Origin of the sequence: Halohasta salina, assembly GCF_024178165.1 — an archaeon.
Taxonomy (GTDB): Archaea; Halobacteriota; Halobacteria; order Halobacteriales; family Haloferacaceae; genus Halohasta; species Halohasta salina.
In genome coordinates this window covers 55,222-112,275 of record NZ_JAMZIE010000006.1, presented here as the reverse complement: position 1 = coordinate 112,275, position 57,054 = coordinate 55,222, and the positions used below count along the sequence as shown (strand labels likewise).

The window sequence follows — 57,054 nt, the reverse complement described above, 5'->3', positions numbered from 1 at the left end:
ATCACGGAGTTTCCCATCGGCGAGGCGACCGCCGGTCTGATCGTGACGTTGGCGTGGGTCGGCAGCGCCTCCCTGCGGTTGCCGGCAGGCTGGCTGCTCACACGGCTTCCACGGCACTATCTCGTGATCGTTTCAGGCGTTCTGCTCACGCTTTCGGCGGCCGCCGCGGGCGCGGCGGTAACGGTCCGACAGCTGATGCTCGGCGCGTTCTTTATGGGGACTGCCTCCGGCGTCTACTTCGTCGCGGCGAACCCGCTTTTGAGCGAGCTGTTCCCCGAGCGCGTCGGCCGCGTGATGGGGATCCACGGCGCGGCCAATCAGGTGGCGGCTGTCGCGGCCGCACCGCTTGTCGCCGTCTCGCTGTGGGTCGACTGGCGGCTCGCGCTGTGGACGATCGCCGTCGGCACGGCCGTCGTGACCGTCGCCACCGTGATCGTCGCCCGCCGGACCGAGATGCCCGATGCGGGAGCGGCCGACCGCTCGCTCGTCGCCGGCGCGCGCTCGGAGTGGCGGATCATCCTGTCGGCGCTCGCGCTGGCCGGCGTCGCCGTCTTCGTCTGGCAGGGCGTCTTCAACTTCTACGAGCTGTATATGCAGGCCCGCGGGCTCTCGCCGAACGCCGCCTCGACGATGCTGACGATCGTCTTCGCCGCGGGGATCCCCGCGTTCTTCGTCGCCGGCGAGCTGGCCGACGACCTCCCGTCGGTGCCGCTGTTGTTGGGAATCGTCGCCTCCTTCGCCGGCTGCCTGCTGCTGGTGGTCGCCGTCGACGGACCCCTCGCACTCGCCGTCGTCTCGGCGCTGATCGGCTTCGTCATCCACGCGCTGTTCCCCGCGACCGACACATACATCCTGAGTGCACTGCCGGACTCCGCCAGAGGGAGCGCCTACGCCGTCTTCAGTACCGCGTGGATGGTCTCCCAGTCGGGTGGCTCCTCGCTGCTCGGCGCGCTGATCGAACGCGGCTACAGCTACGACTTCGTCTTCACCGTCGCCGCAGTCGGCCTCTTGGCAACGGTCGCCGGCCTCGGAGCCCTCGAACGCGCCGGTCGACTGCCGACGTGAGTCGGAAAATGACAACCGTGGGTACGTCTCGGAACGGAATCTAGGAACGCACTCTAGGAACGGAATCTAGGCTGGATCTCGGAAACGGCAACGGGATTTTTGTTCGTATCGGACCGATTACCGTTCGTATGAGTTCGGACAAGCCGTCATTCGACGTCGGAATCATCTCGGATACGACCATTAGCTCGGGACAGTACTCCTGTCCGATCTGTCACGAGTTCGAGTCGGACACCGTGCGTAGCGTCCAAGGCCATATCTCCGGATCGAGAGACGAGGTCCATCAGGACCTCGGGTGGAACTACGAGGCGGAGATCAGGGAGACGGCGACGGATTCGTGATCGACTCCGAGCAGACGGGACTGGGTTCGGACCGCTGGGCGCGACAGCTCGTATGAGCCGCGTCGATGCTATCGATCATCCGGCTGTCGAGCTGAAACTACCAGTCGACGGGGGTCGCCATCGGCTGGCGGTTCCGCGAGCGACGACACTGTTCTTCTGGGTGACCCTTGCGATGGGTACCCCGGATCGGCTGCCGCCGATCGATTCTGCTCGCGGCTTGCAACTGTTTCATGCCGGCCTTGACGCCGACGAGCGTCTCTCGTGGACCGTCTCAATAGACGGTGCGTCGCTGCCGCTCATGGACGACACCACGTTCGAAGCCGGCGGCTACAAAGGGCTTGCGTGGTGGACGGTGCGTAACCCCGTCGACCTCCCCGCCGTTGTGGAGGTTGAGTTCGAAACACGGGGTGCACAGCCGACGGTCGACGACGAGCCAGTTGTCGCGTGGTCCGAACAGGGGGAGCCGATCCCGTGAGGGACCACCGTCCGGAGTACGCTCACACTCGTTCCGGCGTCGACTCCCGCAGACGAATTCCCGACCCGGCGTGAGCGCCTCTGGAACCGACACACCGTCTACATCCCCGACCGACGATCCGTCGAGACCATCGACTAGTACTCGACTGACATAGCCACGAGTTGTGGGTGACAACTGAGCCAGCCGTCGACCGTTTGGACCGACACTGGCCGGAGGGATGTGTCCATTCTCGGACACGCGGGTAGGGGTACTCCGTACGTCAATGGCTCACAATATAAAACCCGTCGACCGTTTACCACGGTTCTGTCCATCGGTTTATCCGACGATGATTGGTCGGATGAAGGTACACTCTATCAAGGAGGGGCTGCATATGACACCGTTCGGACGGGTTGCCGCCCGCTACCCCCGGTCGAGCGTAGCCGAGTTACGGCAACTGACAGGTTCTCGCGGGCGGAATATGTTATACTTCACTCGGGAGCCAACCGTGGTGTGATGCCCGAAGAAGAACTCTTCAAAACCGAAACCGACCACCAGCGAGGCGAAATCGCCGAGGCGCTCGTCGCGGCCGCCGAGGAGATCGAGGCCGGGAGCGTCCACCTGACGAGCGAAGAAACCGATCACGAGGTGTCGATCCCCGAGACGGCGACGTTCGAGACCGAACTCGAACGCCTCACCGATTCGGAGACCAGCGAACAGCGGTACGAACTCGAATACGAGATCCGGTGGACCGAGTAGGCCAAGCCGGCTACTGGAACGCGCTGCCGGGGCCGGTCTCGGTGTCGACCTCGCTTTTGCCGAACTCGCGTTCGATCTCCTCGTAGCGCTCGCGGGTCTCAGGAGTCACGCTCGCGGTGACCTCGTCGAGGGCGTCCTCGAAGTGGGCCATCGTCACCCGGACGTTGCCGACCGATTCGGCGACTTCCTCGTGGTCGACGCTGCCGATGAACTCCCGGCTGGCGGCCATCGACGCCTCACGGCAGACGGCCTCGATGTCCGCGCCGACGTACCCCTCGGTCTTGCGGGCCAGCGCGTCGAGGTCGACGTCGTCGGCCAGCGGTTTCTCGTCGGTGTGGACCTCGAAGATCTTCCGGCGGGCCTCCTCGTCGGGCACGGGGACGTGGACGTGGCGATCCAGTCGACCGGGCCGCAGCAGCGCCGAGTCGATCAGATCCGGCCGGTTCGAGGTGGCGATCACCACGACGTCTTCGAGCGATTCGAGCCCGTCGAGTTCGGTCAGCAGCTGGCTGACCATCCGTTCGCCGACACCCGAGTCGGTGCTCTGGGAGCCGCGCTCGGCGGCGATCGAGTCGATCTCGTCGAAGAACACGACCGTCGGAGCGTTCTCACGGGCCTTGCTGAACACTTCGCGGACGCCCTTCTCGGACTCGCCGACGAACTTGTTGAGCAGTTCGGGGCCCTTGATCGAGATGAAGTTCGACTCGGCCTCGTTGGCGACCGCCTTGGCGAGCAGCGTCTTGCCGGTCCCCGGCGGCCCGTACAGCATGACACCTTTCGCGGCGGCCATGTCGAGTTCCTCGAACACCTCGGGGTATTCGAGCGGCCACTGGATCGTCTCGCGGAGTCGCTCTTTGGTGTCTTCGAGTCCACCGACATCCTCCCACGTCACGTCGGGCACTTCGACGAAGACCTCACGCAGCGCCGAGGGTTCGATCCCTTTCAGGGCTGCTTTGAGATCGCTTTCGAGGACCTCGATCGATTCGAGGATGTCGGCGTCGATCTCGTCGCTTTCGAGGTCGAGCCGCGGGCGGATCCGCCGCAGGGCGTGCATCGCGGCCTCCTTGGCGAGGCTTTCGAGGTCCGCACCGACGAAACCGTGGGTGTTCTCGGCGTAGACGTCGAGGTCGATCCCCTCGGCCAGCGGCATGTTGCGGGTGTGGACCTGCAGGATCTCCTTGCGGCCGTCCCGGTCGGGGACGCCGATCTCGATCTCCCGATCGAATCGGCCACCGCGGCGCAGCGCGGGGTCGATGGCGTCGACGCGGTTGGTCGCGCCGATCACGACGACTTCGCCGCGCTCTTCGAGCCCGTCCATCAGCGAGAGGAGCTGAGCGACGACGCGGCGTTCGACATCGCCGCCGGCCTCCTCGCGTTTGGGCGCGATGGAGTCGAGCTCGTCCATGAAGATGATCGCGGGCGACTCCTCGGAGGCCTCCTCGAAGACGTCACGGAGCTGTTCTTCGCTTTCTCCGTAGTACTTCGACATGATCTCCGGCCCCGAGACGGTGTGGAACGAGGCGTCGATCTCGTTGGCCACCGCCTTGGCGATCAGCGTCTTGCCGGTCCCCGGCGGGCCGTGGAGCAGGACGACCTTCGGCGGCTCGATGCCGAGCCGCTTGAACAGCTCGGGGTGCCGCATCGGGAGTTCGATCATCTCCCGGACCTGTTCGAGCTCGTCGTCGAGCCCGCCGATGTCCTCGTAGGTGATGTCGGGTGCGCCAGCCGCGCCGCCGGGAGCCGCCCCGGTGGGGGCCTCCTGGATCTGCTCGGCGGGTTTCTCCGAGATGTCGACCTGCGTCGAGTCGGTGACAACGACCGTCCCCGACGGGGACGTCGAGGCGATCTTCAGCGGGACGGCCTGCGATTGGCCGCCCATGAAGCCGAAGCCCAGCGGAAGCTGGACGTTCTGGCCCGCGGTGACAGGTTGGCCACCGAGTTCGCGGCGGATCAGCGAGTCGATGTTGCCACGGATACCGAGCCGCTGGGGCAGCGCAATCGTGATCGAGTCTGCCGGCTTGACTTCGGCCTTCTCGATGGTGACGGTGTCGTCGATGCCGACGCCGGCCTCCTGTCGGAGCCGGCCGTCGATCCGGACGATTCCGGTGCCGTCGTCTTCGGGGTAGCCGGGCCAGACGCGGGCGATAGCCGTGCCCTCGTCGCTGTCGAGCCGGACGAAATCGCCGCCGCTGAGGTTGAGTTCGTCGGCCGCAACCCGGTCGACTGCCGCGAGGCGTCGGCCGGCGTCCTTCTGTTTGAGCGGTTTGACTGTGAGTTTCATTGGTCCACCGTGATCGTGAGTACGCCGTTCTGCACCGTAACGTCTGGGTCGGCAGCCGGCAGTTCGAACTCCGCCTCGCTCAGACGGTCGCCGTGGTCGATGACGACGATCGCCGTCGAGCCGACGACGTCCACCTCTACCTGCTCGTCGTCGACCGGAAGGTCGGCCGCGAGCAGCCAGTGATCGTCGTACTCGTAGCGTCGCACGAAGCGGCCGTCACGACCGGCTGTCTGTGATTGGGTCATGTTACTAACTCGTAGTTAGCTATACAACTATATAAACCTTTCTCCAAGTAACCGCTGTACGGCGTCGGGGTGGAGATATTCAGTTGTATTGCGGTCCACACGTCGAGAGTGCCGAGAGTGTCGTCGACCCGGCGGCTGCGGGCAGCGTCGCTCCGGTCGTGAGGACGTTCGTCGGCCCGGCCGTCGTCGTATCGGCGAGCCGAACGGTCCGGCGATTTATGCCGGCCTCGCCCCGACAGGAGGTATGGAAACGGTTCGTCACCATGGTCGGTCGACGGCCTACCGGTACGCCGACCGGAGCGCAGACGCCGGGCCGGGGATCTGTTGTCTCCACGGTAGCGGCACGTCGCATGCCATCTGGGACGGCCAGTTTCGGCTGGCGACCACGACCCCGGTGGCAGCGGTCGACCTCAGCGGCCACGGCAAAAGCGAGGACGTCGACGCCGAGCCCGGGTACGAGACGCTGTCGGCCTACGCCGACGACGCCGCGGCGGTCGTCGGCGAGACCGGCTGCTCGGTGCTGGTCGGCCACTCGCTGGGCGGGGCAGTCGCACTGTGGCTGGCGCTCGAAGGCGACCTCGCGGTCGACGGACTCGTGTTGACCGGCACTGGCCCCCGGTTGCCGGTGTTGGCGGACCTCTTGGCGTGGCTCGACGACGACTTCGAGCGCGCGATCGAGTTCCTCCACGGGCCCGACCGGCTGTTTCACGATCCGGATCCCGACCTCCGGGAGGCGTCGATCAGTCGGCTACGAGAGACCGGGCAGGCGGTGACCCGCCGGGATTTCCGGACGGCCGATCGGTTCAACGTGATCGGTAGACTCGGCGGCATAGCGTGCCCGGCGGCGGCCATCGTCGGTGAGTACGACCAACTGACGCCGCTGCGGTACCACCAGCACCTCGCCGAGGAACTGCCGGACTGCTCGCTGCTCCGGATTCAGGCAGCGGCCCACCTCGCCATGCTCGAACAGCCACAGGCGTTTACTGCGGCACTATCGGTGGTGCTCGACCGGATTACTCGGTAGGGTCGAGGTCGTCGACGCCTTCTTCGATGTGGCTGTGTTCGGCCGCCGGGAACTCCCCGTCTTCGACGGCCTCCCGGTAGGCGTCGACGGCCGCGCGCATCTCGCCGGCCACGTCGCCGAACTGCTCGGCGAACGGCGGCAGTTCCTCGCCGAACCCCATGACGTCGGTGCCGACGAGTACCTGCCCGTCACAGTCGGGGCCCGCGCCGATCCCGATGGTGGGGATGTCGAGGGCTGCAGTGATCTCGGCGGCGACGTTCGCCGGAACGTGTTCGAGCACGAGCGCGAACGCGCCGGCCTCCTCGTGATCGCGCGCGAGCGAGAGGATTTCTTCGGCGGCCTCGGTCGTCGTTCCCTGTCGGGTGTAGCCGCCGAGTTGGTTGACGTGCTGGGGGGTGAGGCCGAGATGGGCCATGACGGGGATGCCGAGCTGTGTGAGTCGTTCGGTGAGGTCGACCGTGTGGGGACCGCTTTCGAGTTTGACCGCGTCCGCGCCGGCCTCCTTGAGCATCCGGCCGGCGTTCCGGACCGTCTCGCTGTCGTCGACGCCCACGGAGAGAAACGGCATGTCGGCGACGACCAGTGCCTCCTCGGCCCCGCGGACGACCGCCGCGGTGTGGCTGGTGGCCTCCTCGATGGTGACCGGGAGGGTGTCCTCGTAGCCCAACACCGCGTTGCCCATGCTGTCGCCGACCAGAATCACGTCGATCCCGGCGTCGTCGACGATGCGGGCGGTCAGCGCGTCGTAGGCCGTCAGCATCGTGATCGGCCGATCCAAATCGCGGAGCCCACGGGTCGTAGTCATAGCCGGTCGTATGGTTCGGGGTCGATAAAATAGTTCGATACCGAACCGCCACACAATAGTAGTCGTAGCGTGAGGTCCGCCTGTGGCAGATCTCGTCGACACGACCGACCCGGAGGGCGTCGACTTCGGCTGGGTGATGCAGGTCACCTTCGTCGTCACCATCCTCGTCGGTGCGCCGATCGTCGCCGTCCTGTCGGTGTTGGTCGAGTTGCCGACGTGGGGCGCACGCGTGAGCTTCGCGGTCCGCGTCGGCGCGCCGATCTGGTTTCTGACCGCCGTCTCGGTCTTTGCGTATGCCAAGTACAAACGCGACGACGAGGAGACCGACGAACCGTCGACGCAGTCCGAGTAGCCGGTCCCTACGCCGATTCGGCTCCCGGTAGTCGACGCCTACTCATCAAGCGATGCTGCCGTCGGACCGTTCCGATCCGTGTCTCAGACGCGTCTGAAGTCGACGCCCGCACGCTCGGCGGTCGTGCCGTCGCGCGGCGAGTCGCCGACGAAGACCGCCTCGCTGGGCTCGACACCGAGTTGGGAGACCGTTGCCAGCAGGGGTTCGGGGTCCGGTTTGTGGGTGTCGACCGAGTCCCGGCCGACGACTGCCTCGATGGCGGCCGCCAGATCGTGGCTATCGAGGGCGATCCGGCAGGCGCGTTCGCAGTTGAGCGAGCAGACCCCGACCGGCACCGACCGGTCGAGCAGTTCGTCGGCCAGCGGGAGGCGGCGCGAATCGTGTGCACCGGCGTGTTCGTGCTCGCTGATCGCCGCCTCGACCTCGCTGGCGATCCCGTGATCGTCGGCCCGTTCCATGAGGCCCCAGAGGTCCGCGCCGCGAGCGTCGACACCTGCCTCGTCGTAGACTTCGATGACGTCGGTGGCGACGACCGCCCAGTCGACGGCGAGGTGGACCAGCGTCCCGTCGAGATCGTAGACGACCGCCTCGTAGTCGGTATCCATACCGACCGAATGTGCGGCGCAGTGAAATCGGTGTCGACGAGTCAGGCGATCCCGAGGCCGCCGAGGACGAGTCGCAGGCCGATCACCGTCAGCAGCCCGAGGACGACACGGCGGCGGACGGGCGTGGTCACCCGACTCCGAAGGCGGCTCCCGATGGCGACCCCGCCGACTGCCGGGACCGACGCCAGCACCGAGATCCCCACCACTGTCAGCGAGGGGTAGAGGTCCAAGACCCCCGCCGCCCCCACGCGGAGCACGTTGATCCCGAGAAACACCAGCGCCACGACGCCGACGAAGAGGCCGTGGGAGAGGTCTCGGCTCCGCAGATAGGCGACGAGCTGGACCCCGACGTTTGTCGCGCCGAACAGGACCCCCGAAACCGAGCCGACGGCGATCTGCGCCGGTCGACCGTCGAGCGTCGACCCGCCAGTTCCGATATGCGGTAGCAGCACCGCCCGCTGTTGGCTCGCCACGAACCCCAACGTGATTAGTCCGAGGCCGATCCGGAGCGGCCGATCCGGCAGCGCGTCGAGGACGATCATCCCGACGACGGTGCCGACGAGCGCCGAGGCCACCAGCGGACCGAACCGTCGTCCGCAGGTACGCAGTTCGTCGGCCGACAGTTCGCCCACGAGCATGGCGTTCGCAGCCACCATCGGGATGATCATCAATACGACCGCCATCGCCGGGTCGACGACCGTCGCCAGCGCCATCGTGCCGACGACCGCGAACCCGAACCCAGAGAGCCCGTTGACCGCCCCGGAGACGACGACGATCAGGGCGAACAGTCCGAGAAACTCGACTGACAGGAGGACGGTCATCGATACTCTGCCTCAATAACATCGGAGACCGCTTATAAAGGGCGCTCCGTCGTGCGTGGAGGCTGCACATCGCGGGAGACAGCACTCCCACGCTGTCGGCGTCGACCGCGGGCGATCAGCCGCAGTGGCGTCGACCCCGGGCGATCAACACCCCTTCGCGGACGAACAGGCTCCCGAGGACGACGAGGCCGGCGGCGAGGAGGAGGCTGCGTTCGGTCACCGGAACCGCACCGTCGAGGAGCCGCCGGCAGGTCGACCAGACGACCAGCCCGCCGCAGACGCTCATCGGGACGCCGAGGACGAGATCACAGTACCGGCTGCTGGCGGCACCGCCGACGACGAGAGCGAGCAATCCAATAAAGAGTGCCGAGTCGACGCCCGCTGCGAGGATCGGACTGTAGCTCGGCCGCGCCGTCGAGACGGCCAGCAGGCCGACGAGCACGAACCATGCGCCGAGCAGATGGCCGACATCCCGGTCGGTGTACTGGAGGGCCACACACCGAACACCACCACAGGTGCCCTAAATCTCCGGATAGTCAGGCCCCCGAACCACGAATGCGGTGAGTGTCATTCCCAGAAGGGATACAGCTCGTCGCGCCCGCCGTCGACGATCCGCTCGCCGTCGAGGACCAGCGCCCCCTGCTGAGGGTCGGCGGGGGCGGTGAGTTCGCCGATGACGGCGCCCTCGATCCCTCTATCGGCCAGCCGCGAGCGGGCCGCTTCGGCCTCGCCCGCGGGGACCGCCGCGAGCAGCGCTCCCGAGCCGAACACGCGCAGTGGGTCGACCCCCATCGCCTCGCAGACGGCGGCAGTCTCGGAGCGAACCGGCACCGCCGCGCGGTCGACGACGGCGTCGACGCCGGCGGCCGCGGCCAGTTCGACCAATCCGGTGACGACGCCGCCCTCGGTCGGGTCGTGCATCCCGGTGGCGATCTCGCGGATCGCCCGCGAATCCTCGAGGATGCTGATCTCATCGAAGAAGCCGGCGGCCCGCTCGATGGTGGCGTCGTCGACGCTGGCGGCGCGGAGATCCTCGGCGAAATCCGTGGCGATGATGCCGGTGGCCTCGATCGCCGCTCCCTTCGTGAGGAGGAGTTTGTCGCCCGGTTCCGCACCGCCGGTCGGGACGTGGCGGTCGGTGCGACCGAAGGCCGTCAGGCTGAGCAGCGGCCGGGAGAGCGCCGGGACGTACTCGGTGTGGCCGCCGACGATCGTCACCCCGAGCTCGTCCGCGGCGGTGTCGAGCTGGTCTGTGAGCGTGGCGACGGTCTCGGGATCCTCGTCGGGGAGAAAGACGACGTTCGTCAGGAACTCCGGGTCCGCGCCCGCGGCGGCGATGTCGTTGCAGGCGACGTTGACCCCGAGGGTGCCGGCGGCCTCGGCGGCCAGCGAGATCGGATCGGAACTCACGACCAGCGTCTCCTCGCCGAGGTCGATCGCCGCGGCGTCCTCGCCGTATGCCGCGCCGGTCACAAGCGCCGGGTTCGACGCGCCGGTCCGGTCGACGATCGTCCGCAGCGTCTCCGGATCGAGCTTGCCGATCATCGACCGCTCCTCGGCACGCGGCAGCCTTGTAGCTGCCGAGTCGGGCTCACTCGTCGACCAGTTCGATCCCCAGTTCGGACTCGATCTCGCGGACGACCGAGCCGCCGACGCCAGCGCGGGCGGCCCGGCCCTGTTCGACTGCGAGATACGTCTCGGCGTCGACATCGAGGGCCTCGGCCAGTTCGTCGACCGTCAGTCCGGCGTCCTGTCGGGCAGTCTCGACGCGCTCGTCGTAGTCGGTGACGAGGTACGGCAGCCGGTCGCGCTCGTAGTTCGTGCCCTCCTGTTCCCAGTGGGAGGAATCGCCCTTCTGGGCGTCGTAGATCTCGGCCTGTTTTTGCGCCGCCCGTTTCTTTCGGTCGGCAGGGCTCTCGCTGCTGCTACTGCCGCTACTGCTGCTGTCGCTGCCGCTCGAACTCCCCTGCCGTCCCGACTCGCGCCGGCTGTCGTCGTGCGGCGAGCAGTCCGGACAGACGAGCAGTTCCGCGCCGGCCACGTTGGCCTTGCTGAGCCGGCTGCTTGCGGCCCCACAGAGTTCGCAGGCGTCGCCGTCGTCGCTCCCGCCGCCGCCCCCGGTCGAGTATTTCGCCATACCGCTAGCTTGGACCGTGGGGTGTTTAATCTTGACCGCCCGCGCCGGCACTCCCGTCGGTCGAGGTGGTCTCGTCGACCCAGTAGTCGACCGCGTCGTCCTGTCTGTAGTAGCCCTCCAGACTGCGCACCTCGCGGCCGCCGGGCGGCGAGCCGACGTAGACGCCGAACTTCTCGGAGTCCGGGTAGACCGTCACGTCGGGCTCGATCATCGTCGAGACGACGAGATAGCGGAGCGCCCCCTCGGAATCGTTGATCACGCGGTGGGCTCCCGACTCGTCGGCCGGAAACGTGACGTAGTCGCCCTCTCGTAGCTCGTGCATCTCGCCGTCTGCCCGGAGCGTTCCGGAGCCGGCCAGCACGAACAGCGCCTCCTCGTTGGCGGTGTGGTAGTGGTAGGGCCACGCGCGCTCGCCGGTAGGGAGTTCGTAGAGGCTACAGCCGAGTTCCTCGGCGTCGACGGCCTCGCCCAGCTGCTTGCGCCGGATATCCATACCACCCAAGTCCTGTCTCGTCCACGCCAGCGTCGACACGTTGGTCTTCCGCATGCGACCACTGTGATTGGTGACTGTATTGATAGTTTCCCGGAGGGGATTCCGGCGAGGGTTGCCGAAGGGTTGCATTTATCACCGCTCCAGCGTAACGGGAGACAATGCGAACTCCGACAGGCGGTTCTCCCGGCGAGTTGGGTCAGCTCGAAGGCAACAACGCAGACGTTTTCGGGCCGGAGATCGGCGATTTCTCCGGTCAACAGGGCCAGCACAGCGCGGGTGACGCCGAGGACGCGACGATGAAGACGGGGACGACAACCGTCGGCCTCAAGACGGAAGACGGCGTCGTCTTGGCGACCGACATGCGCGCGAGCATGGGCTACATGGTCTCCAGCAAGGACGTCCAGAAGGTCGAGGAGATCCACCCCACGGGCGCGCTCACAATCGCGGGCTCGGTGTCGGCGGCCCAGAACCTCATCTCCTCGCTGAAAGCGGAGGTCCGACTGTACGAGGCCCGCCGCGGCGAGGACATGAGCATGCAGGCGCTGTCGACGCTGACGGGCAACTTCCTCCGCTCTGGTGCCTTCTTGATCGTCAGCCCGATCCTGGGCGGCGTCGACGAGGAGGGACCCCACATCTACTCCATCGACGCGCTGGGCGGCACCACCGAGGAGGATTACACCGTCACGGGCTCCGGTAGCCAGTTCGCCCTCGGCGTGCTCGAACAGCAGTACGAGGAGGGGCTGTCCATCGAGGAGGCCGAAACCATCGCAGGCAACGCGATCAAGACAGCCATCGAGCGTGACCTCGCCTCCGGCAACGGGATCAACGTCGCGGTCGTCACCGAGGATGGCGTCGACGTCACCCGCTACGACGACGTCGACGAGATGATCTAACGGGGTTCGCGCGCGACACCCCCGGTAGAGGCTGTTACTCGCTGCCAGTGCGAAACGAGTAGTCGAGGCTCTCGGCGGAGTGGGTCAGCGAGCCCATCGAGACGATGTCGACGCCGGTTACGGCGTAGTCGGCGACCGAATCGAGAGCGATCCCGCCGCTGGCTTCGAGGAGTACCTCGCGGTCGGCGGCAGCGATCGGATCGGCGAGGGCGTCGACTGTCTCGCGGAGCCCCGCCGGCGCGAAGTTGTCGAGCAGGACGATGTCCGCGCCGGCCGCGATCGCCCGCCGGGCCTCCGCCTCGGATTCGGCCTCGACCTCGATCTTCGTGGCGAACGAAACCCGCTCGCGGAACTGCTCGACGGCGGATTCGAGACCGAGTTCGGCGATGTGGTTGTCCTTGATCAGCACCATGTGTGAGAGATCCAGCCGGTGGCTATCGCCGCCGCCGGCGACGATCGCGCGCTTTTCGATCCCTCGAAGCCCGGGTGTCGTCTTGCGCGTGCCTGCGATCCGGACCGAGTCGTCGACCGCCTGGGCGCAGTCGACGGCCCGCCGTGTCTTCGTCGCAATCCCGGAGGCGTGGCCGGCGAGGTTGACCGCGACACGCTCGGCGCGGAGCGTTTCGCGGGCCGGACCGGTCGTCCTGAGGACGGCCTCGCCAGCGCCGACCGACTTGCCGTCTGTGACTGCGATCTCGGCGTCGACACCGAGATGCTCGAAGACCGCCGCTGCGGCCTCGATTCCCGCAGCCGTCCCGGCCTCTTTGGCGACGAGTCGACCGGTCGTCTCGCCGGGCACGTTGTTCGTCACGTCGTGGTGGCCGATGTCCTCGCGGAGCCAGCGGTCGATCTGCTCGCCGGTGAGCATCATTCGGGCTCCGTCCCGACGGTGGCGGGCTGCTCGGCGTCGCTTTCGGCGAGGTAGTGGCAGCCGACGCTCTCGTCGTTGTCCGCGGCGGCGTTGGCGATCAGGATGGCGACGACCGTCGCGTTGCGGAGTTCGTAGAGGCTCCGTGAGGTCCGCGTGCGCGTGTAAGCGTCGACCTCTCCTTTGAGTCGACGGAGCACCCCGCTGGCAGTAACGATCCCGTCGGTTGTTCGCCGCAAGCCGAGTTCCTCGGTCGTGATCGACCGCAGGCGGTGGAACTTCTCGGCGGCGAACCGGTCAGGGAGGGCGGGGTCGCTGTTCCGCAGTCGCTGAACCTCGATGGGCGCGGCATCGAAGCCGGCGGCGTCCTCACCGGCCCGAAGCCCCCAGACGAGGCCTTCGAGAAGGCTGGTCGAGGCCAGTCGGTTGGCTCCGTGGACCCCAGTCCGGGCACACTCGCCGACGGCGTAGAGCCGGTCGAGGGTGGCTCGGCCGTGGCCGTCGACGGCGATGCCGCCACAGAGGAAGTGCTCACAGGGCGCGACCGGAATCCCGTCCTGCCAGTCGACCCCGCGATCCTCGCAGGTCGACGCGAGGTTCGGAAACGCCTCGTCGAACGGGTCGTCGAGTGGCGAGACGTCGAGGGTGACCGAGCCGGTGGTGTCGATCTCATCTTGCACTGCGCGGGCGACCACATCGCGGGGTGCGAGTTCGGCATCGTCGTGGTAGTCGGGCATGAACCGCCGGCCGTCGGCGTTTCGGAGTACTGCGCCCTCGCCGCGGACGGCTTCGCTCAGCAGGAACGGATCCTCGACCGCGGCGGCGGTCGGATGGAACTGCACGTACTCCATGTCGTCGACCGCGGCCCCGGCGAGGAACGCCATGGCGATCCCGTCGCCGGTCGACCCGGCGGGGTTGGTCGACTGCGCGAAGCAGTCGCCGATCCCGCCGGTGGCGAGGACCGTCGTACCCGCAAAAACGGGTTCGCCGTCGGGTTCGGTATCGAGCAGCGCGCCGTGGACCCGCCCCTCGTGGCGGATCAGTTCGAGGGCGGTCGTGTCTTCGAGGATCTCGACGTTGTCGACCTCGCTGAGATGTGCAAGGAACGGCCGCAGGATGTGCTGGCCCGTCGAGGCGTCGACGTGGAGGATGCGCTCCTCGGAGTGGGCGGCCTCTTGGGCGAAGTCGTAGTCGGCTCCGAGCGTGTCGAAGTCGACATCGAGGGTTTCGAGGAGCACATCGCGGACTGCGGGGGCGGCGTTCTCGACCAGCACGTCGACGGCCTCGGGGTCGGCGGTGTTCGCGTTGGCCTCCATGATGTCGTTTTTAAGTGACTCCGGATCACCGCGAGTGGTCGCGATGCCGCCTTGAGCCCAATCGGAAGAGGCGTCGTCCGGCTCGCTGGCTTTAGTGACCAGCAGGACCTCCTCGCCTTCGCGTGCGGCCGACAGCGCTGCCGCACAGCCCGCGATCCCCGAACCGACGACGAGCACGTCGGCTGTGCGCGGGTCGGCGTCGTCGGGAGTCGACTCACCAGACATCTATAGCTCCAACATTCTGTCGAGGGCGACGCCGGCGAGTTCCTTCTCCTCGGGGTCGACCTCGATCACGTTGTGTTCACGGCCCGCGGCGAGTTCTTCGAGCACCCACGTCAGATAGTTGGGGTCGATCTGTCGCATCGCATCACAGTCCATGCACGCGTCGCCGCACAGCGGGACGACGTTAACCTCGTCGTGCCACCGGTCGAGGTGTTTGGCGAGGTGGATTTCGGTCCCGATGGCCCACGTCTCGCCGGGGTCAGCCTCTTCGACGACCTCGGTGATCGTCGCGGTGGAGCCGACCACGTCGGCGGCCTCGACGACTTCCCGGCGGCACTCGGGGTGGACGACCACGTTTGCCTCGGGGTGTTGCTCGCGGACCTCGGCGACGTGGTCGGCGGTGAATCGCTCGTGGACCTGACAGTAGCCGTCCCAGAGGACGATTTCGCTTTCTTCGAGTTCGTCGGCGTCCTTGGCCTCGGGGTCCCACGGGTTCCACTCGGCGATGGAATCCTCCATGCCGAGCCGATGGGCGGTATTCTCGCCGAGGTGTTTGTCGGGGAGAAAGAGCACCTTGTCGCCACGCTCGAAGGCCCACTCAAAGGCCTTGTGGGCGTTCGAGGAGGTACAGACCAGGCCGCCCTGTTCGGCACAGAACGCCTTCAGGTCGGCATACGAGTTCATGTAGGTGATCGGGATGATCTCGCTGTCGGGGTCGGCCGCCGTGATCTGCTCCCACGCTGCGTCGACCTGGAGGGCCTCGGCCATCCCCGCCATCGGACAGGAGGCCTCCATGCAGGGGAGGATTACCGTCTGGTCGTCGTCGGTGATGATGTCGGCGGACTCGGCCATGAACGTCACCCCGCCGAAGACGACGTACTCGGCGTCGGCCTCGGCGGCGTGCTTGCTCAGCGCATACGAGTCACCGATGAAGTCGGCGTGTTCGACGATCTCGCGGCGCTGGTAGTTGTGGCCGAGGATTACCACGTCGTCACCCAACTCGTCGAGGGCGGCTTCGATCCGCGGGGTTCGTTCGGCCTCCGTCACCCCCCGATAGCTGGCCGGTAGCTGTTCCAGATTATCGTATTTGAACAGGCTCAGTTCGGTCTCGAACGTCGCCGTTTCCATGTTTGCCATTTCGTCGACACCTGTGATTGTCTAGCCACAGTTGCGCGCATTGAAGGATTTTTCTATTCAATAGCTCACGTCGGGTAGTATTTGCCACTGATTTCGAGAACAGACAGCGATCGGTGTTTGTTCCGGGTTTGTGTCTGCAGACAGTGCTCGAAAGGGGGCTGTGAGCACTTCGAGTGCGGGCTCGTGGGTGTCGCGACACGGCGCTGTCGTCGACACTCCCGCGAGGCATCCACGGGGAATCGTGTGGTGCTGTGGGTCGACAGTCCGCCACACGGGGCGGCGAAAGCGCAACTGTTTTGTTCACCAGCGGGCTACGCTTGGATGCGTTCAGACGAACGCACAACACGCTCTGATGGTGTAGTCCGGCCAATCATATTACCCTCTCACGGTAATGACCGGGGTTCAAATCCCCGTCGGAGCATACTATCTTGCGGCTTACGGCCCGTTTGTGTCCGTTCGGCAATCGTCTCATCGCCAGTGAGACAGCAGTCGCCCTCCGAACGGTGGTGCGTTATCGGCGTCTACTGCAACCGAGATGATGAAGCCACGGTGGTCGAGTACAGGCCCGAAAACGCACGCGTGTAATACTAGATCGACCGGCACTGTCGCCTTCGTCGAGATCGGTCTGACCAAACACAGCAGCCCGACCGGACGTACTCGCGAGCAGTCGGTATCGAGGGAGGCGTCGGGATCAGTCGACCCACAGGTTCGATGGGAAACGGGTTTTCGGCCGACCTCGTCGGTATGACCGGCCGAGAGCGATCAGGCGACCCGCTCTCGATCGCCGTAGGCCCGTACGGTGAGTCGAATGCGGTTTTCGAGGACGTCCATCTCGCCGGCGGCGTGATCGCCCTTGTAGACGAACTCGGTCACACCCTTCCGTATTGCACCCCGGGCGATCGGTTCGAGTTTCTTGCCGGTCAGTAGTATCACCGGGACGACCGGATCGGTGCCGGAGGCGTTGAGTGACGCCGCCAACTCGATGCCGGTCTCGTCGGGGAGTTCGTAGTTCGTCACGACGCAGTCGTAGTCGTCGGCGTCGAGTCGTTCTCTGGCCGCGGCTGCGGTCCCGACAGCCGTCAGGCGCATCTCGTGGGTGGTCTCGAGCGTCTCGCTGACCCGATTCGACATGAACTCGCTATCCTCGACCAACAGGACTCGGAGCGCGGTCATCTCGAAGCTCCCTCACCGACAGGCGGGCGTCGACTCCTCGCCGGGATGGCAGTATGCATACGTCGACACCGTCGGCCCGGAACCGAATAAGGACCCCTATGTTCGGCTGGGCGACGGTCCCAAGCGTCGGCCACCCCGGCCAAGGACGGCGCTAACCTCCTCTCGATGCGGGCCGGAATATGAGACGTAGATATTATTTTGATATGCCTGAGCGACGGGTCGAATTATATGTATTGATCACATACGTCTTAGATGGTATGCCCCATGACCACGCTAATGACATCCTTGATCATATCCAGAACAAGGTTGTATTACTGAATACGCGTGGTGAGTATATCTACGCGAACGCGACGACACAACGCCTCCTTGGGTTCGATCGGTCGGATCTCATCGGCGAGTGCGCCTTCGAGTACATCCATCCGGAAGATCGCCCAGCCGTCGAACGATCCTTCGCGAGGATTCTCGCCGACGATTCAATAACCGAAGCGACGGCGGTCTATCGGAATCGGACGGCCGAAGGCGACTACATCTGGCTTGAGAGCCAACTCTCCGATGTGACGACGTCCGATCTCGATGGCTATCTCGTGAGTTCCGTCGACGTCACCAAACGCATCGAAGCCGAGACGAAACACAGCAACCTCTCCGATCGCTTGCAGGAAATCGCACAGACGACCGACGAGGTCATCTGGATGTTCGCCGGCGACTGGAGTGAACTGCTATTCATCAACGATGCGTACGAGCGCTACTACGGCTCGACCGTCGATCAGCTCCGCGAACGTCCGCTGACGTTTCTCGACCGGATCCACCCCGAGGATCGCCCACGGGTCGAAGTGGCTATGGAGCGGCTCTCCGATGGCCATCCGACCGAAATCGAATACCGCGTGGATCCCGACCAGAACTACCACAATCAAATCTGGGTACGCGGGCAACCGATCGTGAAAGACGGCGAGGTCGTCAGGATCGTCGGTGTCAGCCGTGACGTGACAGAACGCAATCGACGTGAACGGCAACTCCTCGTTCTCGATAACCTCCTCCGGCACAACCTTCGCAACGATATGAACCTCATCACCGGGGCCGCAGCGCTTCTCGAAGAGGAGCATCCGGACTCCGCGGACCGGACGGGACTGATTCGGAATACGGCCAGCGAACTGCTCGAAAGTGCCGACAAGGGACGCCGAATCACCGAGATGGTGACCGACGGCCCGGATCGAACCCGCGTCGACCTTCGTGCGACGATCGACGAGTGTGTCGACCGTATCCGCGAGACGTATCCGCAGGCGACCGTCAGTACGGACGTCCCGTCCGACTGTACCGTGCTGACGATCCGGCAGGTGGACACGGCCATCATGGAACTGCTCGACAACGCGATCAGCTACAGTTCGTGCAGTACTCCCCACGTTACCGTGACTGTCTCACGGACGGACGGGGAGGTAGAAACGGAGGTGTACAGTAACAGTGACCCGCTGGCCGGGTTCGAGGCCGCCGTACTGCGGGGCGACCACGAGATGGACGATCTCTATCACAGTTCGGGACTCGGACTCTGGCTCGTCTACTGGCTGGCGGAGCTCTCGAACGGTCGCACGGAGATCGAGCAGAACACCGCCGAAGGCGTCAGTATCGCACTCACGCTCCCTGCTGCGCTCGATGCGTGAGTCGACCCGTAGGGGCGTTGTCGTGGCCCGTTCGCCGACTCGCTGCCCGTGGCCACTCTCCCACATCTGTCTCAGTCCCACCGCTGCCGAGAGGGGTCGTTCACCACCAGAATCCCAACACCGTAGCCGACAGAGCGAAGTCCGCTCCTCGCATAACCCGAGCATTCCGGATGAGCAAGCCAGCGTTGATCGTGAGCCAGTCGGGTCGACTCACGCCGGGGGTGACGACGCTTGTCGCCGCCGAAGGCTACGAGCCGGTCTCGACGCTCGTGACCGAGCGGGCCGAAAACGGGCAGTACTATCTCTCGTCCGCAACGGTCGCTCGGATAGAACAGCGGTTGGCCGAAGCCCACCAACCACCCGTCGTTGTCGTCGACGGCGAGCCACATATCGGCCAACTCGTCGATCTGCAGGCACGGCTCCAGTCGACCACCGTCGTGGACAGGCGTCGAGTCGTCTGGGAACGACTGGCCGACGAGAACCCGGTGGCTGCGACACGGATCTCGTTGCAAGCGGCCCGCCTCGCCCGGCGCCACGCGGCGAACGACCAGCGAGATGCGGCCTCAGCAGGGCCATCCGGCACGAGCGGGCGGGTTGCTGACTGCGACGAGCGGACCCAAACCCACCGAGATCGGCTCGAACAGCAGCAGGCGACCGCCCGTCGGCGAGTACGAACCGGCCACACAGCAGTCGACGCCGTGGTCGTTCTGCTCGGAACCGTCGACGCGCCCACGACACCGCTCTGGAACGAACTTACCGGCCACGAAGCCACCGTCGAGGGTGGACGTCCGGCGCGGCCAGCGACCGCACAGACGACTGTTGGACCACACACCGTCGCCGTGATCGACACCCCTGGCATCCCGGCAAGCGACGGGCTTCCGGAGTGGCTTGAGACAGTCCTCCCAGGGCTGGTGACGGCACTGGAGCGGTCGACGTGTCTACTCGGGGTCGGCGAGGATCACGAGGCCCTCGTCGAATCGATCGCCCAGCGCTTCGAGGTCCCCTACCGGTCGCTCGAACGGCCAGCGGCCACGGCGGCTCGGACGGAACTCGAAGACCTCCTACCGAGTGTTCCGTGCGCGGTTCGACTGCCCTACGGCGACGATACACAGGCACTCGTCTCGGCGCTACACGACCGTGCGGTCGTCCACGCGACCGAGTACGACGACGCCATTTACCTGCGTCTCGAAGTCTCGCGGGCGGCGACCGAGGAGATCGGCCGTCGGGTAACCGCAGTCGACGGCGAACTGAAACGGCTCGATACACACGACAGCGACGACGAGACGAATACGCGTGCCCGCGACCGCGGCGAGTGACGGTCGATGACGAACCTACGGGATCGCTCCTATAGACCGAATACTGGTGTTTCTGGAGCCCATACTGATCGGTAGCCGATGAACCATGTCCCCGACGAGGTGCTGGATGCCATCGACGAGTTCGGAGAGTGTCTGTTGCTCGGGGAGCCGCAACGAGTACACGGCAAACTCAGAACCGACCTGCGGGTCGAGATCGTCCCGAACGACGAGTCGACTGCTATCTGTCGGTACACAACCGTCCACACGCAGTCGCCGCCGGCGATCCGCGACCGCGGATCGTTCATGACGACGATTATCGACGGCGTCGACGAGCGGCTGAAACAGTGGGGGATCGAACCACCGACGGCATACACGTACGCCGCGACCGTCGAAGACACCCACCACTACGAGGGGACGGTACAGTTGCCGTGACCGGTCGACGACGCGCTGGCAGCGTCGTTCGCGTCGTCGTTCCCGAGGCCGTCACGATACGGGAATCGTCGCGATCGTCTCGCGGACGCGCTCCCAGTGGCTTCCCTTCCAGAAGTGGTGATCGCACGCCTCACACTGCCAGATCTGGCTCACCGAGTCGGGAGCGTGGTCCGGGCGCTGGGCGGGATCGATGCGCTCGACACGGCCGTTACAGACGCTACAGCGTTCGGGGTGGGTCGACAGTTCGATCTCGATCTCGTGGGCGTGCAGTTCGGTGAGTTGCTCGTCGACGTCCCGAGCCGTAAGCAGGATCGCGTCGTCGGTCCGCGCGGCGAGTTCTCGATCCCGAGTGAGTAGCGTTCGATCGGTCGACGCTGCCCGCCGCCGAATCGCGTCGTCGGCTTCGAGCCCCTCCTCCTGTGCGTACAGCGTGTCGTACCCACACATTCGCAGGTAGGTGGCGAGCGTACCCAACATGACGTCGAGGAGGAAACGACGGGTCATACCAGCAGAAAGCGGTTGAACCGGGTTAAGCAGTTGGTGTCGTAGTCGACAGGCAGCGCGTGCCGATCACGGAATCGGCGCTCGGGTGGGCAAAACAGGGTCCGAGAGGGGTCTCACGGGGACACGCACGATAAAAATGAACCCGGCGGCGCGTTCGGCGGCTCGCAGATCAGTTCGACGACGAACTCGCCTGAGACGCGAGATCCGCGTCGCGGTGCTCCGAATCGTGTGGGAACGAGAACTGCTTGTTCTCCCATTTACGTCGGCGCGCAAGCAACTGTTCGCCGCTCGGTGTCACCTCGTAGTAGTTGGTGCGCCTGTCTTTGGCACCTTTCTCGACGAGTCCGTGTTCGACCAACGCGTCGAGGTTCGGGTACAGTCGACCGTGATTGACGTTGTCGATGTGGGATTCGAGTTGCTGTTGGATCGTCTGGCCGGAGGGCTGATCTGAGCCGGCGATGACGTACAGGAGGTCACGCTGGAAGCCGGTCAGTTCGAAGGATTTCGTGTGGACCATTCCAATCAAGGATACGTTATCCATCCAGTTAGATTGTTTGGACACAGTCGACCCGAGCGACCTGACGATTGCAATTGCGTGACGGCCAACGCTACTGAAGAGTATTGGGTAAACCACACAAACTTATCCACGATGAGGCCGTAGTCACACGTCTGCCATGGTAGATGCAATCAGGGAGTATCTGGGCCGAGAGATGGTTTGTGAGGGGCTGTTGGAGTGTATGTTCGGGCTCACGGGGCTCGACAGGGAGGTGTTCGTCCTGTTGACAGACCACGCCGAGCCGCTGACCGTAGACGAGATCGCCGCGGGGGTCGGCCGCGAGCGGTCGACGGCCTACCGGTCGGTCCAGCGGCTGATCGACGCCGGACTCGTCCGGAAAGAACAGATCAACTACGAGCAGGGCGGCTACTGTCACGTCTTCCGGCCGACGGACCCCGACGAGATCGCCGACGACATGCAGCGCATGCTCAACGACTGGTACGCCCAGATGGGCCAACTCGTCGACGAGTTCCGCACGCGGTACGACACTGCCGAGCCGGTATCGGCCGACCAGTGAGATCGCCCGGCGAGACGGCCCGGCAACCGCAGCCTGTAGTACTCCCGGGTTTCAGACCGGCTCCAGTCGGTCGACCGTCGTGTCGCCGAACAGGGCCGCAAACAGCTTCCGTTCGGCCGCCCGCAGGTGCTGTGTGAACGTCGTCTGTGAGATATCCATCATCGTGGCGACCTGCTCGCCGCTGTGGTCCCGCGGCCACTCGAAGTAGCCGGCGAAGTAGGCGGTCCGAGCGGCCTCGCGTTGGCGATCGGTCAACATCGATTCGAGCTGCGCCCGGAAGGCGGCCTCGGTCTGGATGTCCCGCTCGCGTTCGCGCTGGGCGAGAAGCGTCAGCCCGTCGTAGGTCGACTGCAGGGCGTCGACGACGCTCCGAATGTCGTTCGAACTGGCGACCTGCGCGACCAGCCGCCCGCTGTCGCCGGTGATCGACAGCGACTCGATGCCGGCACCGTACTGTGCCAGCGTGTCGACGATGGTCGAGTCGTCGGCTGCCAGCCGGAAGAGGTGACAGTCGTCGTTCGTACAGACGTGTTGGACGGCGTCGATGTGGGCCGCCCCGCTCGCGTACTCCGCGACCGCCTCGGGTGTCGTGCCGGTGAGCGCGACGTACTGGCGGTGCTGGCCGTCACCGTCGGCAGCGATGTGTTCCAACTCGACGGTGCAGTCCAACTGCGCCGCGAGGGCGGCCAGCGGCTCGTCAATCCCCGTCAGCTGGAATTCGAGTTCGGTCACGCTGTCGGAGGCCAGCGTCCGTTTGCTCTCTACGGCGCTGATCGCGTCGGCGACGGTCCGACCGAGTTCGGCGAATATCTCGGCGTCGAGCAGGTCGACCGCGTCGTCGTCGGCCGTCTCGATCACGAGCACGCCGTACTCGGCACCGCGGTAGGCCAGCGGGACGACGATGGCCCGTGTCTCGACAGCCCCCTGATCGGTGGCGTGGTCGACGGTCGTAAACACCGGTTGGCCGCTATCTAGGGCCTCCTCAACCGGTGTCGGCGCGGTGTCACACAGCGCCTCGATGTGGGCTTCGAGGGTGGTCGCGTCGGTTCCGGCCCACGACCGCGGCGAGACCGTGCCGTCGACGAGGCCCCGGCTCCCGATCCACGCGACATCGAAGGGGTCGACGCCCGCGAACTGCTCGCAGACGGCGTGTTCGATCTCTTCGCGTGTCGAGGCCGCGACGAGTTCACGGTTGACGTCCCGAAGCATCTCGTTTGTGGTGTTGAGCAGTTCCAGCCGTTCGTTTTGCTCCTCAATGCGAAGCTCCCGCTCTTTCCGCTCGGTGATGTTCCGTTCGATGGCGACAAAGCGTTCGACCGCGCCGTCGCCGTCGGTGATCGGGGCGATGGTGGTGTCGACCCAGCAGCGCTCGCCGGACTTCCGGCGGTTGGTGAGCTCGCCGTCCCAGACCGAGCCGGAGGTGATCTGGTCCCACAACCCCTCGTAAAACGCCTCGTCGTGCTCGCCGGACTGCCAGAGCCGCGGGTTCTCGCCGATCACCTCCGCGGGTGTGTAGCCCGTGACCGACTCGACGGCCGGGTTGGCGTACTCGATGGTGCCGTCGGGGTCGGTGAGGAAGATAGCGTGGCCGGCGTGTTCGATCGCCTTCCGGAACCCCCGGAGGCGGTCGTTGGCCCGCTGGAGTTCCCGCTTGATCGTCGCCTCCTCGTCGACGTATTTCGAGAGGTAGTAGACGGTTAATATTGTCAACACACTTACTATCAGCCCGGGCAGCTCCTCGATCCCGGCGCTGGCGGTCCGCATCGTCAACAGCTGCCGCAGGGCCATGAACGACAGCATGAGCGTCAGGAAGCCGAACCGTCGGTCGCGGCTCCGCGAGAGCAACAGCAGCGAGTAGCCTGCGCCTAACAGCCGGAGGACGACCGAAGCCAGCAGGATCCCGTTCACGTGGAGCCTCCCACTCGCGGCGACCGTCGGCCGGCACGACGTCCTATCGCTCGATTCGACCAGTACATAATGAGGGTCGACTGTCTCACCGGATAAATAATCGTGGTCGTCGACATGCGGCGAGCGCGATCACTCCATCGCCCGAAATCGGGGAGCCACCCCCCGACCCAAACAGTATTGATACCCCTGACAGTGGGGATATCGGCGGGGCAAACAGTATTGGGACCCCGGATATGGGGGGTTTCGGCCGGGCAAACAGTATCGGTACAACGCTCACCACGGGTGTTGCCGTACGTCTACGTGTATGATCGATCGACTGATCCGGCCCCTCAAGGGCCGACCGACGGGGTGGAACGATGAGTAGCGCGGACGGCGAGACGCTTCCGGGCGTCCCGAGCGTCGGTCGGGACGAGTTCGATGCGATGGTCGACGCCGAGACGACCGACCCACGCGAGGAACTGGCGGATGTCGACGCCGACACCGACCTCGGAATCGAAATGGCCGAAGACGCCAAGCGCGTCGCACGCGGTGACCTCTCGGGCGACGAGTACTGGGCGAAACACGACGCGGCCGCGGCTGCCGAGTTCGGCGACGACTACCGCGAGACGCCGAACCCCGCAGTCGACGCCGGCGACCAGACGGTCTCGACGGAAGCCGCCGAGTCGATGCAGTGTACGGTCGGCTCGATGGACACGGTAGCCGCCGAGAGCGTCGGGACCGGCGACGGCGAGGGCGGTATCGGCGCGGGCGACGAGAAGTGGGGGATGGTGATCGACCTCCAGAAGTGTGTGGGTTGTGACTCCTGTACTGTCGCCTGCAAGGCCGAAAACCGGACGCCGCCCGGCGTCTCGTACAACGTCGTGATGGAGGAGGAACACGGCGAGTTCCCCAACACCACGCGGACGAACGTCCCGAAACCCTGTATGCAGTGTGAGAACCCGCCCTGCGTGCAGGTGTGTCCGGTGTCGGCGACCTACAAGATGGACGACGGCGTGGTCAACATCGACTACGACCGCTGTATCGGCTGTCGGTACTGCATGATCGCCTGCCCGTACGGCGCACGCTACTTCGACTTCGGCGAGAACTACGACGACGAAGTCGACGAGGCCGGCGAGATCACCAGTCCGGAGTACGGTGTCGACCGCGGCAAACGCGAGGAGAACAAATCGCCCATCGGCAACGTCCGGAAGTGTAGCTTCTGTACCCACCGGCTGGAACGCGGCGAGGAGCCAGCCTGTGTGGAGACCTGTGTCGGCGATGCCCGCAACATGGGCGACCTCGACGATCCCGACAGTGAGGTCGCCGCCATGGCCGACTCAAGCCGGGCGTTCCAACTGAAAGAAGACGAGGGGACCGACCCGAACGTCTACTACCTCAAATAATCATGGCAACCGAATCATCAGGCTTCGAGTTCGAGTTCGACCCCGGCTTCGAGAGCGACCGGCTCCGGATCGCGTGGTACGCCTTCATCGGCGTCCTGCTGGCCGGCGGTGCGGTCGCGGCCTACATCCGGCTCACCGAGGGGATGGCGAGTACCAACCTCACGAGCATCGTGCCGTGGGGGTCGTGGGTCGCCTTCTACATCTACTTCGTCGGCCTCTCGGCGGGGGCATTCCTCGTGAGCACGATGGCCAACGTCTTCGAGATCGAGGGGATGCACCGGATCGACCGCGATGCGCTGTTCGCGGCGATCATCAGTATGGTCGTCGCCCTGCTGTTCGTCTGGATCGATCTCGGCCGGATGGACCGAATGTACTTCCCATTTATTTGGCGACAGCTCACCTCGGCGCTCTCGTGGGAGGTCCACGCCTACGTGGCCTACATCGGCATCCTGGTCACGGAGCTGTACTTCTCGATGCGGATCGACCTCGCGCGGGTCGCCGAGCGGGCCTCGGGGCTTCGAGAGCGGTTCTACACGGTACTGACGCTGGGCCGCGACGACACGGGCGAGGCGTCGCAGGCCTTCGACCGGCGCTGGCTCAAGCGGGCCGGGATTCTCGGGATTCCGCTGGCGATCTTCACGGTCCACGGCGGCACCGGCGTGCTGTTCGCCGTCTCGAAGGCCCGGCCCTACTGGAACAGCGGACTGTTCCCGGTGATCTTCGTTATTTCGGCGCTACTCAGCGGGACCGCGCTGGTAATGATGATCTACGTGCTCCGGACCAAACTGTTCGACGGCGACTCGGTCGACCCGGAGTTGCTCGACCGACTCGCCCAACTGCTGATCGGCTTCATCATCATCGACGCCGCGCTGACCGCCATCGAGGCGTTCATTCCGCTCGCCAGCCTCCACCCCCACGAGATCGAGACCTGGCAGGTCATCATGTACGGCCCGATGTCGTGGTCGTTCTGGTGGTTCATGGTCGGCCTCAGCTGGGTGTTCCCGATGGTGTTGCTGAGCAAGAAGTCGTGGCGACGCACGCCGTCGGTGATGGTGCTGGCCGGACTGAGCGTCGTCATCGGGATCATCGCGGTGCGGTTCAATATCGTCATCCCGGCACAGATCCTGCCGGTGATGGAGGGGCTCCCCCACGGCTCGTACTTCCCGACGCTCGTTGAGTGGGGATCGAGTATCGGCATCATGGCTGTCGGACTGCTGCTGTACACGCTGGGAGCCGAAACGCTGCCACTGACACCGCTCGGCGGTGACCACGAATGAGTACTGACGACACAGGCGACGACGGCGCGTCGGTTTCGCGCCGCGACTTCGTCAAGGCTGCAGGGAGTATCGGCGCGATCGCAGGTCTCAGCAGTGTGACCGTAGACACTGATCTGGGCGACCTGTGGACGGACGACGAACACCACTACGTCGGCGACGAGTACGGCGAGTACGGCGCGAGCGACGTGATCCACACCACCTGCGGGCAGTGTAACACCTTCTGCCCGGTCAAGGTGCGACTCGCAGACAGCAGCGGCACCGGCGAGTACAGCTCGCTGATCAGGAAACTGGCGGGGAACCCTTACTCGTTCCTCACCACCCAGCCGTTCGGCCAGGTGCCCTACGACAGCGACCCCGAAGCCGTCGCCATGGGCGACCTCGAAGGCACGGGCGACGTCGACACCGACCGCTGGTCGCTGTCGGGCGGCCGCATCTGCCTAAAAGGGCAGGCGGGCATCCAGACGGCCTTCGACAGCTACCGGGTCCGCAAACCGATGAAACGCGTCGGGCCGCGGGGGTCGGGCGAGTGGGAGACTATCTCGTGGGACCAGGCCATCGAGGAGATCGTCGACGGCGACGACGACCTCGGCCACCCCGGTCTGCGCGAGATGTGGGGCCACGCTCCCAAAGGCGAGGTCATGAGCGACTGGGAAGCCGTCCAGGACGGCTCGATGGCGAAATCGGCGTTCGATTCGAAGTGGGAGGACGAACTCATCGACACCGACCACCCAGATCTGGGGCCGAAGGCCAACCAGATCGTCGACGTCGGCGGCTTCCGGCGGAACTTCATCCGCAAGCGGCTCTGGAAGCAGGGGCTGGGCTCGATCAATAGCTTCCACCACGCCGGGACCTGTGGCTTTTCGAGCGTGATGGGGAACGTCCGGTCGTACAACGCCAAAAAGAAGCGACAGTACCCCGACATCGACGAGGCCGAGTACGTCCTCGTGTGGGGGACGAACCCGATGGTCGCCAACAAAGGGCCGACGTGGCTCGCTCCGAAACTGACCAACGCCATCCAGGACGGGATGCGGATGGACGTGGTCGACCCGCGGCTCTCGAAGACCGCCGAGAAGGCCGACACGTGGGTGCCGGTCGATCCCGGTGCCGACGGCGCACTCGCCCTCGGGATGGCCCGGTGGATCATCGCCCACGACCGCCACGATCTGACCTACCTGCAGAACCCCTCGCAGGCGGCCGCCGGAGCCGACAACGAGCCCACCTGGAGCGACGCGACCCATCTCGTTCTCGTCGACGAGGCGGAGGGCCAGAAGGCGACGGCCGCCGACCTGGGCCTCGTCGCACCGGACGCCGAGACAGCCGACGACTACGTCGTCGTCGACGCCGAGTCGGGCGACCCGCGCCCGGCCAGCGAGGTCGAGACCGCGGTGCTGGAAGTCGACGTGACAGTCAACGGCACGAGCGTCGAGAGCGTCTGGAGCCAGTACCGCGACCGTGTCTTCGAACACACCCTCGAAGAGTACGCCGAGATGGCGGATGTCCCGACCGAACAGATCGCCGAGATCGCCGACGAGTTCACCAGCCACGGCAAGAAGGCCGCCATCATGCAGTACCGCGGCCCGGCGAAACACACCAACGGCTTCTACAACACCCGCGCCATCGCCACCCTCCAGCACCTCATCGGCAACTACGACTGGAAAGGCGGCCAGATCACGCCATATGCGGGTTACGACACGATGTCGGGTCGTTACCAGTTGGGGAACGTCCCCGACGCCAACGGCTCGTGGGGGATCCCGCTGACCCGTGGGGGCGTCAACTACGAGGACACCACGCTGTTCGACCGCGACGACGGCTACCCGGCCAAGCGGCCGTGGTTCCCCGTCGCCCCGGCCCAGCAGACCCAGGAGATCTACGGCAGCGCCGCCGACGAGTACCCCTACGGTGTTAACGCGCTGTTCATCCGGCCGTACTCGAACAATCACGTGATGGCGGTCGCCGGCGGCGATCAGATCCCGGCGATCCTCCAGGACACCGACACCATCCCGCTGGTGGTCGCCTCGGATACGGTGATCGGCGAGACCAGCAAACACGCCGACTACATCCTGCCCGAGCCGACCTACCTCGAACGCTGGGAGAACTTCGGCACCTACCCGAACAAGCGGCTGGCCGACGAGAAGATCAGCCAGCCCGCCATCTCGGTCGTCCCCGACGCCCGGCCCTTCGAGGATGTGCTCGTCGACATCTGGAAGGAGATGGACCTCCCCGGCGTCGGCGAGGCGTCGATTCCCGACGCCGACGGCAACCTGTGGCCGCTCGACCAGGCCGAGGACTTTTACCTCAAGCTGGCGGCCAACATCGCCTACTCGCGGGAGCCGGTGGCCGACGCCACTGCCGCCGAACAGGACGTGTTCCGCGAGAGCCACGAGAAGGGCCTCGGCGACGCCTTCGACCTCGCCCGCTGGCAGCAGGCGGTCACCGACGAGGAGTGGGCGAAAGTCGTCACGGTCCTCAACCGCGGTGGCCGCTTCGAGGAACCGGTCGAGGACTACGAGGCCGCGTTCCGCCAGCAGGGCCACGACTACGATTACGCCGGTCGACGCACCGACACCAACGCCTACGACGGCGAGCACATGCGCTACAAACTCGGCGCACGGGTGAACTTCTACAGCGACCCCGTGGCGACCGGCAAACACTCGTTTACCGGCGAGCGGTTCGACCCGCTACCGAAGGTCGACGACGTGAAACACTACAACGGCGACGTCCAGGCCGCCGTGGGCGGCGACGAGGAGCCCAATCGACCGCTGCGGCTCATCAACTGGAAGCCCCGCACCCAGGGGATGCACCGCACCCAGAACAGCCCGTGGCTCCGCGAAACACAGCCCGAAAACCCGCTGTGGATCAATCCCAAAGACGCAGAGAAACGCGGCATCGAGAGCGGCGACGAGATCACCATCGACGCCGGTCGACGCACCGTCGAGGGGATGGCGAGAGTCACCGGCGGCATCCGCCCCGGCGTCGTCGGCGCGGCGTGGGGCTGGGGCCGCAGCGGCGACGGCGCGGCCGACCAGACCGTCGACGGCCGGACGCAAGCGGCTGCCGAGGCAGATGGCCACACGCCCTACAAGTTCGACCAGCCGATGCACGACGACGCAGGGATCGCCAAGGGTCGGGACGCCGGCTTCGCGGTCAACCACATCCAACCGCTGGACAGTGAACTCGGCGACACCGGCCTCTCGGACCTCGTTGGCGGCAGCAACGCCCAGTACGACGCCTTCGTCGAGGTGGAGCGCCGGTGAGCCCGATGCCTACCCGCAACGCCAACGACACGCCCGCCGACGATCCGAACGCCCGTGCGATGGCGCAGGCCCGAGCCCGCGTCTACGGGCTGCTGGCGGCGGCCTTCGACGGCGAGATTGACCGACTCGTGACCGCGCTCGACGACCGAACGTTCGTCGACCTCGCCGCCGTGCTGCCGATCGCTATCGAGACCGACGATCTCGTGGTCGAAAACCCCGACGAGCGGGCACTCAAAATCGGGTACGACAATCTGTTCGTCGTCCCCGGAGACCACTACATCCCGCCGTTCGCGTCGGCTCACGCCACCGATCCGAGTGAGGAGTTCGAGTCGGATTCGCCGTACCACACGGCGGGTGAGTCGGGCGAACTGCTGGGCGATCCGGCCGCCGCGATGGCCCGGCTATACGACGCCGCCGGCTTCGAGCCGACACGCGGCGACGACATTCCGGACCACCTCGCGGCCTGCTTCGAGTTCATGCGGGCGCTCTGCGAGCGCGAGGCGGCGCTGCTCGACGAAAACGACGCGAGCGACGAACTCGCTGGCGTCCGCGAGTTGCAAGCGTCGACACTCGCCCGGTTGGGCTGGCTCGATGCCTTCGAAGAGGCCGTCGCAAGCGAGGACACCGTCGAGGGCGTCTTCGCCGCTGTGGCACGCATCGCCCGGACGTTCACCGCATGGGACGCCCGCGAGGGCGTCGCAGCCGACACAGGGACTGCCGAACCACACCCCGACACCGACACCCAATGACAACTGACATCTCAGACACCGACCTTCGTGATCGCCTGCGCGCCGTCGACGACCCGGCGCTCGACACAGATATCGTATCCGCGGGGGTCGTCACCGACTTCACTATCGAGGACGACACCGCCCGGATCGAACTCGCCCTCGGTGCACCGCATGCGCCCGACGAGGCGGCCATCGCCGACCGTATCCGTGAGGTGGTCGCCGAGGCGGGGCTCGACGCCGAACTCTCGGCGAATGTCCCGCTGGTCGACGAGAACGAAACGGCCGTCCTGCCGGGCGTCCGGAACGTGATCGCGGTCGCCTCCGGCAAAGGCGGCGTCGGCAAAAGCACCGTCGCGGTCAACATCGCGGCGGGGCTCGCCGAGCGCGGGGCCGAGGTGGGGATCTTCGACGCCGACGTCTACGGCCCGAACGTCCCGCGGATGCTCGGTTCCGAGGCCGATCCCGACGTGACGACGGTCGACGGCGAGGATCGGATCGAACCGCCGACGGCCCACGGCCTCAAGCTGATGAGTGTCGGGCTGATGATCGAAGAGGACGACCCGGTCGTCTGGCGCGGCCCAGTCGCCCAGAACACGCTCACGAACCTCTTCGACGACGTCTCGTGGGGCGGTCTCGACTACCTGATCGTCGACCTGCCGCCGGGGACCGGGGACGTCCAATTGACCGTCCTCCAGAACCTGCCGGTCACGGGAACGGTCGTCGTCACCACGCCCCAGTCGGTGGCGGTCGACGACGCCCGCCGGGGCGTCGAGCTGTTCGCCGAGTACGGGACCAACGTACTGGGCGTCGTCGAGAACATGAGTTCGTTCGTCTGCCCCGACTGCGGCGGCCACCACGATATCTTCGGCGACGACGGCGGCCAGTCGCTGGCCGAGGCGGTCGAGGTGCCGTATCTCGGCTCGCTCCCGCTGGATCCGGCCGTGCGAGCCGGCGGCGACGACGGCGAGCCGGTCGTCCGCCGCGAGAGCGGCGACGCCGCCGCGGCCTTCGAGTCCCTCGCCGCGACGGTCGCCAACAAGGTCGGCGTCCTCCGCCGGCACCACCACCAGCAGGCCGCCGCCTCCGAGTAGTCCGGAGGTGCCGAGAGGATCGTCGACACGCCGCATGCGTCCGACCTACAGTTCGGGGGAGCGTTCCTCGCTCGGCTGTGGGTCGAGGGTACCGGTGATCCGGCCGTAGAGGCCGAAGATGTCCTCGTAGCCGTGTTCGCTGGCGAGAACCGGCACGATACCGGCCTCCTCGACGCGGTGGGTGTAGACGTCGTCGCTGGCGAAGACCGCGCCCTCGGGGATTTCCTCGAAGTTGGCGAAGTTGACCTGCGGCTCACCGCCGCCTTTGGGAACCTCTTCGAGCCCCTCGACGACCGTCACCGACTGATAGATCGGCGACTCGTCGGCCAGTGCGCCGTGAGCCCGGAGGAACGAACGGGTGGCTTCGAGGCCGAAGTCGACGGCCGCTTCGCTGCCCTGCCGACCGACCTCGACCGAGACGGTATGCGGGACCACCGAGTCGAGCGTCGTCGACCGGAGCCCCCCGGCGTCGAGGACGTGGTCGACACCCAGTGCGGTCACCGTCCGCCGGACCGACGGCGTGAGCTCGCTGTAGATCGCAAACGGCGGCGGCGCGCTGTGTGAGGTGTGGATCGCGAGGACGGCGTCGAAGCCGTCGACGGCGGCCATGAGCTCCGGTGCGAGTGCGCGTTCGTACTCGTCGCTGTCGGCGTCGCCGGGGAACGCCCGGTTCAGATCGGTGTCGGTGTAGCGGACGCCGGCGTCGAGTGCCGGTTCGTTGGCGACGATCAGCCGGACGGTCCCCTCGCCCGTCGTCTCCGCAGGGTCGGGAAGCCGGTCGGCGAGTCGCCGGACGATCCGCTCGCCGGCGGGCTCGTCGCCGTGTAAGCCGCCGATGACTGCGACGCGGGCCGCCCCCGCAGCCCCACGTTCGATGATTTCCATACGGTCACTACAGGTGACGGGAAAAATAAATCCGGCCGTTCGCTCGTCGACAGCCGGCTCCGACCGGAGCGGTATCAGACACCCGATCGGTCGACTCCACCGCCGCCTCGGATGGCAGGGGAACCACGGGCGGCCCGAGGCCAGCATCGTAACCGCCACGGACAGCCTGAGGCCGGCATCGTGACCACCACGGGCGGCTTGCGGGCCGATGTCGTGACCACCTCACCAGTCGACGACGTATCACAGAGCTGAATAGCTCCAGTTATTGCCGGTATATATGACTCGTCGAAAGCACGTATTCGGTAATCACGCCGGGTAACAGCGGCTGAGTGTTCGGTTCGTGCCAAACGCGGCTGTCGTTAGTATATTCGGCGTTTACCGAAACCCGCCGGGTGATGGACCTGCAGGACAACAAGAGAGTAATGACGGAACGGAGTCACGGCCTGTCTCGCCGGTCGTATCTCGCGGGCATCGGTTCGACGGCCGCAGTCGGTGTTGCAGGCTGTCTCGGCGGCGGTGATGACGGGGACGATGTCACAGTGGCGCATATGCCGATCTTCCCCGATCTCCAGTACTACGTGATGGAGTCGGAGGGCTACCTCGAATCGATCGACGCCACCGTCGAGAGCCAAGAGTTCACCAACGGGCCGGACATCGTCGGAGCCTCGGCCAGCGGCGACATCGACATCGCGATGTTCGGCGTCGTCCCGGCGATGATCGCCATCGACCGCGGCATCCCGGCCAAGGTCACCGCCGCCAACATCAAAGAGCCGATGGCGATCGTCGCCGACGAAGAGTTGGGGACGCTCTGGGAGGAACACGGCAGCGACGCCTTCGGCGTCTGGGAGGAGCAAAACGGCGAGCAGTTCACCTTCGGGACGTTCCCGCAAGGGTCGGTACCGGACGTCCTGCTGCGCTACTGGCTCCAAGAGGAGGGCGTCGACCCCGAGGCCGACGTCGGGATCACCGAGATCAACGGGGCCAACGCCGTCTTTCAGGCGATCGCCAACGGCGAGGTCGACGGCACCTCGATCATGGAGCCCGTGCCGACGCGGGTGGCCAACGAGGACCTCGGCTTCGAGACGTTCCGCACCTCCAGTGAGATCATGCCCGGCCAGCCCGCCGCGGTGACGCTGATGACCGACGAGGTTCGGGAGTCGGCGGTCGGCAGCGAGTTCCTCCGCCAGCACGTCCGGGCGACCGAATTCATCGCCGAGAACCCCGCCGAGACGGCCGCTATCGTCGAAGAGGGGATCGGCATGCCAGCCGAGCAAGCCGAGCAGGCGCTGGCGGGGCCGCTGGCGAACTTCGTCACCGATCCCGCGGAGATCGAGTCGGGAACCGAGATCTTCGCCGAGTTCGCCGCTGCGAACGGCCAGACCGACGAACAGTTGACGACTGACGGGATCTTCGATACGAGCATCTACGACTCCCTGTAATGGCAACTGATCACCAAGCCGACCACGCACACACGCCCGGCACCGCCGAGCGGTCGGGGCTCGACGTCGACCTCCACCGCGCAGTCCTCGGCTTCGGCGGCCTACTCGGGTTCGTCGGACTGTGGTGGGTCGCCTCGCTGTTCCAGCCGGCGTTCGTCCTCCCCTCGCCGGCGGCGGTGGCCGAGACGTTCGTCGCAGAGGCTGCCAGCGGCGAGATGACGACCGCCCTCGGCCAGAGTATTCAACACTGGATTCCGGGGACGATCATCGGGACCCTGCTCGGTATCGTCGCCGGCGTCGCCTTCGGCTGGAGTCGACTGCTCGACGACATCACCGCGCCGGTCGTTCGCACGCTTCGGCCAGTCCCACCGCTGGCACTGATCGGCTTCGCCATCGCATGGTTCGGGATCAACAACGCCGGCGCCGCCTTCATCATCGCTATTGGGGCTTTTTGGATCAACTTCTATGCCAGCTACGGTGGCGTCGAGGGGGTCTCCGAGGACCTGCTTGATGTGGCCCGGAGCCTCGGCGTGAAGGGTGATCTCGAACTCGTGAAGTCGGTCGTGATCCCGGCGGCCTCACCCGAAATCTTGACCGGTGTTCGGACCGGCATCGGTCGGTGTTGGATGCTGGTGGTCGCCTCCGAGATCTTCGGCGTGCCGGGGCTCGGCCGCCGGATTCTGCGGGCCTCGAACAACTTGCAGGTCGACGTCGTGATCACCTACATACTGGTGTTGAGCCTGCTGTTCCTGCTGGTCGATACGGCGTTCCGGGCGGCCCAACGGCGGGTGTTAGCATGGCGATGAGCCACGCCGACGGCTCGATGGTTCGCATCGAGGGCGTGAGCAAGCAGTACGACGGCGAACAGGGGACCGTCCAAGCACTCGACGACGTCGACTTCGGCGTCGACACCGGCGAGTTCGTCTGTATCGTCGGCCCCTCGGGCTGTGGGAAGACGACGCTGTTCCGCATCCTCGCCGGACTCGAACCCGCGACCGCCGGCGAGGTCCTCCTCGATGGGAGCCGCGTCACCGAACCCACGCCCAACATGGGGATCGTCTTTCAGGAGTACCACCTGTTCCCGTGGCAGACCGTCCGGGAGAACGTCGCCTTCGGCCTGAAAAAGACCGACGTTCCGACCGACGAGCGCGAGCGGCGGGTCGACCACCTCGTCGATCTCGTCGGGCTCGATGGGTTCGCCGACAGCTATCCCAAGGCGCTGTCCGGCGGGATGAAACAGCGGGTCGCGCTGGCCCGCGCGCTGGCGATCGATCCCGCCCTGCTGCTGATGGACGAACCCTTCGGCGCAGTCGACGCCCAGACCCGCGAGATGCTCCAGGGGGAACTGCTGGAGATCTGGGAAGAGACCGGCAAGACCGTGCTGTTCGTCACCCACGACGTCGAGGAGGCCGTGAAACTCGCCGACCGGATCATCGTGATGGGGAAGAACCCCGGGTCGATCCGACAGATTATCGACGTCGACCTCGACCGACCGCGGTCGCGGACCGACACCGCCTTCGGCCAGTACTACGAGCGCATCAGAGAACTGATTTAGGCCACTCCTCGCCCCGTCGACACGATTTATGGGGCCGCCGCCCGTCACGTAGGCTATTGTGTCTGTTACGGTTTCCTACGGTTCACTGCTGTCGTTTCTCGACGGGCGAGTCGACCGCGATGTCGGCCCCACCGACCCACAGACGGGGCACTGTCTGGTCGCCGGTGGCATCGTCGGCGGCAACCTCGAAGCCGAACTCGCCCGGCGAGAGGTCCCCACCGCAGGGATCGGCATCTCGACGATCGAAGACACGGCGCGGACCCTCCTCGAATCGCACCATCGCCGCCAAAGCGATACGCCGGAGCGCGTCGAGATCATCGACCAACCGCTCGGCGAGGCGCTGGTGGTCGACGTCATTACCAGCGCCCCCGACTCCGGATCGCTGGATGCGGTCGCCGACCTCCTGTCGAGGTTCGACTGGGCGGGTCGACCGGCGCTTCGGGACACGCTGTGGCACGAACTCGACCGCTACTTCCGGCTGACCGACGCCGGCGGTGATCACGCGGCAGCCGTCGGCGTGGCCGACGAACTCGCCGCGAGCGACCCCTACGCCGGAAGGCGCTCCCGGCAGGCCCTCACCGCGTTCGACCAACTCCATACCGCCCTCCAAGCGCGAACCGACAGCCTCCCCGAGTCGACGTACCTCTCCCGAAGCCACCTCGTGGCCGCGGCCCGTGAGGTACTGGCCACCGAGTGGACAGCCTGCTACCCCGACGTCGAGTGGGTCGCCCTCGATACGGTTTCGGTGCTCGACAACCCGACGCTCCGGCTGTTCGAGGCGCTCGCTACGCTCGAGGAGGGCCCCGATATCTACGTGTTCGGCAGCAAAGCGGGTGCGGGACCGACGCTCTACGACCGACTAGCCTCGACGAGTCTCGATCCCGAACTGGACGAAAGCGACACCGGCGACCGACCTCACACCGCGAGACTGATGGCCACTGTGGCGGGCGAGCCACCGGACTCGCTGCCGACCGTCGAGTTCGTCGAAGCACCCGACGGCCGGCGGGAACTCGATCACGTCGCCGGACGGATTCGGGAGTTGACGGGAATGGTCGACGGCGGAGACGAATCGAAAGCAGCGACGACTCCCGGCGAAATCGTCGTCGCCGCCAAGGACGTGATTCCCTACCGGAGCCGGATCGCCGACGTGTTCACGAGCCACGGGATCCCGACCTACATCGAGGCCCGCAAACCCCTGATGCAGACGGTTCCTTACCGGTATCTGCGGGCGGTGTTCGACCTGCTGGCGGCCACCGACGAGGGCAAATCCGTGACGGCCGACGACCTCGTCGACCCGCTCCGGCTTGGGTTCTGCCCGCCCGACCAGCCGGGCGAGTGGCCCGACCAGCCGGACGAGTGGCCCGTCGACGGCGAGACGGTCGCCGACATCGAGCGCCGACTCGAAGCCGTCAGCGACGACGAGGGGGAGCCGGTCGCCGACTGGCGGGCGGCGATAGCGCCCGACGAGTCGCCCGCGCTTGTCGCGTTCGTCGACTGGATCGAGGCCACCGCCGAGGGGCCGCCCGAATCGGGGACCGATGTCGCCGCGCTGATCGAGTCGCTGCTCGATGCCCACCTCGCAGCCCACGCCGGCCGCGGTGTTCGACAGCCGACCGGCCCCGGCATCGACGCCCGGCGGACCGCCCTCGGGACCGAACACGACGCCCGCGTCGTCGACCGACTCCGGGGCGAGGCCGACCGGGCGGGGAGCTACGTCGACCGCGCGGTCGAGACCGACCTCGGCGCGCCGGGATGGGGGCTGGCCGCCGAGGGGGTGCGGAACGTCTGCGGTGGGGCCTCCTACTGGCCCCGGGATGCCGACGGCAACGCGGTGCGGATCGTCAACGCCGCCAACGCACACTATCTGGAGGCCGACTACGTCTTCGTCATCGGATTGGCCGCCGGGGAGTTCCCCGCCGAGCGGAGCCCGCCGAGTTTCTTCCACGAGGATTTTTATACCGCAGTGCGGGAGACAGCCGCGGCGGCCAGCGGCGGGCCCGCAGCCTACCTCCACGCGCCGACCGGCCATAGCCAGTTCGCGGGCGACGCCGAGGAGTTTCGGGCGGCGGTCGACGCGGCCAGCGGGGGCCTCGGCTGTTACCGACAGTACCGAACCACGGAGGGCGAACCGGTGGCGTGGTCGGGGTTCGTCGACGCCTACATCGCCGGCAACGACGCCGAGGTCGACCAGATCGGGATGGACGAGTGGCTCCCGACGGCGAGCGGCGACGATCCGACAGCCGCCAGCCGAACGTCGACCCCACGGGACCGGCTGCGACTGCTGGCGGCGACGTTCCCCGACGGCGTCGAGTCGGGGAAAACCGGTCGCTCGACGGCCGGACTGACCGACGCCGAAGCGATCGCCGAACTGTTGTCGCGGGCCGACGGCGAGGCCTACGAACGGGAGATCGAGCCACGCCGGCAACGGTACCGCGGCGTGGACCTGTGGTCGACCACGGTCGACCCCGACGACCCGGCGGTCGGTGACCGATCGCTGGCCGACCACGCCGGGTCGCCGATCCGGCTCCACGAACTCGATCTGTACGCCAACTGCCAGCTCAAATACTACTTCCACCGGTACGTACGCGGCGGTGACACCGAGCGTGATCGGTCGACCGATCTCCCCGCACCGATCGGTGGCCGATACCCCTCTCCGGAGTTTACCGCGGGGCTGCGCCGGCTGCTCACGTCGACCGACCGACTCGCCGACCGGCAGGCGACGCTCGGGGGGTACGACAGTATCGGGGCGTTCCGCGACCAGTTGGTCGCGTGGATCGAGCGGGATGGCCTCGACCGAAGCCTGATGCAGCCGCTGCTCGGGGAGTATCGGGCCGTCGAACAGGAACTGGCCGCCGGCGTCGACCGCGAGTGGCGCTGGCAACCGGCGTCGACGGTGAACATCGACGGCCACGAGGTTCGGGTCCCCGGCCATCGGGTCGACACCATCCCGACGTACGAAATGACCATCCCGGTCTGGTACACCGGGGGTACTGGAGTCGCCGAACGGCTGGTTAGGGAGTCCCTAGAGCCGAGCCAAACGGGAACCGTCGACCACCGGCTTCTGCTCGGCGCCGAGACAACGTCGGAGTTCGGTGGGACGGTCGTCTGTGACCCCTCCAGTTCGGCGGTCGGCCGGCAGGGGTTCTTCGTCGACGATCTGAACCCGATTCCCGACCGAATTCGACAGGACGCGAACCTCTCGCGGCTCGGCCGTGCGGCGTGGCAGGACCGGTATACGACGTGGCACAAGCGGACTGCAAGCCGGCTCGACTCGATGGCTGCCGTCGACGAACCGATCACCTACCGTGTCTCGGAGTCGTTCGTCGACGACGGCGGCTGTCGGGGCTGTGACTACCGTGCGCTCTGTGGCGTGCCTGCGGCCCACCAGCGGGGTGGCCAATGAGCCGAGAGGGTCGGTCGACCGCCAGCGATGGCGGCACCGACCTCGATCTTCGGCTCCAGTTCGGCGACAGCGACGAGCCACCTTACCCGCCGGTCGACGACCAGCGGGCAGTGTTGGCGAGCTACTTCGACGGCACCGGCCGGGTGGTCGTCGACGCCTCGGCGGGCACCGGCAAGACGTCGGCGCTCGTGACGACGGTCGCCGAGGCGGTCGTGCGAGAGGCCAGCGAGACGTCCAACCCGCTTTCGGGGATGCTCGTCACCACGTTCGGTCGGGATGCTGCCGCCGAACTGAAAACCCGGCTGGGGGAGGTGCTTCGCCACCACGCCGACAACGGCGGCGAACTCCCACGGGCGGTCTTCCGGTGGCTCGAAACCGACAGTACCATCGAGACGCTGGATGCGGTGTTCGGCGACCTCCTCCGGGAGATCGCCGTCGAGGTCGGTGTCCCGCCGGATTTCGACGTCGACGACCGGCTCGAACTGGAGGAGCTCCGCGAGTCGGTGTTCGATACCCTCCGCGAGGAGCACCGCAGCGAGTTCCGGACGCTCTCGGAGGCCTACCCACGCGAGGACTGGCGCGACTATCCGCCTGATTCGGTCGACGGGATGTTGTCGACCGCCCAACAGAAGTGCCGGGAGTTCGGGATCACGCCGACCGAGGCCGCCGACTCCCTCCGGGAGAGTCTCGCCGTGGGCCACGGCGGCGACGGCGAGCGGTGGTTCGAGGGGTGGTCCCCCGAGGCGGGCCCCGACTCGGTGCCGCCCGAGACGGTCGACGAGATCACCGCCCTCCTACGAGCGGTCGTCGACGAGGATGCGAGCGTGGAGTACGATGACGACGCCGACGCCCAGCAGCTACTGGATCACGTCCGAGAGACCTACTTCGCCACCGCCGAGGCCATCGACGCCTTCGCCACGCTGTTGGCCGCCTACGAGGAGGCCTACGACGAGCGCACCCGGCGGGCCGGCCAGTTCACCTTCGTCGACGTGGCCCACCTGCTCGACTGCTATCTCGACGCCTGCGAGCCGACCGACCCGTTTCGGCGGACGCTGGGCGAGCGGTTCGACCACGTCTTCGTCGACGAGTTTCAGGACACAAGCGCCGTCCAGTGTTCGGTGCTTCGGCGGCTGGTCGACCCCGAGGGCGGCGACGAATCCGGCGACGCGACGAACCTGCTGTTGATCGGTGACAGCAAGCAGGCGATCTACGAGTGGCGGTCGGCCGATCCGGCGCTGTTCGCCGACATTATCGAGACCACCAAGGCCGCGGCCCCCGATCCGGCCCCGATTCCGCATCTCGGCGTCGACGACGTGCGGTACCACGCGCTGTCGACCGTCTTCCGCCACCATCCCGACATCGCCGCGGCCGCCAACCACGTGTTTCAGCGCCTGCTGGAGGACGAGGGCCGCGGCGCCGTCGGCGACCACGCGCCCTCGTACGTCCCGGTCGAACCACATGGCTCGCCGTGGGACGACGACTCGGCGGCCGACACGGAGCTCGACGGCGACAGCGACGACGAATCCCACCTGCACGTGCTCGACGTCGACGCCGCAAGCGATGACGACCTGACCGAGTACATCGCCGCCGCCGACTGGGCGGCCGCCGAGGCCGACCGGATCGGCGGGACGATCGCGGCGATCACCGACCCCACCAGCGAGCCGCCGGTGACCGTCCCCGACGGGGAGGGCGGCCGCCGCCGGCCGACCCCCGGCGATATCACCCTGCTGTTCCGCTCCGGGCGGAGCATCCAGCGGTACGCCGCCGTGCTCCGCGAGGACTACGGCATCCCCGCGGAGGCGGCGGCGACCGGCGACCTGTTCGCCCAACCCGAGATCGAGTTACTGGTCGACGTCTGCTCGTGGCTCGCCACCCCCTACGCCGAGGCCGACCTCTACCGGCTGCTCCGGTCGCCGCTGGTCGCGGTCTCCGACGTGACGATTCGAGCCCTTGCGGCCGCCGACGCCGACGCCGAGGCGCTGGTCGACGACTGGCCCGACTCGCTTCCGGACGACGACCGCCAGCGGCTCGCCCGCTTGCTGTCGCTCCGCGACGACTTGCGGTGGATGCGCGAGGGGTCGAAGACGGCACTGATCCATCGGCTACTTCAACACTCGGGGCTCGATGCGGTGCTGTTGAGTGACAGCGACGGCCTCCGGCGGTACGGCAACGTCTGGCGGTTCGTCGAGGTGGTCGACGACTGGGAGGTCGACGAACTGCTATCCTACCGGGAGTTCCTCCGGCGGCTCCGGCGGCTCCGGGCGACAACCGACAGCTCGGACCCGCAGTTCCCGACCGCCGAGGTCAGCGACGGCGAACGTGGCGATGCGGTCACGCTGACGACGGTCCACCGCGCCAAAGGACAGGAGTACCCCATCGTCTTCCTCTGTGACCTGCCGAAACAGTCGACGTTTCCCCGGCTCCAACACGACCGCCTGCTTGCGAGCCGTCGACAGGGCTTCGCCCTGCGGCCGCGTCCCGGCGATCCGCCGAGCCCGGCGGGCGTCGCGTTCCCGACGCCCGACACCGACCGCGAGCAGCCGGTGTGGTTCAACGACGACTTCGAGACGACCGACTATCCCGAGGCGACCGGCCCGATCTGGCTGTCGGACGCCCGGACCGACACCGGCGAACTCCGGTATCCCAACCCGCTGAACGCCCACCTCGAAGCCCGCGAGGCGGAGTTCTGGCGACTGGCCTACGTCGCCTTTACACGGGCCGAAAACCACGTCTTTCTCGGGCTCGGCTCGCTCGACGAGACCAGCGACTACTACGACGGTGCCCGGTGGTCAACGTGGCTCGCGGGATTCAACGAGACGCTCGAACCCTCAGCCGGCTGGGACGCCCTCACTGGCAACACGCTCAGCCGGGAGTTCTCGTGGCGTGCCGAAAGCGGGAACACGATCTCACGGCTGGTGTCTGTCGGCGTCGACGAACTCCCGTCCAAGTCGCCGGAGTCGACCGACGGCGTCGACCTCGGCGACGAACTGGCGCGGCTACGCGAGGGCAGCGACGGGGCCGGGTACCCGCCGTACCGGCCCGCGGTCGTCTCGGCGTCCTCGCTGGCCGATCTGGCCGACTGCCCGCGGCGGTTCCAGTACCGCCACGTACAGGGCGTCGAACGCGGCGGCGTGACCGAGCAGCCGACCCACCCCGCCGCAGACACTACCCGGCCCACACACACGCCGGGCGGGCTTTCGGCCGCCGAGTGGGGTGATGTCGTCCACCGACTGCTCGAACTTCGCCTCGCGGGCTCCGACCGCGCCGAGTCCCACGAGAAGGCACAGGCTACCGGCGTTAGAGAGCCCCTACGCCGGGTTTGGTCGGCCGTCGACGCCTCCCGGATCGGCGAGCAGTGTCAGTCGACGGGAGCCAACTGCGTCACCGAGTACGAACTCGCGTCGCTCGTGTCGACCGCGGGACGATCACTCCGCGTTACGGGGACGGTCGACCTGCTGTACCGGGTCGGCGGCGGGTGGCACCTCGTCGACTGGAAGACCGGCCGCCGACCGACCGACGGTGCGGCTACCGAACACGTCCGGCAGTTGTCGGTGTACGCGTGGCTGCTGGACCGCCAGTTCGGGATCGATGTCGAGACGGCGACGGTCGGCTATCTCGACCCCACCACCGAGCCGGTGGTCTCGCCGGTCGACGTCACCGCCGACCTCGACACCGAGTGGGTCGACCGAGTGGTCGGCGCCGCCAGCGAGGCGGTCCCGCTCACGACTGCGTCGGGACTCGAAGCCCGGCCCGACCCCGAGACCTGTGAGGGCTGTCCCTATGCCGCGAGTGTTGGAGGCCCGTGTGTCGACGATTACCACGCGGCCGATACCGACAGTCAGTAGCGTCCTGTCACCGAGCCATTAATACGCGGACCGTGTGGTCGACGGGCATGACGGAAGATCTCGCCGCCGAGTTCCGTCGGTTCGCCCGAGAGGACTGTAGCGGACGTGTCGGCAGCCCCTCGCCGCTGTACGAACACCTGTCGCTGGCGATCGCCGACGACCCCGAACTCCGCCAGTTGGCCGCCGCGACGCGCGAGGAACAACCGCCACCGATGGCCCTATTGGCGGCGGTGCAGTCTCTCCTGTTTGACGATCCGAACCACCGCCTCGCGGCGTTCTACCCCAGCGTCGACGGGGAGACGAAGCCGGTCGACGACACCACCTTCGCGGCGTTCAAAGCGTTCTGTCGAACACACAACCGCGAGATTCGGGACCTGCTGTCGACGCGTCGGGTCCAGACCAACACGGTCCGTCGAAGCGCCTGCCTGCTCCCGGCCTTCGAGTACGTCTCACGGGCGGTCGACCGCGCGCCGCTCGGTCTCATCGAGATCGGATCGAGCGCCGGGCTCAATCTCCTGTGGGATCGGTACGGCTACCGCTACGACGACCGGGCGGTCGGCGACGCGGCGTCTCCGGTCGAAATCGAGTGCGAACTGCGGGGCCGGATCGAGCCACCGCTCCCCGAGGCGATGCCGCCGGTCGGCTCACGGCGCGGCGTCGACCTCCACCCCCTCGACGTGACCGACGACGCCGACAGGCAGTGGCTCGACGCGTTGATCTGGCCCGAACACGACGAACGACGGGCGAACGTCCGGCACGCCGCCGAAATCGCTGCCGAGGAGCCACCGACGATCTACGAGGGCGACGTGTGTGCACTCCTCGACGAGGTCGTCGACCGGGTTCCGGTCGACCAGCCGGTCTGTCTCTACAACAGCTACGTGCTCTACCAGCTTTCGGACGCTCAGCGGGCCGACCTGTACGATCTCGTTTCGAAACTCGGCCGCCAGCGCGATCTCTACTGGCTGTCCTGCGAGTGGGCGATGGAGATCGCCTCGCCGACGATCACGCTCTACCGATACGAGGATGGCGTCCACAGCGGCGAGTTGCTGGCCCGGTTCCACGGCCACGGCGAGTGGCTCGACTGGCTCCAGCGGTGAGAGAGCGCGGTTAGTCGACGCCTAACTCGCCCTCGCCGGCGGTCGAGCCGCCGAAGGCCGGCGATCGACCCGTACACAACCGGTTCGAAGCCGACCCCAGCGACGAGAGTGAACTGATTTATTGGACCCCTTCGTTGCGAACGTATGAATGAGACGGTCGTCGACCTCCTGGCTCGGAACGCCGACCATAGCCGGGAGTTCGAGGCGCGGTTCGACGACGTACAGGACGCGCAGCATCCGGATGCGGTGACGGTCTGCTGTTCGGACTCCCGGGTGCTGCAGGACCACGCATGGGGCAACGACCAGCCGGGCCACCTCTTTACCTGCGGCAACATCGGCAACCGCGTCGTCCAGCGCACGCCGGCCGGCGATGTGGTCTCCGGTGACGTGCTGTATCCGATCGCTCACACGGGGACGGAAACGGCCATCGTCATGGGCCACACCGGCTGTGGGGCCGTCACCGCCACCTACGACGACCTGATGACGGGGCTCGACGAACCGGCCGGGATCGCGCACTGTCTGGATCTCCTGAAACCCCGATTGGCACCCGCACTGGAATTGCTGCCCGATGACGTGGGTCGCGCCGGGGCGATCAACCGACTCGTCGAGTACAACGTCGACCGACAGATCCAGTTCCTCCGTGAGAGCGGTGACGTGCCCGACGAGGTCGACTGTATCGGCGTCGTCTACGACTTTCAGGACGTCTACGGCGGCGACCGCGGCGAGGTCCACGTGATCAACGTCAACGGCGAAATCGACCAGGAGGCGCTCCGAACAGCCCACCCCGCGGTCGCAGACCGGGTCGACCGGCTCTGGGAGTACGAGTAAGAATTGGCTACCGTGTGAGTAGAAACTGGTTGCCGTACGATAGCGACCGATTACTGTCGTTTTCCGCCGATCGTCAACACGGGGATCGGCGTCGTCCGCAGGACGCGTTCGGTCGTGCTGCCCAGTAGGCGCTGATCGAATCCCTGTCGGCCGTGGGTGCCCATAACGATGCAGTCGGCGCCCACCTCGCCCGCGTAGTCGGTGATCTCGCCGCGGATCGAACCGAACCGGATCGCAGTGGTGACATCGACGTCGGCGTCGACGTGGTCGAGGGCCGACTGAATGGTCGGGTTGTCTCCGGCGTCGACCTCGGCGGCCGCCGATTCGGCGTCGATCCCGATGGGGGTCTCGTTGATGACCACCAACAGATGGAGTACCGCGCCGTGGGTGGCAGCGATCTCACCGGCCAACGCGACGGCCTCGGTCGCTTGCTGGCTGCCGTCGGTCGGGACCAGAATCGTCTCGTAGGGGTAGTCGGTGGCGGCGTCGACATCCCGGACCGTGAGGACCGGCCTCTCGGTTCGGTTGACGACCCGGTCGGTGGTGCTGCCGAGGACGTACTCGTTGAGGTTCCGCTGGCCGCGGCTCCCCATGACGATCAGATCGTGGTCGTTGTCCTCCGCGTAGCCAACGATGGCTTCCGTGGGTTCGCCCTGTACCACCTCGCCGTGTGTGATGACGTCCAGTGGCTCGCCCCGCTCGCGTGCGTCTGCAACGATTTGGGCACCCTCTTCGACCAGCGCGTCGATCACGTCGGTTCCGATCCGGGTCTGGCTGGGGACGTTCGTATCCGCGACGTGGAGTACGTCTACGGTCGCGTCGTGGGAGGCGGCGATAGCCAACGCGTGATCCAGCGCCACAGTTGCGGGGTCGCTGCCGTCGACGGGGACGAGAATCCGGTCGTACATACCCCACAGTTGGTCGACCATCGGTTTACCTCTGTGGTCGGCCACCGTCGCCGCCGCTAAGCGGCTCCATCGTCGGCAGCATCGTCCGCGTCAGCCGGTTTGTCCTCGGTGTCGCCGCCCGCCTCGGCGGTCGACCCCTCAAGCGTGTCGATCCCGACGGTGGTGATCCGCGTGCCGTCGACGGCTTCGACGGCGAGCCGGTAGCCGCCGGCGTCGACCCTATCGCCGACCTCGGGAGCCCGGCCCAGTTCGTCGAGGACGAGCCCGCCGATGGTGCCGAACTCCGTGGTCTCGAAGCTCGTCCCGAGAGTCTCGTTGACCGACGAGATCGTCAGTCCGCCGTCGGCGACATAGCTGCCGTCCTCCCGCTGGCTGATCGACGGCTCGTCGCCGGGCGTGTCGAAATCGTCCCGGAGATCCCCGAGGACGACCTCGATCACGTCCTCGACCGTGACGATGCCCTCGAACGCCCCCCACTCGTCGATGATGGCCGCCATCTGTCGTTGCTCACGCTGGAACCCCGCCAACAGGTCCGTGAGTTGGCCGGTCTCGGGGATGATCTGGATCTCGCGGGCGAGATCGCCCGCCGTGATCGACGCCGCGCGCTCGGGATCGAACGCCTCGGCCCGAAGCACGTCCTTGACGTCGACGAAGCCGACGACCTGATCGGGTTCGTCGGCCTCGACGACCGGATACCGGGTGTGGCCCTCCGCGATGACCGTCGACCGAAGCTCGGCCAGCGAGGCGTCGGCCGGAACGCTGGCCACGTCGGGGCGGGGGATCATGACCTCCCTCACAGAGAGGTCGTCGAGATCGAAGATCTGCTCGATCATCTCGACCTCCTCGCTGTCGATGTGGCCCTCGGTGCCCGACCGGGAGAGGACCGTCAGGATCTCCTCTTCGGTCAGCGTCTCGTCGGTCTCGGAGGCCGGCGGGATGCCGATCAGCCGGGTGAAGTAGTTGGCCGTCCCGTTGAAGACGTAGATGCCCGGCCGGAACACGTAGTAGAAGAACTGCATCGGCGCGGCGACCAGCAGTGAGACCCGCTCGGCCTGCGCGATGGCGATCGTCTTCGGGGCGAGTTCGCCGAAGACGACGTGGAGGAACGTGATCAGGCTGAATCCGAGCCCGAAGGCGATGAGGTGGATCAACTCGGGGCCGACGAACGGCGCCAAGACGGGCTCGATCAGCGTTGCGACCGCCGGCTCGCCGATCCACCCCAGTCCGAGCGAGGAGATCGTGATGCCGAGTTGGGTAACCGCGAGGTAGTCGTCGAGGTTATCGAGGGCCGCATCCAGTAGGTCCGCGCCGGGTTTCCCCTCCTCGACCAGCGTTTCGACGGTCGACGCGCGGATCCGGACGTAGGCGAACTCCGCGGCGACGAAAAAGCCGTTCAAACCGACGAGCAAAAGCGCTACACCGAGTCGACCCGTCGAGACGAAGAGATCTACCATTGGGATGCCTATTGGTGGCCTGCCTGAAAACTCCTCGTCGAGACGGTGTCACTTCACGTCGGAACTCGACGCCCGCGAGAGCAAGTAGACCGCGACGGCCCCCAGCGCCAGATCCAGCCCGACGAGGACGGCAACCCCCGGCACCACGCCGTCGAGGGTGCCGCCGAACCACGACACCTCGATGACGGTCATCACGTCCTGCCCGATCATGAGCGAGCGGGCGGCGTCGACGCCGTAGGTGACGGGGTTCAGGCGGGCGACCGTCCGGATCCACTCCGGCAGCGCCGACAGCGGGAGGAACGCACTCGACAAAAACAGCAGGGGAAACTGCAGCAGGTTCGCGCCGATGATGGTCGACTCCTGATCGCGGGTGAGGACCGCCAGCGAGTTCGAAAAGGCGACGAACCACAGCGAAAACAGGATGCCGACGACGACGATGCCGACTGCGCCCACGACCCCAGTGACGACCTCGGCGCCGAGGACGACCCCGAGGCCGAGGATGATGGCGATCTGGACGGCGATGCGGAACACCTCGGCGGCGGTCTTGCCGACGAACACCGCGGTGCGGTTCATCGGCGTGACGAGGACTTTCTCGAACATCCCGTTCTCGATGTCGTTGACCAGCCCGACACCCGAGGTAATCGCTGCCGCGAGGGCAACCTGAATCGCGATCGCCGGGACGAGATACGTCTCGTAGTTGATGCCCGGAATCCCCCGATTGACGGCCGACCCCGCGACGGTGCCGAACACCTCGGTAAAGAGGACCAGAAAGATGATCGGCTGGACCAGCGAGACGACGAGCACGAAGGGGTTCCGCACCGCCTTGAGGTTCCAGCGTTTGAAGTTCACCCAGACGTCACCGAGAAAGCTGTTGGCGGTGCGTTGGACGGGCCGATCGACCGCCGCCCCGCCGTCGTCGACGTCGGTGCTCATTGCGAACCCCCCTCCGGACGGGGAACCGGTCGATCTGCGTCGGTCCCGTCGTCGGTAGCGGTCCCGTCGGTAATGGCGAGAAACACGTCGTCGAGCGTCGGCGCACGGATGTTGAAGCCGACGACGGTCAGCCCCCCATCGCGAAGGGCGACCAGCAGATCCGTCCCGTGTTGGCGGACGGACTCGGCGGTGACGGTGATCCCCGTATCGGTCTCGTCGACCATCGCCGCATCGAACGCCGCGAACTCGCGAGCGATCGTCGCGGCACGGCTCCGGGCGGCGGCGTCGCCCTCGATATCGATGTCGAGGACGTCACCGCCGACGCGGCGCTTCAAATCGCTTGGACTGCCGTCGGCGACGATCCGGCCATCGAGGATGACCGCCAGCCGGTCACAGAGCTGGTCGGCCTCTTCGAGATACTGGGTCGTCAGGAAGATCGTCGTTCCGCGGTCGTTGATCTGCCGGAAGTACTCCCACAGGCGGTTTCGGGCCTTCGGATCGAGCCCCGTAGTCGGTTCGTCGAGGAACACCAGCGGCGGGCGATGGACCAAGGCGGTCGCCGCGTCGAGTCGCTTTTTCATCCCGCCGGAGAACTCCTCGGCCCGCTTGTCGGCGACATCGCCGAGTTCGACCAGATCGAGTAGTTCGTCGACACGCTCGTCGCGCTCGCCCCGCGGGACGCCGTAGGCCTCACAGGCAAATCGGATGTTTTCGGCGGCGGTGAGTTCCGGGTCGATGCTCGTCTCTTGGGCCATGTAGCCGATGGTCTCGCGGATAGCCCTCGATTCGGTTGTCACATCGAAGCCGTTGACGCGAACGCTGCCGCTGGTCGGCGACAGCAGCGTCGCCAGCACCTTGATCGTCGTCGTTTTGCCCGCGCCGTTCGGACCCAGAAACCCGAAACACTCGCCGTTCGGAACGCGCAACTCGACGCCGTCGACGGCGGTCGTTCCGTCGCCGTAGACGAGTTCGAGGCCCTCGACGTCGACCGCCGCCGGGCTGGCGGTCTGACCGCCCGGTCGATGGTGGCCGTCGCGTGACCGATCGGCCGGTTCGTCGGTGTCCCGAGGTGGCATACACTACCGAGGGCCGCACGTGCCTTGTATGTTCGAGATCGCTGGACCCCGGCCGACGCAACTCTCGCCACTCATTTATGAACTGGTTGAATACCAAGGTGTGTGGTTGGACAAGGCCCCGATACGCTCGTCGTCGTTGCGATCATCCTCGCACTCGGTGTGACCGCACAGGTGCTCGCCGACCGGTACCGTGTGCCGAGCGTGCTGTTTCTGATCATCGCGGGTGTCGCCGTCGGCCCCAAAGGGATGGCGCTTGTCACGACCGAGGTCTTCGGCGAGTCGCTGACGACCATCGTCGGCATCAGCGTCGCGATCATCGTCTTCGAGGGTTCGTTCCACCTCAAGGTCGACAAACTACGGGAGGCCCCCTCGGCGGCGTTGCGGCTGATTACGGTCGGGGCCGTGATCTCCTTCGTCGGGACGACCCTCGCAGCCCGCTACTTTCTCGGGACGGAGTGGGCGATCGCGGCACTGATCGGCGCGCTCCTGATCGCGACCGGTCCGACGGTGATCACACCGATCCTCGCGGTGGTCCCGGTCAGGGATCGCGTCGCTGCCGCCCTCGAAACCGAGGGGATCGTCAACGACGTGACCGCGGCGATCCTCGCGGTCGTCATCTTCAAACTCCTGTCGGCACAGGAAACCACGCCGGCGTCCTATCTCACCGAGTTCATCCAGCGACTGAGCATCGGCGTCTTCTTCGGGCTGGTGACGGCTGGCGTCCTGTGGTTCCTCTTCGTGCGCGCGGAGCTGTCGACCGGCTGGACGCCACAGAACGCCCGGCTGATGACGCTGGCGGGAGCGATCCTCGCGTTCAGCCTCGCGGACACGCTCGCCTCCGAATCCGGCGTGGCCGCGGTGGCGACCGCCGGGATCGTCCTCGGCAACGCCGACCTGCCCTACGAGGAGACCATCGAGGAGTTCAAAGGCGACGTGACGATCATCGTGCTGTCGTTCGTCTTCATCGCACTGGCGGCGCTGATCGAGTTCGAGACGCTGTTGTCGCTCGGCCTCGGCGGGCTCGCGGTTGTCGCGGCGGTCGCGCTGTTCGTGCGGCCGCTGCTCGTGTTCGTGTCGACGACCGGCGAGCGGTTCAAGCGGAACGAGAAACTGTTTATGAGCTTCGTCGGCCCCCGCGGGATCATTCCCGCCAGCGTTGCGACGCTGTTCGCCATCCAGCTGCAGACCCCCGAACCCCCATCGAACCCTGAAGGCGCGAGCGTGCTCGCGGGGACGGTCTTTCTCGTCATCCTGCTGACTGTGGTCTTCGAGGGTGGCTTCGCCAGACAGATAGCTGAAAAACTACAGGTGATACCAATGCGTGTACTCGTTGTCGGCGGCGGTCGTGTAGGCAGAGAGATCACAGAACGGCTCGAAGAGCGCGGCGAGAACGTCGTTATTATCGAGGAGCGGACGGCCGAAGCCGAAGCGCTCCGCAACGACGGCTTTACCATCCGCGACGGCGACGGCACCAATATCGAGACGCTCCAGCAGGCCGGTGCCGAGCGGGCGAAAACGGTCGTCGCGGCGACCGGCGACGACGACACGAACCTGTTGGTCGCCCAACTGGCCAACTCCAAGTTCGACACCGACGACGTCATCTCGCGGGTCAACGAGCCCGACAACGTCGAGGCGTTCAACGAGTTGGGCGTCGACACCGTCTCGGCGTCGTCGTCGACGGCGTGGGCCATCGACAACCGGATCGAACGCCCCGCCCTCTCGCGGTGGATGACCGAGATCGGCCGCAGCGGCGACGTCCAGGAGATCGAAGTCACCGACGAGAAACTGGTGGGCCAGACCGTCGGCGAGGTCTCGGAGTTGCTGCCCGACGGGAGCATGATCGCCCTCGTCAGCCGGGGCGACGAGAACACGGTTCCCGAGACGAGCCAAGAGGTCCACTACGGCGACCATCTCACCGTCATCGGACGGACGGACTCGGTCCACGAGGCCATCGAGCGGTTGCACCCACACGACTAACTCGGCCGATCGATACCACCACCACCAACCCTGTCGGGGAACGCGGTCGCACCCACGTCGACGGGTCCGCGGTGGTCACCGAGACGCGCGTTTTTAATATGCCTACCCGAAAGATGGGCTGTGCCCGCTTCCCGGAACGCCGGACTGTTCGTGTTGTTGTCGTTTCTGTGGGGAACGTCGTTCATGACGATCAAGGCGGGGTTGGAGTTCATGCCACCGGTGCTGTTCGCGGCGTTTCGCTACGATCTCACCGCGGTCGGCATGCTCGGCTACGCTGCGGCCACCACGGGCTACTGGCGGCCTCGAACGCGGGCCGACTGGTCGACCGTCGCCGTCAGCGCGGCGCTTATCATCGCCCTCTACAACGCCTTCCTGTTCGTCGGCCAACAAGGGGTGACGAGCGGCGTCGCCGCCATCCTGATCGGGATGAACCCCGTGTTGGCGACCGGCTTTTCACGACTCCTGCTTCCGAGCGAGCGACTGGGAGTCGTCGAGTCGATCGGACTCCTGTTGGGCTTTCTCGGCGTCGGGCTGGTCGCCCGGCCCGATCCCGCGAATCTGCTTGCGGCCGACCTGCTCGCGCCGGGGTTCGTGCTGCTGGCGGCGGTCAGCGTCGCCCTCGGGAGCGTGCTGGTCCAGCGAACCGACAGCGACCTGCCGGCGGAGGGCACGGTCGCGTGGTCGACCGCCCTCGGCGCGGTCGCGCTCCACGCCATCAGCTTCGGGCTCCCCTCCGAATCGCTGGCCGACGTGACCCTCACGCCGGGGGCGGTCGTGACTGTCGGCTATCTCGCCGTGTTCGCCAGCGCGATCGGCTACGTGATCTACTTCGCGTTGCTCGACCGACTCGGCGCGATCGAAATCAACCTCGTCTCCTATACGGTGCCGATCTTCGCGGCGCTGTCGGGGTGGCTCGTGTTGGGCGAGTCGATCGACGCGCTCGCCGTCGTCGGTTTCGTCGTGATCTTCGCCGGGTTCGCCCTACTGAAGCGGCGGGCGCTGGGTCGGAAACTCGGTGCGGAATGGCTCTCGGATCGCCGCTAACGAAGCACGTCTTTACGGCACCAATACTTCATTTCGACATTATATTTATAAGAAAACTTATACTGGTGCCTCGCTTTCGGTCGCTGATTATGCATTTTCGAAGGCCGGAGGATTCCGCACGTAGTGTGTTGCACGGTACCAGTAGTCGACGTCGGCTCCTCGCAGTGGGCGGTGTCGTTGCTGTCGGTGGGTTCGCTGGGTGTCTGAATCGAGTGGCCTCGGCGCTCACGAATACCGGCTCGTCACCCGCAGCAGCGTTCGCGGGGGAGCGCAGCGAGCAGCTGTCGACGGGTGAGCCGACCGTTCGTCGGCTGACTCCGACGGTGTCCGGTGGGGCGAGAGGGGTGTCCGGTGAGGTCGAGTTGGAAGGGTGGGTGACATCGTCCGCAGTTGTGGCGGCCAACTACAACAACACGCGGAGCAATCGGAGCGGCATCGCGTCGCCCAACAGTGCCGTTACCGACGAGGAGTTAGAGCGGATTCTCGCGTATTTGGATGGCGAGGCGATCGTGGCAGAGCGGTTTACCGTCTGTCTGCCCGATGCGGAGGTGCCGGATGGGAACGGGAGTATCGACGCGGCGGTGACGCCACAGCGGCTCGTCGACTATATCGCTGGTCGGGGTGACGGCGATGGGCGAGTGTACTCGTGGGGCAGTAAGTCGATGGCGGATGGAACGGGGGACTGTGACGATTCCGACGACACAATTCGGCCGGGAGAGGTCTGTGGGACGACCGAGCATCTGGCGGCTGCGGTTTCCGGGCCGACGTCGACGGGCGGGAATCTTGAGGTCATGCATGCGGACGACGGGACTGTCGTCGTGATCAATTCACCGCCGGAAGCCGACGGCGCCCCAACAGCCGTGCGGGTCGACGCCGACGGTGGGTCGGACGGACTCGAATCGTCGACTGAAGCGATCTATCAAGCGTGGAGTAGTGCGTCGAGCGGGGGCGGAAACGCGACGCCGGAAATCGTCGAGACGCTCCTGACGCAGGTGATGGTCCAGCCACCGGACTGCCCGCACCCGTTCCCGGCGTTGTTGTACGTGGGTCGTGCAGAGCATGATGGACAGCTCGTCTACGCAGGCGGCTGGGTAATCGACGATGCGGCGTTGTACGAGGACTCGGTGACGGTGTTGACGATGGTGGATGCTGCACCGGTCGTCGGTGTCGACCTCGGCGATCTGGATGCCGACGGGGATGGGCTCGGTGACGCAATCGAGCGGGCGGATTCAGAGCGTGGTCGGAGAGTCGTTGCGGGACGGTCACGCCGAGGGGCACGGCTCGATGCCGGCACGGTGGGGGAGTTGATGGAGAAGGGCGTCCTCACGGAGGGTGGGAAGCAGGGCAACGACAGCTTCAAACGGAAGAAGCCGGGTCGGAAACTGGGCACGGATGAGGAGGCGCGCGTCACGCATCTCGCGTTAGACGCGCCCGTGCTGCATCTGGTGAACGCCGGGGATGCGTCGAACGAGGTGAAGTTCAAAGCGGGAGCTGAACTCTCGAAAAGCGTGAACTAACGGTGGTTAGCGGCTCTCTCGCTGTTCGACCTTGTTCAACTCGATCAACAGCCGGAAGACGGCCTTGACGAGATTCGAGTCGACGTCGAACTTGTCGGCGTTCTCCCCGGCCCGCTCCATGACCTTGTCCTCTTGGCTCTCGTCGGTCGTCGGCAAGTCGAGTTCGTCTTTGACATCCGCGATGGAGTCGGCGACGTAGGTGCGGCGCGCGATCAGTTCGACCAGTTCGCGGTCGATGTCTTCGATTTCGGTGCGCAGTTCGTCCAGACTCTTCTCTTCGGTGTTCGTGCTCATTGGATTCGTGCTCCCTCGGTTCGTGTCGTCGTCTCAAGAAGGCTCCCATCGCGGGCGGCCCACTGCTCGCGGACTGCCGCTAGGTCCTCGCTGTCGCCGACCGCGACGACACTGGGGCCGGTTCCCGACAGCGAGACGCCTTCGGCGTGGGGCATAGCCTCGACGGCTGGCTCGGTCGAAAAGCCGAGCGCCGCCGAGTAGGCGAGTCCGTTCACGGTCATCGCCTTTCCGTAGCGGCCATCGAGAGCTAACTCCTCGACGAGATCGGCCATCTCGGTGATGTGGCCACAGCGGTCGACATCCGCATCCGCGCTGTAGGCCCGTTCGGGCGGCGTCCACACCAGCACGTCCCACTGGCGGGTCTCGCGGGCCAGCAGTTCGTCGGTGTCGTTGTCGGTGACGACCACGCCGCCGAGCATGCTGGCGGCGGCGTCGTCGAACGCGCCGGTGATCGTGACGCCGACATCGCGGGCGGCCGCGACGCCGATGCGGCAGGCGTCGGCGGCGGTGATCTCGCCGGCCGCCGGATCGGTTTCTCCGTCGTCGAGTTCGCCCGCACCCGTGGGGTCGACCACGTCGACGCCGAGTGCATCGAGCGCAGCGAGGATCGTGGCGTTGGCGGCGGCGCTGGAACTCTTGAGCCCGGCGGCCATCGGCACCTCGCTGTCGGTCCGGACCGTCCCGCCCTCGCCGTCGCCGAACCGGTCGGCGACCAGTTCGACACAGCGTTCGATCAGTCGCGTGTCGCCGTCGGGGGCGGCGGCGATCTCGCCGTCGACACCCTCGGTCGAGGGATCGAGGTCGACGGTGGCGGTGGTGTCGGCGTCGATGGCGAACGCCGACCCGCGGTGGGTTGCGAGGGCGTTGAGAACGGTGCCGGCACCCGGTGCCGACGCGACTCCCTTCATACTGGAGAGGCCGTGAGACGCCATCAAAGAGGTGACGGTTCGGGTCGGTCAGTTGGCCGCTGCACTCAGCGCCGACAGGAGGCTGCCGATGATCGCGGTGGGAATCCCGGCCAGCAGCATCGGTCCGAGCGCCTGCGTGAACGAAAACGCCTGCTGGGCGTCGGGCCCCTTCGAAAAGACGATGATCGCCAGCGCGACGACGCTCATCACGTAGAAGCCGACGAGGCTCGCGGTCCCGCCGGCCAGCAGGCCGGCCTTCGGCGTCGACAGCAACGAGCCGAGGATGCTCGCCGCGAGACCGGCAACGACCGGCCCCAACAGGAAGACGACGACGGCCGTCTGGAGATAGGCGACCGCGACGAAGACCGGGCCGAACTCGGCGGCCCCGCCGGCGTCGGTGATCAGCTGTGACTGGGCCCACGAACCCGAGATGTAGCCGAGAAGTCCGAGTGCGATACCGAAGACTGCAAACACCACCGTCGTGAAACCGATCGCTTGGAGTATTCGTTTCATGGATTAGGGTTCAGCCACGTCCCGTCGATTGGGTCGGTCCAGCTGTCGTCATCGTCGTTGTCATCTTCGTCCTCGTCCTCGTCCTCGTCACGTTCCTCCCAGGCGGTCTGGGTAGGATTGACCGCGAACAGGAACGCGTCGGCCCGCAGGAAGTGGGCGTAGTAGCGGTCGCCGTCGTAATCGTACAACACCTGCTTCCAGGTCTCGTCGCCCCACTGGTCTTCGCCCTCGGTCGCCTTGTCGGTCATCACCGCGTCGTGGGCCGCCGCTGCCGTCTCGGTGTCGGCGAACTCCTGGGCGAACAGCGTCACCGAGTCGGTCTCCTGTGGGTCGATCGACGCGTCGTCGTCGATCGTCTCCTCCTCGTCGAGCTCCGAGATGTCGTGGAGCCGGCCGAACAGCCGGTAGCGTCGGCCGGCCGACTCGGAAAACGGCTCGAAGACGCCTTCGAGCCCCGAGAACAGCTCCCAGCGTGGCCCCCCCAGCGGCCGGTCGAGATCCTCGATTTCGCGGCGCGAATCGTCGACGACATACAGCCCGTGGCCGGGAAGTCGCCCCCGATCCTCGTGGTCCGTCGGGTCGTCGCTGACGTGTCGAAACTCGAAGAGCCGCCGGCCCTCCCCGGGGGCGAGCCACTCGTAGAGCCGGTTGTCGACCGGGTTCGGCGAGTAGCGCTCCCGGATCCGAGCGTCGGTCGAGGCGTTGCCGTAAACCCGACCGAGCCGCCGGAGTTCGGCGTCGACCCGATCCCAGTCCTCCCGCTGTCGGAACGTCCGTATCTTCTCAAACCGTTCGTCGTTGACCTTCTGAAACGCGATGTGGTTGGTGAACTGCGGTTCGGGGATCCGGTTGACCGAGCCGGCGACCTCGTCGGCCAACTCCTCGACGTCCGATAGCTGGCCAGCGGAAATCCGGCCGTCTTCTTCGAGGGTCGCACGCAACGAGTTGACCGCCTCGTAGACCTCCCGGAGCCGGCCCTTGTAGCGCAGCATCGCGTCGTCGTACTCGGTCTCGAACCACCGCAGTTCCGCGTAGATCGGAGCCGTCTCCTCGGCGAGCCGACTGTTGATCGGGTCGACCGGCTCCTCGTCGCCACCGTCGTCGCCAGCCGACTCGTTGGTCGACTCGTCGGGGGCGTCGTCGGCCTCCGGATAGGTGACGTTCGAGCCCGAGGAGAGACAGCCAGCAACCCCAGCGCCGAGCCCCGCGCCGGCAACCGCAAGACATCGGCGGCGTGTTGGTTGCATAACTCCGATTGGTCGTTCATCCATGATAAACCCAACGTTCAGCGGGATGACCGCACAACGGCGGCTTTTTTCCGCTCTCGCCCGTAGCCCGTCTATGGCTGTTCACAACGACGTGCCGCCGCGAACCCTCGGCGTCGAACTCCGCGAGGAGGGCGTCGTCGTCACCTACGCCGACGGTCGGACCACCATCTACCGGGGCGTCCCCCAACCGGTCGACGGCTCGCTGCAGACCGCCCCCGGCAAGGAGACCCACGTGCTCGTGACCGATCCCACCGAGACCGAGGGCGTCCTGCTGTACGTCAACGACCTAAAAACCGCCGACGAGATCCTCGAAGACACCGGCGTCGGCCGGATCCTCCTCGATGAGGGCGACCGCGAGGAGGTATTCCCCGGCGTCACCGTCTCCCGGACCGACGGCCTCCGGACGACCGTTGAGGCCGACCCCGAGGCGGCGGGGGGCCGGGTGTTCGTCTTCGTCGAGGACGACTGGGGCGAGGAGAGCTACGAGTTCGTCGACGCCTGAGTCGACGCCCGAGTAGCCAGTTGCTAC

Annotated in this window: 52 protein-coding genes and 1 tRNA gene (1 of these 53 only partly in view); 28 read left to right on the top strand and 25 right to left on the bottom strand. The window is 66.4% G+C overall.

What is annotated here, in order from left to right:
• The 4 genes from NKJ34_RS12755 to NKJ34_RS12740 all read left to right on the top strand — a co-directional run.
• Positions 1–1,065, top strand: partial view of an MFS transporter gene (locus NKJ34_RS12755; RefSeq protein WP_253738686.1) — the 3' portion only. The gene continues 93 nt to the left of window position 1, outside the view; 1,065 of the gene's 1,158 nt are visible here — the last part of the coding sequence; its start codon lies off the left edge, out of view; it ends in the stop codon at positions 1,063–1,065.
• 128 nt (positions 1,066–1,193) lie between these two features.
• Entirely contained in the window at positions 1,194–1,403 is a 210-nt protein-coding gene (locus NKJ34_RS12750; RefSeq protein WP_253738685.1) for a hypothetical protein, read from the top strand.
• A gap of 52 nt (positions 1,404–1,455) precedes the next feature.
• Positions 1,456–1,878: a hypothetical protein gene (locus tag NKJ34_RS12745; protein ID WP_253738684.1), complete on the top strand. Its 423-nt coding sequence runs from the start codon at positions 1,456–1,458 to the stop codon at positions 1,876–1,878.
• A gap of 492 nt (positions 1,879–2,370) precedes the next feature.
• Complete coding sequence (locus NKJ34_RS12740) at positions 2,371–2,613, top strand: amphi-Trp domain-containing protein (RefSeq protein ID WP_253738683.1); 243 nt, start codon at positions 2,371–2,373, stop codon at positions 2,611–2,613.
• 10 nt (positions 2,614–2,623) lie between these two features.
• Here the strand turns inward: NKJ34_RS12740 and NKJ34_RS12735 are convergent, their stop codons facing one another.
• Positions 2,624–4,894: a CDC48 family AAA ATPase gene (locus tag NKJ34_RS12735; protein ID WP_253738682.1), complete on the bottom strand. Its 2,271-nt coding sequence runs from the start codon at positions 4,892–4,894 to the stop codon at positions 2,624–2,626.
• Positions 4,891–5,139: an Hsp20/alpha crystallin family protein gene (locus NKJ34_RS12730; protein WP_253738681.1), complete on the bottom strand. Its 249-nt coding sequence runs from the start codon at positions 5,137–5,139 to the stop codon at positions 4,891–4,893. The genes NKJ34_RS12735 and NKJ34_RS12730 overlap by 4 nt, the downstream gene beginning before the upstream one ends.
• Before the next feature lie 244 nt (positions 5,140–5,383).
• Between NKJ34_RS12730 and NKJ34_RS12725 the strand changes: the two genes are divergently transcribed.
• Complete coding sequence (locus NKJ34_RS12725; RefSeq protein ID WP_253738680.1) at positions 5,384–6,163, top strand: alpha/beta fold hydrolase; 780 nt, start codon at positions 5,384–5,386, stop codon at positions 6,161–6,163.
• On the opposite strand, the gene panB is transcribed toward NKJ34_RS12725, so the two are convergent.
• Positions 6,153–6,968, bottom strand: a complete 816-nt coding sequence (gene panB, locus NKJ34_RS12720) for a 3-methyl-2-oxobutanoate hydroxymethyltransferase (RefSeq protein WP_253738679.1) — start codon at positions 6,966–6,968, stop codon at positions 6,153–6,155. The genes NKJ34_RS12725 and panB overlap by 11 nt on opposite strands.
• 136 nt (positions 6,969–7,104) lie before the next feature.
• Between panB and NKJ34_RS12715 the strand changes: the two genes are divergently transcribed.
• Positions 7,105–7,320, top strand: a complete 216-nt coding sequence (locus NKJ34_RS12715) for a DUF5822 domain-containing protein (protein WP_253738738.1) — start codon at positions 7,105–7,107, stop codon at positions 7,318–7,320.
• Between the two features lie 83 nt (positions 7,321–7,403).
• Here the strand turns inward: NKJ34_RS12715 and NKJ34_RS12710 are convergent, their stop codons facing one another.
• The 6 genes from NKJ34_RS12710 to NKJ34_RS12685 form a co-directional block, all read right to left on the bottom strand.
• Positions 7,404–7,925 carry an HAD family hydrolase gene (locus NKJ34_RS12710; protein ID WP_253738678.1) on the bottom strand — a complete coding sequence of 174 codons (522 nt, stop codon included), beginning with the start codon at positions 7,923–7,925 and terminating at the stop codon, positions 7,404–7,406.
• 41 nt (positions 7,926–7,966) lie between these two features.
• The gene (locus NKJ34_RS12705; protein ID WP_253738677.1) at positions 7,967–8,746 is read right to left on the bottom strand and encodes a sulfite exporter TauE/SafE family protein; all 780 of its coding nucleotides are present in this window, start codon (positions 8,744–8,746) and stop codon (positions 7,967–7,969) included.
• A gap of 115 nt (positions 8,747–8,861) precedes the next feature.
• Complete coding sequence (locus NKJ34_RS12700; RefSeq protein ID WP_253738676.1) at positions 8,862–9,242, bottom strand: hypothetical protein; 381 nt, start codon at positions 9,240–9,242, stop codon at positions 8,862–8,864.
• A 71-nt stretch (positions 9,243–9,313) separates the two neighbouring features.
• The gene (locus NKJ34_RS12695) at positions 9,314–10,291 is read right to left on the bottom strand and encodes an AIR synthase family protein (RefSeq protein WP_253738675.1); all 978 of its coding nucleotides are present in this window, start codon (positions 10,289–10,291) and stop codon (positions 9,314–9,316) included.
• Between the two features lie 46 nt (positions 10,292–10,337).
• On the bottom strand, positions 10,338–10,883 hold the full coding sequence (locus NKJ34_RS12690; protein ID WP_253738674.1) for a helix-turn-helix domain-containing protein: 546 nt from the start codon (positions 10,881–10,883) through the stop codon (positions 10,338–10,340).
• 25 nt (positions 10,884–10,908) lie between these two features.
• A complete protein-coding gene (locus NKJ34_RS12685) occupies positions 10,909–11,430 on the bottom strand; it encodes a cupin domain-containing protein (protein WP_425491826.1) in 522 nt (173 codons plus the stop codon).
• A gap of 104 nt (positions 11,431–11,534) precedes the next feature.
• On the opposite strand from NKJ34_RS12685, the gene psmB reads away from it, so the two are divergent.
• The gene (gene psmB, locus NKJ34_RS12680; RefSeq protein WP_253738673.1) at positions 11,535–12,269 is read left to right on the top strand and encodes an archaeal proteasome endopeptidase complex subunit beta; all 735 of its coding nucleotides are present in this window, start codon (positions 11,535–11,537) and stop codon (positions 12,267–12,269) included.
• A 34-nt stretch (positions 12,270–12,303) separates the two neighbouring features.
• On the opposite strand, the gene nadC is transcribed toward psmB, so the two are convergent.
• Genes nadC through nadA form a run of 3 tightly spaced genes read right to left on the bottom strand, consistent with a single transcriptional unit; the run spans position 12,304 to position 15,812 of the window.
• Positions 12,304–13,137: a carboxylating nicotinate-nucleotide diphosphorylase gene (nadC, locus tag NKJ34_RS12675; protein ID WP_253738736.1), complete on the bottom strand. Its 834-nt coding sequence runs from the start codon at positions 13,135–13,137 to the stop codon at positions 12,304–12,306.
• On the bottom strand, positions 13,137–14,678 hold the full coding sequence (locus NKJ34_RS12670) for an L-aspartate oxidase (RefSeq protein WP_253738672.1): 1,542 nt from the start codon (positions 14,676–14,678) through the stop codon (positions 13,137–13,139). Before NKJ34_RS12670 ends, nadC begins: the two co-directional genes overlap by 1 nt.
• Positions 14,679–15,812 (bottom strand): quinolinate synthase NadA, encoded by a 1,134-nt coding sequence (gene nadA, locus NKJ34_RS12665; protein WP_253738671.1) that lies wholly within the window; start codon positions 15,810–15,812, stop codon positions 14,679–14,681.
• Between the two features lie 346 nt (positions 15,813–16,158).
• Between nadA and NKJ34_RS12660 the strand changes: the two genes are divergently transcribed.
• Positions 16,159–16,233: transfer RNA gene (locus NKJ34_RS12660), tRNA-Glu, on the top strand.
• A 341-nt stretch (positions 16,234–16,574) separates the two neighbouring features.
• Here the strand turns inward: NKJ34_RS12660 and NKJ34_RS12655 are convergent.
• Positions 16,575–16,985, bottom strand: a complete 411-nt coding sequence (locus NKJ34_RS12655) for a response regulator (protein WP_253738670.1) — start codon at positions 16,983–16,985, stop codon at positions 16,575–16,577.
• Between the two features lie 257 nt (positions 16,986–17,242).
• On the opposite strand from NKJ34_RS12655, the gene NKJ34_RS12650 reads away from it, so the two are divergent.
• The 3 genes from NKJ34_RS12650 (at position 17,243) to NKJ34_RS12640 (ending at position 20,364) form a co-directional block, all read left to right on the top strand.
• A complete protein-coding gene (locus tag NKJ34_RS12650; RefSeq protein ID WP_253738669.1) occupies positions 17,243–18,637 on the top strand; it encodes a PAS domain-containing sensor histidine kinase in 1,395 nt (464 codons plus the stop codon).
• 170 nt (positions 18,638–18,807) lie between these two features.
• Positions 18,808–19,953, top strand: a complete 1,146-nt coding sequence (locus tag NKJ34_RS12645; RefSeq protein WP_253738668.1) for a hypothetical protein — start codon at positions 18,808–18,810, stop codon at positions 19,951–19,953.
• Positions 19,954–20,031: 78 nt separating this feature from the next.
• On the top strand, positions 20,032–20,364 hold the full coding sequence (locus tag NKJ34_RS12640) for a hypothetical protein (RefSeq protein ID WP_253738667.1): 333 nt from the start codon (positions 20,032–20,034) through the stop codon (positions 20,362–20,364).
• A gap of 51 nt (positions 20,365–20,415) precedes the next feature.
• On the opposite strand, the gene NKJ34_RS12635 is transcribed toward NKJ34_RS12640, so the two are convergent.
• On the bottom strand, positions 20,416–20,868 hold the full coding sequence (locus NKJ34_RS12635) for a Mut7-C RNAse domain-containing protein (protein WP_253738666.1): 453 nt from the start codon (positions 20,866–20,868) through the stop codon (positions 20,416–20,418).
• Positions 20,869–21,037: 169 nt separating this feature from the next.
• On the bottom strand, positions 21,038–21,385 hold the full coding sequence (locus tag NKJ34_RS12630; protein ID WP_253738665.1) for a PadR family transcriptional regulator: 348 nt from the start codon (positions 21,383–21,385) through the stop codon (positions 21,038–21,040).
• Between the two features lie 157 nt (positions 21,386–21,542).
• On the opposite strand from NKJ34_RS12630, the gene NKJ34_RS12625 reads away from it, so the two are divergent.
• Positions 21,543–21,941, top strand: coding sequence for a helix-turn-helix domain-containing protein (locus NKJ34_RS12625; RefSeq protein WP_253738664.1), 399 nt, complete (start codon positions 21,543–21,545; stop codon positions 21,939–21,941).
• Between the two features lie 51 nt (positions 21,942–21,992).
• On the opposite strand, the gene NKJ34_RS12620 is transcribed toward NKJ34_RS12625, so the two are convergent.
• The gene (locus NKJ34_RS12620; RefSeq protein WP_253738663.1) at positions 21,993–23,849 is read right to left on the bottom strand and encodes a bacterio-opsin activator domain-containing protein; all 1,857 of its coding nucleotides are present in this window, start codon (positions 23,847–23,849) and stop codon (positions 21,993–21,995) included.
• Positions 23,850–24,205: 356 nt separating this feature from the next.
• On the opposite strand from NKJ34_RS12620, the gene NKJ34_RS12615 reads away from it, so the two are divergent.
• Genes NKJ34_RS12615 through NKJ34_RS12595 form a run of 5 tightly spaced genes read left to right on the top strand, consistent with a single transcriptional unit; the run spans position 24,206 to position 31,581 of the window.
• Positions 24,206–25,231: a 4Fe-4S dicluster domain-containing protein gene (locus tag NKJ34_RS12615; RefSeq protein ID WP_253738662.1), complete on the top strand. Its 1,026-nt coding sequence runs from the start codon at positions 24,206–24,208 to the stop codon at positions 25,229–25,231.
• Positions 25,232–25,233: 2 nt separating this feature from the next.
• On the top strand, positions 25,234–26,508 hold the full coding sequence (nrfD, locus tag NKJ34_RS12610; RefSeq protein WP_253738661.1) for an NrfD/PsrC family molybdoenzyme membrane anchor subunit: 1,275 nt from the start codon (positions 25,234–25,236) through the stop codon (positions 26,506–26,508).
• A complete protein-coding gene (locus tag NKJ34_RS12605) occupies positions 26,505–29,762 on the top strand; it encodes a molybdopterin-dependent oxidoreductase (protein WP_253738660.1) in 3,258 nt (1,085 codons plus the stop codon). Before nrfD ends, NKJ34_RS12605 begins: the two co-directional genes overlap by 4 nt.
• Positions 29,763–29,767: 5 nt before the next feature.
• Positions 29,768–30,511 carry a TorD/DmsD family molecular chaperone gene (locus tag NKJ34_RS12600; RefSeq protein ID WP_253738735.1) on the top strand — a complete coding sequence of 248 codons (744 nt, stop codon included), beginning with the start codon at positions 29,768–29,770 and terminating at the stop codon, positions 30,509–30,511.
• Positions 30,508–31,581: an Mrp/NBP35 family ATP-binding protein gene (locus NKJ34_RS12595; RefSeq protein WP_256488744.1), complete on the top strand. Its 1,074-nt coding sequence runs from the start codon at positions 30,508–30,510 to the stop codon at positions 31,579–31,581. The genes NKJ34_RS12600 and NKJ34_RS12595 overlap by 4 nt, the downstream gene beginning before the upstream one ends.
• 45 nt (positions 31,582–31,626) lie before the next feature.
• Here the strand turns inward: NKJ34_RS12595 and NKJ34_RS12590 are convergent, their stop codons facing one another.
• On the bottom strand, positions 31,627–32,466 hold the full coding sequence (locus NKJ34_RS12590; RefSeq protein ID WP_253738659.1) for a M14 family metallopeptidase: 840 nt from the start codon (positions 32,464–32,466) through the stop codon (positions 31,627–31,629).
• 422 nt (positions 32,467–32,888) lie between these two features.
• Here NKJ34_RS12590 and NKJ34_RS12585 point away from each other — a divergent pair, with 422 nt between their 5' ends.
• The 7 genes from NKJ34_RS12585 (at position 32,889) to NKJ34_RS12555 (ending at position 44,633) form a co-directional block, all read left to right on the top strand.
• Positions 32,889–33,905 (top strand): ABC transporter substrate-binding protein, encoded by a 1,017-nt coding sequence (locus NKJ34_RS12585; RefSeq protein ID WP_253738658.1) that lies wholly within the window; start codon positions 32,889–32,891, stop codon positions 33,903–33,905.
• Positions 33,905–34,711, top strand: coding sequence for an ABC transporter permease (locus NKJ34_RS12580; RefSeq protein ID WP_253738657.1), 807 nt, complete (start codon positions 33,905–33,907; stop codon positions 34,709–34,711). Before NKJ34_RS12585 ends, NKJ34_RS12580 begins: the two co-directional genes overlap by 1 nt.
• Positions 34,708–35,460, top strand: coding sequence for an ABC transporter ATP-binding protein (locus tag NKJ34_RS12575; RefSeq protein WP_253738656.1), 753 nt, complete (start codon positions 34,708–34,710; stop codon positions 35,458–35,460). Before NKJ34_RS12580 ends, NKJ34_RS12575 begins: the two co-directional genes overlap by 4 nt.
• Before the next feature lie 58 nt (positions 35,461–35,518).
• A complete protein-coding gene (locus NKJ34_RS12570; RefSeq protein ID WP_253738655.1) occupies positions 35,519–38,863 on the top strand; it encodes a hypothetical protein in 3,345 nt (1,114 codons plus the stop codon).
• Positions 38,860–42,708, top strand: a complete 3,849-nt coding sequence (locus tag NKJ34_RS12565) for a UvrD-helicase domain-containing protein (protein ID WP_253738654.1) — start codon at positions 38,860–38,862, stop codon at positions 42,706–42,708. The genes NKJ34_RS12570 and NKJ34_RS12565 overlap by 4 nt, the downstream gene beginning before the upstream one ends.
• A gap of 47 nt (positions 42,709–42,755) precedes the next feature.
• Entirely contained in the window at positions 42,756–43,805 is a 1,050-nt protein-coding gene (locus NKJ34_RS12560; RefSeq protein ID WP_253738653.1) for a DUF2332 domain-containing protein, read from the top strand.
• Positions 43,806–43,949: 144 nt separating this feature from the next.
• Positions 43,950–44,633 (top strand): carbonic anhydrase, encoded by a 684-nt coding sequence (locus NKJ34_RS12555; protein WP_253738652.1) that lies wholly within the window; start codon positions 43,950–43,952, stop codon positions 44,631–44,633.
• 50 nt (positions 44,634–44,683) lie between these two features.
• Here NKJ34_RS12555 and NKJ34_RS12550 read toward each other — a convergent pair whose 3' ends face one another.
• Genes NKJ34_RS12550 through NKJ34_RS12535 form a run of 4 tightly spaced genes read right to left on the bottom strand, consistent with a single transcriptional unit; the run spans position 44,684 to position 49,004 of the window.
• Entirely contained in the window at positions 44,684–45,541 is an 858-nt protein-coding gene (locus NKJ34_RS12550) for a universal stress protein (RefSeq protein WP_253738651.1), read from the bottom strand.
• 56 nt (positions 45,542–45,597) lie between these two features.
• The gene (locus NKJ34_RS12545) at positions 45,598–46,995 is read right to left on the bottom strand and encodes a hemolysin family protein (protein WP_253738650.1); all 1,398 of its coding nucleotides are present in this window, start codon (positions 46,993–46,995) and stop codon (positions 45,598–45,600) included.
• A gap of 48 nt (positions 46,996–47,043) precedes the next feature.
• The gene (locus NKJ34_RS12540; protein WP_253738649.1) at positions 47,044–47,928 is read right to left on the bottom strand and encodes an ABC transporter permease; all 885 of its coding nucleotides are present in this window, start codon (positions 47,926–47,928) and stop codon (positions 47,044–47,046) included.
• A complete protein-coding gene (locus tag NKJ34_RS12535; RefSeq protein ID WP_253738648.1) occupies positions 47,925–49,004 on the bottom strand; it encodes an ABC transporter ATP-binding protein in 1,080 nt (359 codons plus the stop codon). Before NKJ34_RS12535 ends, NKJ34_RS12540 begins: the two co-directional genes overlap by 4 nt.
• A 102-nt stretch (positions 49,005–49,106) precedes the next feature.
• On the opposite strand from NKJ34_RS12535, the gene NKJ34_RS12530 reads away from it, so the two are divergent.
• From NKJ34_RS12530 to NKJ34_RS12520, 3 genes are all read left to right on the top strand, one after another.
• Positions 49,107–50,981, top strand: coding sequence for a cation:proton antiporter domain-containing protein (locus NKJ34_RS12530; protein ID WP_253738647.1), 1,875 nt, complete (start codon positions 49,107–49,109; stop codon positions 50,979–50,981).
• Between the two features lie 120 nt (positions 50,982–51,101).
• On the top strand, positions 51,102–52,025 hold the full coding sequence (locus tag NKJ34_RS12525) for a DMT family transporter (RefSeq protein WP_253738646.1): 924 nt from the start codon (positions 51,102–51,104) through the stop codon (positions 52,023–52,025).
• Positions 52,026–52,399: 374 nt separating this feature from the next.
• Positions 52,400–53,542 (top strand): hypothetical protein, encoded by a 1,143-nt coding sequence (locus NKJ34_RS12520; protein ID WP_253738645.1) that lies wholly within the window; start codon positions 52,400–52,402, stop codon positions 53,540–53,542.
• Between the two features lie 6 nt (positions 53,543–53,548).
• Here NKJ34_RS12520 and NKJ34_RS12515 read toward each other — a convergent pair whose 3' ends face one another.
• Genes NKJ34_RS12515 through NKJ34_RS12500 form a run of 4 tightly spaced genes read right to left on the bottom strand, consistent with a single transcriptional unit; the run spans position 53,549 to position 56,504 of the window.
• Entirely contained in the window at positions 53,549–53,836 is a 288-nt protein-coding gene (locus NKJ34_RS12515) for a chorismate mutase (RefSeq protein WP_253738644.1), read from the bottom strand.
• Complete coding sequence (locus NKJ34_RS12510) at positions 53,833–54,744, bottom strand: shikimate kinase (protein WP_253738643.1); 912 nt, start codon at positions 54,742–54,744, stop codon at positions 53,833–53,835. The genes NKJ34_RS12515 and NKJ34_RS12510 overlap by 4 nt, the downstream gene beginning before the upstream one ends.
• Positions 54,745–54,792: 48 nt before the next feature.
• Positions 54,793–55,257, bottom strand: coding sequence for a hypothetical protein (locus tag NKJ34_RS12505; protein WP_253738642.1), 465 nt, complete (start codon positions 55,255–55,257; stop codon positions 54,793–54,795).
• Entirely contained in the window at positions 55,254–56,504 is a 1,251-nt protein-coding gene (locus tag NKJ34_RS12500; RefSeq protein WP_253738641.1) for a hypothetical protein, read from the bottom strand. Before NKJ34_RS12500 ends, NKJ34_RS12505 begins: the two co-directional genes overlap by 4 nt.
• A 94-nt stretch (positions 56,505–56,598) precedes the next feature.
• Here NKJ34_RS12500 and NKJ34_RS12495 point away from each other — a divergent pair, with 94 nt between their 5' ends.
• Entirely contained in the window at positions 56,599–57,027 is a 429-nt protein-coding gene (locus NKJ34_RS12495; protein WP_253738640.1) for a DUF5796 family protein, read from the top strand.
• The last annotated feature ends 27 nt before the right edge of the window (positions 57,028–57,054 follow it).

Bases quoted from the DNA above. Each gene is read 5' to 3' on its own strand.
- NKJ34_RS12730 (WP_253738681.1), bottom strand. From the start codon at position 5,139: ATGACCCAATCACAGACAGCCGGTCGTGACGGCCGCTTCGTGCGACGC.
- NKJ34_RS12625 (WP_253738664.1), top strand. From the start codon at position 21,543: ATGGTAGATGCAATCAGGGAGTATCTGGGCCGAGAGATGGTTTGTGAG.
- NKJ34_RS12575 (WP_253738656.1), top strand. From the start codon at position 34,708: ATGAGCCACGCCGACGGCTCGATGGTTCGCATCGAGGGCGTGAGCAAG.
- NKJ34_RS12715 (WP_253738738.1), top strand. From the start codon at position 7,105: ATGCAGGTCACCTTCGTCGTCACCATCCTCGTCGGTGCGCCGATCGTC.
- NKJ34_RS12560 (WP_253738653.1), top strand. From the start codon at position 42,756: ATGACGGAAGATCTCGCCGCCGAGTTCCGTCGGTTCGCCCGAGAGGAC.
- NKJ34_RS12650 (WP_253738669.1), top strand. From the start codon at position 17,243: ATGCCCCATGACCACGCTAATGACATCCTTGATCATATCCAGAACAAG.
- NKJ34_RS12550 (WP_253738651.1), bottom strand. From the start codon at position 45,541: ATGTACGACCGGATTCTCGTCCCCGTCGACGGCAGCGACCCCGCAACT.
- NKJ34_RS12600 (WP_253738735.1), top strand. From the start codon at position 29,768: ATGCCTACCCGCAACGCCAACGACACGCCCGCCGACGATCCGAACGCC.
- NKJ34_RS12690 (WP_253738674.1), bottom strand. From the start codon at position 10,883: ATGGCGAAATACTCGACCGGGGGCGGCGGCGGGAGCGACGACGGCGAC.
- NKJ34_RS12735 (WP_253738682.1), bottom strand. From the start codon at position 4,894: ATGAAACTCACAGTCAAACCGCTCAAACAGAAGGACGCCGGCCGACGC.
- nrfD (WP_253738661.1), top strand. From the start codon at position 25,234: ATGGCAACCGAATCATCAGGCTTCGAGTTCGAGTTCGACCCCGGCTTC.
- NKJ34_RS12505 (WP_253738642.1), bottom strand. From the start codon at position 55,257: ATGAAACGAATACTCCAAGCGATCGGTTTCACGACGGTGGTGTTTGCA.
- NKJ34_RS12635 (WP_253738666.1), bottom strand. From the start codon at position 20,868: ATGACCCGTCGTTTCCTCCTCGACGTCATGTTGGGTACGCTCGCCACC.
- NKJ34_RS12515 (WP_253738644.1), bottom strand. From the start codon at position 53,836: ATGAGCACGAACACCGAAGAGAAGAGTCTGGACGAACTGCGCACCGAA.
- NKJ34_RS12510 (WP_253738643.1), bottom strand. From the start codon at position 54,744: ATGAAGGGAGTCGCGTCGGCACCGGGTGCCGGCACCGTTCTCAACGCC.
- NKJ34_RS12495 (WP_253738640.1), top strand. From the start codon at position 56,599: ATGGCTGTTCACAACGACGTGCCGCCGCGAACCCTCGGCGTCGAACTC.
- NKJ34_RS12565 (WP_253738654.1), top strand. From the start codon at position 38,860: ATGAGCCGAGAGGGTCGGTCGACCGCCAGCGATGGCGGCACCGACCTC.
- NKJ34_RS12595 (WP_256488744.1), top strand. From the start codon at position 30,508: ATGACAACTGACATCTCAGACACCGACCTTCGTGATCGCCTGCGCGCC.
- NKJ34_RS12695 (WP_253738675.1), bottom strand. From the start codon at position 10,291: ATGATCGGCAAGCTCGATCCGGAGACGCTGCGGACGATCGTCGACCGG.
- NKJ34_RS12655 (WP_253738670.1), bottom strand. From the start codon at position 16,985: ATGACCGCGCTCCGAGTCCTGTTGGTCGAGGATAGCGAGTTCATGTCG.
- NKJ34_RS12685 (WP_425491826.1), bottom strand. From the start codon at position 11,430: ATGCGGAAGACCAACGTGTCGACGCTGGCGTGGACGAGACAGGACTTG.
- NKJ34_RS12585 (WP_253738658.1), top strand. From the start codon at position 32,889: ATGACGGAACGGAGTCACGGCCTGTCTCGCCGGTCGTATCTCGCGGGC.
- NKJ34_RS12605 (WP_253738660.1), top strand. From the start codon at position 26,505: ATGAGTACTGACGACACAGGCGACGACGGCGCGTCGGTTTCGCGCCGC.
- NKJ34_RS12725 (WP_253738680.1), top strand. From the start codon at position 5,384: ATGGAAACGGTTCGTCACCATGGTCGGTCGACGGCCTACCGGTACGCC.
- NKJ34_RS12645 (WP_253738668.1), top strand. From the start codon at position 18,808: ATGAGCAAGCCAGCGTTGATCGTGAGCCAGTCGGGTCGACTCACGCCG.
- panB (WP_253738679.1), bottom strand. From the start codon at position 6,968: ATGACTACGACCCGTGGGCTCCGCGATTTGGATCGGCCGATCACGATG.
- NKJ34_RS12545 (WP_253738650.1), bottom strand. From the start codon at position 46,995: ATGGTAGATCTCTTCGTCTCGACGGGTCGACTCGGTGTAGCGCTTTTG.
- NKJ34_RS12555 (WP_253738652.1), top strand. From the start codon at position 43,950: ATGAATGAGACGGTCGTCGACCTCCTGGCTCGGAACGCCGACCATAGC.
- psmB (WP_253738673.1), top strand. From the start codon at position 11,535: ATGCGAACTCCGACAGGCGGTTCTCCCGGCGAGTTGGGTCAGCTCGAA.
- NKJ34_RS12745 (WP_253738684.1), top strand. From the start codon at position 1,456: ATGAGCCGCGTCGATGCTATCGATCATCCGGCTGTCGAGCTGAAACTA.
- NKJ34_RS12615 (WP_253738662.1), top strand. From the start codon at position 24,206: ATGAGTAGCGCGGACGGCGAGACGCTTCCGGGCGTCCCGAGCGTCGGT.
- NKJ34_RS12500 (WP_253738641.1), bottom strand. From the start codon at position 56,504: ATGCAACCAACACGCCGCCGATGTCTTGCGGTTGCCGGCGCGGGGCTC.
- NKJ34_RS12535 (WP_253738648.1), bottom strand. From the start codon at position 49,004: ATGCCACCTCGGGACACCGACGAACCGGCCGATCGGTCACGCGACGGC.
- NKJ34_RS12740 (WP_253738683.1), top strand. From the start codon at position 2,371: ATGCCCGAAGAAGAACTCTTCAAAACCGAAACCGACCACCAGCGAGGC.
- NKJ34_RS12750 (WP_253738685.1), top strand. From the start codon at position 1,194: ATGAGTTCGGACAAGCCGTCATTCGACGTCGGAATCATCTCGGATACG.
- nadA (WP_253738671.1), bottom strand. From the start codon at position 15,812: ATGGCAAACATGGAAACGGCGACGTTCGAGACCGAACTGAGCCTGTTC.
- NKJ34_RS12670 (WP_253738672.1), bottom strand. From the start codon at position 14,678: ATGTCTGGTGAGTCGACTCCCGACGACGCCGACCCGCGCACAGCCGAC.
- NKJ34_RS12630 (WP_253738665.1), bottom strand. From the start codon at position 21,385: ATGGTCCACACGAAATCCTTCGAACTGACCGGCTTCCAGCGTGACCTC.
- NKJ34_RS12540 (WP_253738649.1), bottom strand. From the start codon at position 47,928: ATGAGCACCGACGTCGACGACGGCGGGGCGGCGGTCGATCGGCCCGTC.
- NKJ34_RS12710 (WP_253738678.1), bottom strand. From the start codon at position 7,925: ATGGATACCGACTACGAGGCGGTCGTCTACGATCTCGACGGGACGCTG.
- nadC (WP_253738736.1), bottom strand. From the start codon at position 13,137: ATGCTCACCGGCGAGCAGATCGACCGCTGGCTCCGCGAGGACATCGGC.
- NKJ34_RS12640 (WP_253738667.1), top strand. From the start codon at position 20,032: ATGAACCATGTCCCCGACGAGGTGCTGGATGCCATCGACGAGTTCGGA.
- NKJ34_RS12580 (WP_253738657.1), top strand. From the start codon at position 33,905: ATGGCAACTGATCACCAAGCCGACCACGCACACACGCCCGGCACCGCC.
- NKJ34_RS12705 (WP_253738677.1), bottom strand. From the start codon at position 8,746: ATGACCGTCCTCCTGTCAGTCGAGTTTCTCGGACTGTTCGCCCTGATC.
- NKJ34_RS12590 (WP_253738659.1), bottom strand. From the start codon at position 32,466: ATGGAAATCATCGAACGTGGGGCTGCGGGGGCGGCCCGCGTCGCAGTC.